37 protein-coding genes and 1 tRNA gene are annotated in these 41,910 nt (G+C 65.2%); 21 read left to right on the forward strand and 17 right to left on the reverse strand.

The features are described from left to right. The 3 genes from efeO to CH256_RS20955 all read left to right on the forward strand — a co-directional run. Positions 1–1,132, forward strand: a 1,132-nt coding sequence (gene efeO, locus CH256_RS20945; RefSeq protein WP_143536635.1) for an iron uptake system protein EfeO, incomplete at its 5' end; no start/stop codon positions are given. Continuing rightward, entirely contained in the window at positions 1,113–2,363 is a 1,251-nt protein-coding gene (gene efeB / locus CH256_RS20950) for an iron uptake transporter deferrochelatase/peroxidase subunit (RefSeq protein ID WP_094670505.1), read from the forward strand. The genes efeO and efeB, both read left to right, overlap by 20 nt. A 210-nt stretch (positions 2,364–2,573) precedes the next feature. Then, a complete protein-coding gene (locus tag CH256_RS20955; protein WP_094670506.1) occupies positions 2,574–3,215 on the forward strand; it encodes a dihydrofolate reductase family protein in 642 nt (213 codons plus the stop codon). Between the two features lie 107 nt (positions 3,216–3,322). Here the strand turns inward: CH256_RS20955 and CH256_RS20960 are convergent, their stop codons facing one another. From CH256_RS20960 to CH256_RS20975, 4 genes are all read right to left on the reverse strand, one after another. Beyond that, positions 3,323–4,237 (reverse strand): MazG family protein, encoded by a 915-nt coding sequence (locus tag CH256_RS20960; protein WP_094670507.1) that lies wholly within the window; start codon positions 4,235–4,237, stop codon positions 3,323–3,325. 2 nt (positions 4,238–4,239) lie between these two features. Beyond that, entirely contained in the window at positions 4,240–7,818 is a 3,579-nt protein-coding gene (gene mfd, locus CH256_RS20965) for a transcription-repair coupling factor (protein ID WP_256989505.1), read from the reverse strand. Positions 7,819–8,146: 328 nt separating this feature from the next. Beyond that, positions 8,147–8,791, reverse strand: a complete 645-nt coding sequence (locus CH256_RS20970) for a ScbR family autoregulator-binding transcription factor (protein ID WP_068049844.1) — start codon at positions 8,789–8,791, stop codon at positions 8,147–8,149. A 189-nt stretch (positions 8,792–8,980) separates the two neighbouring features. After that, positions 8,981–9,619, reverse strand: a complete 639-nt coding sequence (locus CH256_RS20975) for a TetR/AcrR family transcriptional regulator (protein WP_094613864.1) — start codon at positions 9,617–9,619, stop codon at positions 8,981–8,983. Positions 9,620–9,906: 287 nt separating this feature from the next. On the opposite strand from CH256_RS20975, the gene CH256_RS20980 reads away from it, so the two are divergent. From CH256_RS20980 to CH256_RS21020, 9 genes are all read left to right on the forward strand, one after another. Continuing rightward, positions 9,907–9,977: transfer RNA gene (locus tag CH256_RS20980), tRNA-Gln, on the forward strand. 52 nt (positions 9,978–10,029) lie between these two features. Further along, positions 10,030–11,502: a bifunctional UDP-N-acetylglucosamine diphosphorylase/glucosamine-1-phosphate N-acetyltransferase GlmU gene (gene glmU, locus CH256_RS20985; RefSeq protein ID WP_094670508.1), complete on the forward strand. Its 1,473-nt coding sequence runs from the start codon at positions 10,030–10,032 to the stop codon at positions 11,500–11,502. Further along, positions 11,499–12,482, forward strand: a complete 984-nt coding sequence (locus CH256_RS20990; RefSeq protein WP_082898903.1) for a ribose-phosphate diphosphokinase — start codon at positions 11,499–11,501, stop codon at positions 12,480–12,482. Before glmU ends, CH256_RS20990 begins: the two co-directional genes overlap by 4 nt. Positions 12,483–12,654: 172 nt before the next feature. Beyond that, positions 12,655–13,284 carry a hypothetical protein gene (locus CH256_RS20995; RefSeq protein WP_231893907.1) on the forward strand — a complete coding sequence of 210 codons (630 nt, stop codon included), beginning with the start codon at positions 12,655–12,657 and terminating at the stop codon, positions 13,282–13,284. Positions 13,285–13,302: 18 nt separating this feature from the next. Next, positions 13,303–14,499: a sensor histidine kinase gene (locus CH256_RS21000; RefSeq protein ID WP_094670509.1), complete on the forward strand. Its 1,197-nt coding sequence runs from the start codon at positions 13,303–13,305 to the stop codon at positions 14,497–14,499. Beyond that, positions 14,499–15,158, forward strand: coding sequence for a response regulator (locus CH256_RS21005; protein WP_094670510.1), 660 nt, complete (start codon positions 14,499–14,501; stop codon positions 15,156–15,158). Before CH256_RS21000 ends, CH256_RS21005 begins: the two co-directional genes overlap by 1 nt. Positions 15,159–15,254: 96 nt before the next feature. Next, positions 15,255–16,007, forward strand: coding sequence for an ABC transporter ATP-binding protein (locus CH256_RS21010; RefSeq protein ID WP_094670511.1), 753 nt, complete (start codon positions 15,255–15,257; stop codon positions 16,005–16,007). Then, entirely contained in the window at positions 16,004–17,383 is a 1,380-nt protein-coding gene (locus CH256_RS21015; protein ID WP_094670512.1) for an ABC transporter permease, read from the forward strand. The genes CH256_RS21010 and CH256_RS21015 overlap by 4 nt, the downstream gene beginning before the upstream one ends. Positions 17,384–17,587: 204 nt before the next feature. Continuing rightward, entirely contained in the window at positions 17,588–18,445 is an 858-nt protein-coding gene (locus CH256_RS21020) for a DUF559 domain-containing protein (RefSeq protein ID WP_094670513.1), read from the forward strand. A 104-nt stretch (positions 18,446–18,549) separates the two neighbouring features. Here CH256_RS21020 and egtD read toward each other — a convergent pair whose 3' ends face one another. The 4 genes from egtD to egtA are packed head-to-tail and all read right to left on the reverse strand — an operon-like array spanning position 18,550 to position 22,826. Beyond that, positions 18,550–19,518, reverse strand: coding sequence for an L-histidine N(alpha)-methyltransferase (gene egtD / locus CH256_RS21025; RefSeq protein ID WP_094670514.1), 969 nt, complete (start codon positions 19,516–19,518; stop codon positions 18,550–18,552). 9 nt (positions 19,519–19,527) lie between these two features. Beyond that, complete coding sequence (egtC, locus tag CH256_RS21030) at positions 19,528–20,268, reverse strand: ergothioneine biosynthesis protein EgtC (protein ID WP_094670515.1); 741 nt, start codon at positions 20,266–20,268, stop codon at positions 19,528–19,530. Further along, complete coding sequence (gene egtB, locus CH256_RS21035; RefSeq protein WP_094670516.1) at positions 20,269–21,573, reverse strand: ergothioneine biosynthesis protein EgtB; 1,305 nt, start codon at positions 21,571–21,573, stop codon at positions 20,269–20,271. It lies immediately after the preceding gene. Next, on the reverse strand, positions 21,570–22,826 hold the full coding sequence (gene egtA / locus CH256_RS21040) for an ergothioneine biosynthesis glutamate--cysteine ligase EgtA (protein ID WP_094670517.1): 1,257 nt from the start codon (positions 22,824–22,826) through the stop codon (positions 21,570–21,572). Before egtA ends, egtB begins: the two co-directional genes overlap by 4 nt. A gap of 147 nt (positions 22,827–22,973) precedes the next feature. Between egtA and CH256_RS21045 the strand changes: the two genes are divergently transcribed. Then, a complete protein-coding gene (locus tag CH256_RS21045; RefSeq protein WP_094670518.1) occupies positions 22,974–24,143 on the forward strand; it encodes an aminotransferase class V-fold PLP-dependent enzyme in 1,170 nt (389 codons plus the stop codon). Here the strand turns inward: CH256_RS21045 and CH256_RS21050 are convergent. Beyond that, positions 24,121–25,053, reverse strand: a complete 933-nt coding sequence (locus CH256_RS21050) for a DMT family transporter (RefSeq protein WP_068049813.1) — start codon at positions 25,051–25,053, stop codon at positions 24,121–24,123. The two genes, CH256_RS21045 and CH256_RS21050, sit on opposite strands and share 23 nt — an antisense overlap. 73 nt (positions 25,054–25,126) lie before the next feature. On the opposite strand from CH256_RS21050, the gene CH256_RS21055 reads away from it, so the two are divergent. The 3 genes from CH256_RS21055 to pth all read left to right on the forward strand — a co-directional run bounded on the left by CH256_RS21055 (position 25,127) and on the right by pth (position 27,318). After that, on the forward strand, positions 25,127–25,705 hold the full coding sequence (locus tag CH256_RS21055) for a TetR/AcrR family transcriptional regulator (protein ID WP_068049811.1): 579 nt from the start codon (positions 25,127–25,129) through the stop codon (positions 25,703–25,705). A gap of 242 nt (positions 25,706–25,947) precedes the next feature. Then, positions 25,948–26,625: a 50S ribosomal protein L25/general stress protein Ctc gene (locus tag CH256_RS21060; RefSeq protein WP_068049809.1), complete on the forward strand. Its 678-nt coding sequence runs from the start codon at positions 25,948–25,950 to the stop codon at positions 26,623–26,625. A gap of 90 nt (positions 26,626–26,715) precedes the next feature. Next, positions 26,716–27,318, forward strand: coding sequence for an aminoacyl-tRNA hydrolase (pth, locus tag CH256_RS21065; RefSeq protein WP_256989504.1), 603 nt, complete (start codon positions 26,716–26,718; stop codon positions 27,316–27,318). A 94-nt stretch (positions 27,319–27,412) separates the two neighbouring features. Here pth and CH256_RS21070 read toward each other — a convergent pair whose 3' ends face one another. After that, on the reverse strand, positions 27,413–29,047 hold the full coding sequence (locus CH256_RS21070) for a fatty acyl-AMP ligase (RefSeq protein ID WP_094670520.1): 1,635 nt from the start codon (positions 29,045–29,047) through the stop codon (positions 27,413–27,415). A gap of 146 nt (positions 29,048–29,193) precedes the next feature. Between CH256_RS21070 and CH256_RS21075 the strand changes: the two genes are divergently transcribed. The 3 genes from CH256_RS21075 (at position 29,194) to CH256_RS21085 (ending at position 32,355) form a co-directional block, all read left to right on the forward strand. Beyond that, a complete protein-coding gene (locus CH256_RS21075) occupies positions 29,194–30,888 on the forward strand; it encodes a peptide chain release factor 3 (protein WP_037192020.1) in 1,695 nt (564 codons plus the stop codon). Positions 30,889–30,894: 6 nt separating this feature from the next. Beyond that, positions 30,895–31,548: a nicotinamide riboside transporter PnuC gene (pnuC, locus tag CH256_RS21080; protein ID WP_094670521.1), complete on the forward strand. Its 654-nt coding sequence runs from the start codon at positions 30,895–30,897 to the stop codon at positions 31,546–31,548. Between the two features lie 147 nt (positions 31,549–31,695). Next, positions 31,696–32,355: a hypothetical protein gene (locus tag CH256_RS21085; protein WP_068049833.1), complete on the forward strand. Its 660-nt coding sequence runs from the start codon at positions 31,696–31,698 to the stop codon at positions 32,353–32,355. Positions 32,356–32,365: 10 nt separating this feature from the next. Here CH256_RS21085 and CH256_RS21090 read toward each other — a convergent pair whose 3' ends face one another. From CH256_RS21090 to CH256_RS21105, 4 genes are all read right to left on the reverse strand, one after another. Next, positions 32,366–33,364 (reverse strand): enoyl-CoA hydratase/isomerase family protein, encoded by a 999-nt coding sequence (locus CH256_RS21090; RefSeq protein ID WP_094670522.1) that lies wholly within the window; start codon positions 33,362–33,364, stop codon positions 32,366–32,368. A 45-nt stretch (positions 33,365–33,409) separates the two neighbouring features. Continuing rightward, entirely contained in the window at positions 33,410–34,093 is a 684-nt protein-coding gene (locus tag CH256_RS21095) for a DUF4166 domain-containing protein (RefSeq protein ID WP_094639566.1), read from the reverse strand. Positions 34,094–34,203: 110 nt separating this feature from the next. Then, positions 34,204–36,000 (reverse strand): ABC-F family ATP-binding cassette domain-containing protein, encoded by a 1,797-nt coding sequence (locus CH256_RS21100; RefSeq protein WP_094639565.1) that lies wholly within the window; start codon positions 35,998–36,000, stop codon positions 34,204–34,206. Next, entirely contained in the window at positions 36,000–36,935 is a 936-nt protein-coding gene (locus CH256_RS21105; protein WP_094670523.1) for a 4-(cytidine 5'-diphospho)-2-C-methyl-D-erythritol kinase, read from the reverse strand. The genes CH256_RS21100 and CH256_RS21105 overlap by 1 nt, the downstream gene beginning before the upstream one ends. 181 nt (positions 36,936–37,116) lie before the next feature. Here CH256_RS21105 and CH256_RS21110 point away from each other — a divergent pair, with 181 nt between their 5' ends. After that, positions 37,117–38,106, forward strand: coding sequence for a helix-turn-helix transcriptional regulator (locus tag CH256_RS21110; RefSeq protein WP_094670524.1), 990 nt, complete (start codon positions 37,117–37,119; stop codon positions 38,104–38,106). Positions 38,107–38,118: 12 nt separating this feature from the next. After that, positions 38,119–38,934 (forward strand): DNA/RNA non-specific endonuclease, encoded by an 816-nt coding sequence (locus tag CH256_RS21115; protein ID WP_068049797.1) that lies wholly within the window; start codon positions 38,119–38,121, stop codon positions 38,932–38,934. Between the two features lie 10 nt (positions 38,935–38,944). Here CH256_RS21115 and rsmA read toward each other — a convergent pair whose 3' ends face one another. The 3 genes from rsmA to CH256_RS21130 all read right to left on the reverse strand — a co-directional run. After that, positions 38,945–39,820: a 16S rRNA (adenine(1518)-N(6)/adenine(1519)-N(6))-dimethyltransferase RsmA gene (gene rsmA / locus CH256_RS21120; protein WP_094670525.1), complete on the reverse strand. Its 876-nt coding sequence runs from the start codon at positions 39,818–39,820 to the stop codon at positions 38,945–38,947. A gap of 85 nt (positions 39,821–39,905) precedes the next feature. After that, the gene (locus tag CH256_RS21125) at positions 39,906–41,033 is read right to left on the reverse strand and encodes a resuscitation-promoting factor (protein ID WP_094670528.1); all 1,128 of its coding nucleotides are present in this window, start codon (positions 41,031–41,033) and stop codon (positions 39,906–39,908) included. 101 nt (positions 41,034–41,134) lie between these two features. Continuing rightward, positions 41,135–41,910 (reverse strand): TatD family hydrolase (locus CH256_RS21130; protein WP_094670529.1); only part of this gene is annotated, 776 nt, incomplete at its 5' end.

The raw sequence follows: 41,910 nt of genomic DNA on the forward strand, positions 1-41,910 counted from the left end.
TACCACCTACGCTCTGGCCGCCGTCGCGGTTCTGCCGATGGCTCTGGCCGGCTGCACCGAGAAGTCCTCCACCGAGGCCGCGTCGGGCGATATCGCCGTCACCGCGACCGACTCCTCCTGCGACGTCGGTGCTTCCGAGGGCACCACCGGGAACTCGACGTTCCAGATCACCAACAACGGCAGCAAGGTCACCGAGTTCTACGTCTACGGCGAGGGCGACCGCGTCATGGGTGAGGTGGAGAACATCGGACCCGGCCTGACGCGTCAGCTCATCGTCGCCCTGCCCGATCCCGGCACGTACCAAACCGCGTGCAAGGCAGGCATGGTGGGCGACGGCATCCGCGCCGATTACGTCGTCACCGGCGACTCGGTGCGCACCGCGGACGAGGACGGACTCCTCACCGAGGCCGCAGCCGGGTACAAGCGGTACGTCGTCAGCCAGATCGATGCCTTGCAGGACACTACTGCCTCGTTCGTCACCGCTGTCAAGAGCGGAGACGTCGACGCGGCCAAGGCCCAATTCCCCATCACGCGTAGCTATTACGAGCGTATCGAACCCGTCGCCGAGAGCTTCCCCGACGACCTCGACCCCCGCATCGATCTGCGTGAACCCGACGTGGAGCCCGGGGCCGAATGGACCGGCTTCCACCGCATCGAGAAGGACCTGTGGACGCAGGGTCTGCAGCCCGACACCAACGCGATGGCCGATCAGTTGCAGGCAGACATCACCGAACTGGCCGACAAGATCAAGGCCGAAGACTTCACCATCGACCCGATTCAGGTGGCAGGCGGCGCACAGGGATTGCTCGACGAGGTCGCCAAGACCAAGATCAGCGGCGAGGAAGACTTCTTCTCCCACACCGACCTGTGGGACTTCCAGGCGAACGTCGACGGCTCGCAGGCCGCCATCGCCGCCGTCCGCCCCATCCTCGACGAGCGCAACGCCGAGCTGGGCACCGCGATCGACGCACGCTTCGCCGAACTCGATGCCGAACTCGCCGAGTACCGCAACGGCGACGGCTTCGTCTTCTACGACACCGTGACCGAGCCGCAGCGCCAGGAACTGTCCAACAAGATCGACGCATTGTCCGCCGAAGTGAGCCAGGTGCAGGGTGTCGTTGCAGGACAATAAGACCGGCCAATTCTCCCGGCGGCGCCTCTTCGGTGCCGTCGGGACCGGTGCTGCCCTCGTCGGAGTCGGCGCACTCGCGGGACACGCGACGGCGTCGGGTGCCGAGGTGCCGACATCGGATGTGGTCGAATTCCGCGGAGAGCACCAGGCCGGAATCGTCACCCCGGCACAGGATCGCATGCACTTCGTCGCCTTCGACATCACCACCGACTCCCGCGACGAATTCGTTGCGCTGCTGAAGAAGTGGACGCTGATGGCCGAGCGTCTCACTCGCGGCGAGGAGACGTTCGACGGCGGCGCGGTCGACCGCGGGCAGTACAACCCACCCACCGATACGGGCGAAGCTCTCGGTCTGACGGCGTCGTCGCTCACGTTGACCATCGGTTTCGGTCCGAGCATGTTCGATCGCTTCGACCTAGCGTCGAAAAGGCCAGCGTCCCTTGCCGATCTGCAGCACTTCCCTGCCGACAACCTCGATCCCGCACGCTCCGGCGGAGACCTGTGCATCCAGGCCTGCGCCGACGACCCCCAGGTGGCCGTCCACGCCATCCGCAACCTCGCTCGCGTCGGCTTCGGCACCGTGTCGGTCAAGTGGTCGCAACTCGGGTTCGGTCGCACGTCGTCCACCTCGACCACCCAGGCGACGCCGCGAAACCTGTTCGGCTTCAAGGACGGAACGGCCAACCTCAAGGCCGAGGACCCGACACTGCTGAACGACAACGTGTGGGTTGCTGCCGCCGACGATCAGGAATGGATGGCCGGCGGCTCCTACCTCGTGGCGCGTCGAATCCGCATGCTCATCGAATCCTGGGACCGCACCACGCTGAAGGAACAGGAGCGAGTGATCGGACGCAGCAAGGGCACCGGCGCGCCGCTGGGACAGAAGGACGAATTCGACGCCCTCGACTTCGAATCTCAAGGTCCCGAGGGCACCTTCATCGACAAGACCGCGCACGTGCGCTTGGCGTCGAAGGAAAACCTCGGTGGCGTCCAACTCCTGCGTCGGGGATACAACTTCACCGACGGATCCGACGGCTTCGGCCACCTCGACGCCGGACTGTTCTTCATCGCCTACTGCCGCGACCCACTGACCCAATTCGTCCCGATGCAACTGGCACTCTCGCGCAAGGACGCACTGAACGAATACATCCAACACGTCGGGTCTGCGGTATTCGCCTGCCCACCCGGCGTCGAAGAATCCGAGTACTGGGGTTCGACGCTGTTCGAGTAGGCGGGCCCCGCCACCCCCGTCCGCGTCAATGGACCCTTGCATACGTCTGACCTCTGCAAGGGTTCATTCACGCGAAAACCCGGTCCACGTGGATGGCACACTGCATACGTCTGGGCGCTGCAGTGGTCCATTGACGCGGTCGAGCGGTGAGTTTGTACAGTCGGCTCGGTCCATACGTCGTACGTTCTATCATCGACTTCGGGAGCACACATGGGACAGCTTGTTCGGGTACAGAACTTCACCGTGTCGAGCGACGGAATCGCTGCGGGGGGCGAACAGAGCTTCGAGAGCCCGTTCGGACTCGACCATCTGGCCCTGATGGGGTGGTACTTCGGCACCGCCAGCTTCCCTGGAAACGCCGGTTCGGGTGGTAGTCGCGGACTCGACGACTACTTCGCCCGCGACTTCGCGAACAACATCGGTGCCGAGATCATGGGCCGGCACAAGTTCGGACCCCAACGCGGACCGTGGACCGACCACGAATGGCAGGGCTGGTGGGGTGACGAGCCGCCGTTCCACACTCCCGTCTTTGTGCTCACCCACCACGAGCGACCCTCGATCACGCTCTCCGACACAACGTTTCACTTTGTCGACGGGAAGCCCTCCGAAGTACTGAAGCAAGCAAAGGAGGCAGCCGACGGTAAGGACGTGCGACTCGGCGGCGGCGTCACCAGTATTCGGGAATTCCTCGACGCCGATCTCGTCGACACCATGCACATCGTCGTCTCGCCCATCGAATTCGGCTCGGGCCTGAAGCTGTGGGATTCACCCGACGAGTTGAACGACAGATTCGAGCACGAGATCGTCCCCAGTAGCAGCGGCATCACTCATCACTTGTTCTGGCGCAGGTAGCCGGTCCGGATCAATGCGACTTTGTTGCACTCTGACCGACTGAACCCCACATTGATCCCAACCCGAGGGACGAGGGTACCGAGAGAGGGCGGGCGGCGGCGGGGCAGTCAGCCCCGCAGACCCCAGTGTTCGATCCAGTCGAGTGCGGACATCTCCCCCGGCCCGATGCCTGCGTTGCGGGCCGAGGCTTCGGCATTACGGATCAACGCAGCGAAATCCAGTACCCGACGCCTCAGCAGGTCCTCGGCACTGTCTCCTCCGTGTGAGTGGTCGATCCCGATGTGTACGACGCGTAGGCCGTCGGGGATCAGCTCGTCGGGCAGGCCTGCCTTGGTGGCCCGTCCGATCACTTTCTGCGCCAGGGCGAGTGACGGCTGAGACAGGGCGATTCCGTCGACGCAGGATCCGCGCGCCTTCTCCGACGCCTTCTTCTCTTCCCAGGCTCGCTCTTGTTCGGCGATGTCGATGGGGCCATTGCCCGTTCGACCGAGATGCGGGCTGCGGTGGGTGAGCTTGGCTACCAGTCCTGCGGCGACGTCGTCGACGTCGAACGCGTTCTCGGCGGCATCCTGAGCAATTCTGGAATGGAACAGCACCTGCAGCAACAGGTCTCCGAGTTCTTCGCGCAAGTCCACCAGGTTGCCCGCGGCGATGGCGTCGAGCAGCTCGTACGTTTCTTCCAGCAGGTAGCCGCGCAACGACTCGTGAGTCTGCTGCGCTTCCCATCCGCCGAGGGTGCGGAGCCGATCCATCAGCCGGACCGCTGCGATGAGGTCGTCACCGGGCAGCTTCTCGGCGGCGATGACCCGTTCTCCGCGTGCAATCCGTTCCTGGACGTCGGGGTTGGCGGGATCGGTACTCACCAGCACCGCGTCGACGGCGTCGGGCGCAGCGGTTCCCGAGAAGAGCCACCGCACTCGCACCGGCACTTCTTCGGTGAATTGCACTGCACCGCCGAGGAATTCGACAGCATCAACCGGCACTTGCGTGGGTCGAACAGGGTCGAGCAGAACTACCGTCACCGCTACACCCCCACTGTTTGCTCCAACAACACCGAACGAGATGGCTTACCGTCCAAGGATAGGATGAGATCGGCGATGAACTGCACCAATTCGACGTCGCGTACGCGCGCCGCCCCCACTCCGCCGCCTTCGACGCGCGGCAGCGGCAACTGCACCACACCGGTGGTGGCCCGGTAGGCAGCGCTCGGGTAGAGCCGCTTGAGGCGGATCTGCTTGGAATCGGGTAGGTCCATCGGAGCCAGCTTCACCTGCGTTCCGGCAACATTGACGTCGGTCAGGCCGTATTCCTTGGCGATCAGCCGCAGCTTGGCGATGGAGACCAGTCGACCCACCTCCTCGGGCAGCGGACCGTACCGGTCGACGAGTTCTTCGATGACCGCGTCGATGCCCTCGGAATCGGCTGCCGCAGCGAGCTTTCGGTAACCCTCGAGGCGCAACCGATCGCTGGTGACGTAGTCGGGTGGAATGTTGGCGTCGACGGGCAGGTCGATGCGCACTTCCTTGGGGGCTTCGTCGGTGGTGATGGGCTTTCCGTCGGCGGCCGCGCGGTACGCCTCGACTGCTTCACCGACGAGCCGCACGTACAGGTCGAATCCGACGCCCGCGACGTGACCGGACTGCTCTGCTCCCAGAACGTTTCCGGCACCGCGGATTTCGAGGTCCTTCATTGCCACCGCCATACCGGCACCGAGGTCGGAGTTCTGCGAGATGGTCGCCAATCGGTCGTAGGCCGTTTCGGTGAGCGGCTTCTCGGGCGGGTACAGGAAGTACGCGTAACCACGCTCGCGGCTACGGCCCACTCGACCGCGCAGCTGATGCAACTGGGACAGGCCGAGCGAATCGGATCGCTCCACGATCAGGGTGTTGGCGTTGGAGATGTCGAGGCCGGTCTCGATGATGGTGGTACACACCAGGACGTCGGTCTCGCGCTGCCAGAACCCTTGCACGGTGCGCTCGAGTGTTTCCTCGTTCATCTGACCGTGCGCCGTCGCCACCCTGGCCTCCGGCACCAGATCGCGAATCTTCTTGGCGGCCTTGTCGATCGAGCTGACTCGGTTGTGCACGAAGAACACCTGGCCGTCACGCAGCAGCTCACGCCTGATGGCCGCGGCTACCTGCTTGTCGTTGTACGCGCCCACGTAGGTGAGCACCGGGTGCCGCTCCTCGGGCGGAGTGAGGATGGTCGACATCTCGCGGATGCCGGCGAGGCTCATCTCGAGCGTTCGCGGGATCGGAGTCGCAGACATCGTCAGGACGTCGACGTGGGTTCGAAGCGACTTGATGTGCTCCTTGTGCTCGACGCCGAAGCGCTGCTCCTCGTCGACGATGACCAATCCGAGGTCCTTCCAGGCAACACCGGTCTGCAACAACCGGTGCGTACCGACGACGATGTCGACCGTACCGTCGGCCAGCCCGGCCATGACCTCTTTGGATTCGGAACCGTGAGTGAAGCGCGAGAGCCCCTTGACGGTCACCGGGAACGACGCCATACGGGCAGTGAAAGTCTGCAGATGCTGTTGCGCCAGAAGCGTTGTCGGCACCAGCACGGCGACCTGCTTCCCGTCCTGCACCGCCTTGAATGCGGCGCGAACGGCGATCTCGGTCTTGCCGTAGCCGACGTCACCGAGAATGACGCGGTCCATCGGAACCGCCTTCTCCATGTCGGCCTTGACGTCGGTGATGGCCGTCATCTGGTCGACCGTCTCGGTGAATCCGAACGCATCTTCCATCTCGAGCTGCCACGGGGTGTCGGGTCCGAAGGCGTGCCCGGGAGCGGCCTGACGAGCCGCGTACAGCTGCACCAGCTCGCCGGCGATCTCGCGAACTGCCTTGCGCGCCTTGCGTTTGGTGTTGGCCCAGTCGGATCCACCGAGCTTGCTCAGAGACGGGAGCTCGCCGCCGACGTAACGCGAGAGCTGATCGAGCGAGTCCATCGGGACGAAGAGTCGGTCTCCGGGATGGCCACGCTTGCTGGGTGCGTACTCGACGACCAGGTATTCGCGTCGGGCACCACCGATGGTGCGTTCGACCATCTCGACGAATCGGCCGATGCCGTGCTGATCGTGTACGACACTGTCGCCGGCGACGAGGGCGAGCGGATCGACCTGATTACGACGCTTTGCCGGGAGCTTGCGTCCCTCGCCCGCTGCGGCCACGCGGTTGCCGGTCAGGTCGCTCTCGGTGACGACCACGAGTTTCGCGTCGGGAAACACCAGACCGTCGTGCAACGATCCGCACAGGACGTTCACGACGTCGGCGACCGGGACCGCACCGGAATCGAGGTGCGCTGCAGGCACTTCGGCCTCGGCGAGGCGTTCGATGATGCGGGTGGCGGTGCCTGCGCCCGCGACGGAGATGACCGCACGACCACCCGTGGCGATATGCGCCCGCAGGGTGGCGAACAGGGCCGTCAGAGCTTCCTCGGACCCACGGACCTCCGGGACCGAATCGACGGCGAGTTCGACTTCTTCGCCGTTGCCGGACGCCAGCGGGCTGATGGTCCACCACGGCCTGCCGTGCACCTGGGCGGACTCGCGCACCTGTCGAAGCGAACGGTAGGCCGAGGCACCGAGATCGAGTGACGCACCTTCGAGGCTGGAGGTGTCCAGTGTCGAGGTATCGAGCGGCGCGGCTCCACCGATCGATGCTGCCGTCCAGGATGCTTCGAGGAACTCCTGGCCCGTGCGCACCAGATCCGTTGCGCGCGTGCGGATTCGCTCGGGATCGCAGAGCAACACGTGTGTTCCCGCGGGGAGCGTATCGGCCAGCAACTGCAATTCACCCGGCTGCAGCAGCGGCAGCAACGCCTCCATGCCCTCCACCGGGACGCCGGCAGACAACTTGTCGAGCATCTCGACCAACGCGGTGTCGCCGGCATTGTCGGCTGCGAGAACCGCGGCGCGGTCGCGAACTTCCTGGGTGAGGAGCAGTTCGCGGCACGGCGGCGCGATGACGAGATCGACCTCGTGATCGGGCAGCGAACGCTGATCGGAGACCGCGAACGCGCGGAGTTCGGTGATCTCGTCGCCCCAGAATTCGACGCGCACCGGGTGATCTGCCGTCGGCGAGAAGAGGTCGAGGATGCCGCCGCGGACGGCGAACTCACCGCGCTTGCCGACCATGTCCACGCGCAGGTAGCCGAATTCGACGAGGCGGTGGATCAAGCCGTCGAAGTCGATGTCCAGCCCGACCTTCAGGGTGATGGGCTCGATCTCGCCGAGACCGGGTGCCATGGGCTGCACCAGCGAACGGACGGTGGTGACGATGACACGCAGAGGATCGCCGTAATCGGTGTCGCCGGGGCGAGCCAGCCGGCGGAGTACGTCAAGTCGCTTGCCCACGGTGTCGGCGCTCGGTGAGAGTCGCTCGTGCGGAAGCGTCTCCCACGACGGGAACATGACAACGCCGCCGCCGAGGATCTGGCGCAGTTCGTCGGTGAGATCGTCCGCTTCACGCCCGGTGGCGGTGACGATCAACAACTGCGTGTGCTGAGCGATCGCGGCGGCGACGAACGGGCGAACCGAGTGCGGTCCGATGAGCGTGTGCTCGGCGGTTCCGATCGCATCGGCGACGGCCACCATGGACGAATCCGTCAGCGCGACGCTGGCCAGACCCGAGAGTTGCAGCGCCGCGTCGGGAACGATCGGGGCCGGCCCGGATGCAGAAATGGCAGGCAGAGAATCGGAAGACAACAGCAATGCTCCTAGAAGCGATTCGGGGCGACGGCTGCATACGCACAGTCCTGAGCGAGTCTATGGGAGCACACCGACAGCTCGGCAGGCGGGAGACGCAGGGGCTCGTCGACGGCAAGGCCCCACCTCTATCCCGACGCCTCACATGCGATCAACGGTGGATACCCGGATCGACTGCGCGACGACGTAGCCGCTTTCGTTGCGAAGAACTCGTGAGTTACGGGCCGAAGCGGATGACTCGACGCGCCGCGAACTCGCGGAAGTAGTCCAGCTTGTTGGCGGGAACCAGAGCCGGCAGGAGGTAGTACCAGAGACGCTCCATGCGCGACGGCAGTTCCTCGGTGGTGGAGGTGGCAACCGCAACCATGTGCACGCCGGCCAGGATCTCGAGTACGAGCGAACCGATGGTGCGCGAATCCGAGTTGGGGTCGATGTCGCCCTGCGCGATGGCCTTGGCGGCGAGCTTGTCGAACGAATCGCTCCACCCGGCCATGACGTTGCCCTCGGTGCCGCGGTAGTCGCCGATCTGATGGCTCAGCCGGAGCATGGCCGAGACCATGGGGTCACTGACCGAAAGGTCGACGACTATGTAGGAGATGCCGATCGCCGCCTCGAGTGCGGGGATGCGACCGTCGTTGAACTGCATGCACGCAGTGGTCAGCCGAGCGTTGCCCTCGTCGATGACCGCACGTGCGAGCTCTTCCTTGGAACCGAAGTGGAAGTACAGAGCGCCTTTGGTGACCTGGGACTGAGAGATGATTTCGCTGAGACTCGCGTTCGCGTACCCCAGGCGCAGAAATACGTTCGCTGCGCCCGCGAGCACGGTGTCGCGGGTTATTTCAGCGCGGGCCTGCCTGACCATGGGATCCGCCTTCGCAATTCTGAACTGCCACTGCGCAAATTACGCCCGAACGGTACCACTGACTTGCTTTACGTCTCGTGCCAACATGCATCGGTCCGATCGAGCCTTACGCCGTGTGTGACACAGCTCTCATGGCCGACAAAGGGGACGATACCCCCTCTTTAACCGCGAAGAGACGAAACCGAGTTCTCATTCCTCGGTCAATCGAGGGTCGGCCTCCAGATTCGTCAGCCCGTTCCAGCACAGGTTGACCACATGCGCCGCAACCACTTCTTTCGACGGTGTTCGCACGTCGAGCCACCACTGTGCCGTCATCGACACCATTCCGACCAGCGCCTGGGCGTACATCGGCGCGAACTCGGGATCGAGTCCGCGGCGTGAGAAATCCCCGGCCAGCATGTGCCCGACGCGACCGATGGCCTCGTTGAGCAACGACGAGTACTTGCCGTCCTCGGCAGCCGCAGGGGAATCGCGCACGAGAATGCGGAAACCGTCGGTGCGGTCCTCGATGTAGGTGAGCAGTGCAAGTGCGACACGTTCGACGCGAATCCGCGAGCGATTGAGGTCGAGTGATTTGGTGATCATGCCGAGAAGCGTCGACATCTCCCGATCGACGATGACGGCGTAGAGACCTTCCTTCCCGCCGAAGTGCTCGTAGACGACCGGCTTGGACACGTTCGCGCGCCCGGCGATCTCCTCGACCGACGCGGCCTCGTACCCGCGTTCGGCGAACAGCGTGCGTCCCACCTCGATCAACTGCTCGCGCCGTTGCGTCCCTGTCATTCGGACCCGAGGTGAACGTTCCTGCTCCGAGGCTGCGCCTGTCATCGAAAACCGCTCCCGTTACCGACCCTGCATTTTCGACGCCGGACTCGACGCCTCCCCCACACTAACGATGTCCGATCCATCCGTTTGGCCCTGCGGGAGTGGAGCCTGCAGGAACGACCCGGAGGGCGGGAGTGGAGCCTGCAGGAACGACCCGGAGGGCGGAATCTTCATCGCGGTTCGACTCACCACCACCTCGCGTGCGAGGATCGTTGCGCTCAGTGGGAGCGCAGCGGCAAACGAATGAGTCGTTCGATTCGTCGGCCACTGGCGAAACCGCTGGCCGTTTATCCGCCGTGGTGTAATGGCAGCACCTCTGATTTTGGTTCAGATAGTTCAGGTTCGAGTCCTGGCGGCGGAGCGAGCAACATCATTCGTGCATACCGTCTTCGCGTTACCGCCTGAGGAGCTCAATGCCTGTGCAGACCGCCGTGGTCGTTCTCGCTGCGGGTGCAGGTACCCGAATGCGGTCGAAGACTCCAAAGGTTCTGCATCCCCTCGCCGGCCGCACCATGCTCGCGCATGCCCTCCACGCGGCCGCCGACCTGGGTCCCGACCACCTGGTGACCGTCGTCGGACATGATCGCGAACGAGTGACCGAAGCCGTCCAGGACCTCGCGGCCACCTTCGGGCGCACGATTCACACCGCAGTCCAGGATCGCCAGCTCGGCACCGGACATGCCGTGCAGTGCGGCCTGGCCGCACTGCCCGACGATTTCGAGGGCACGATCCTCGTCACCGCCGCCGACGTGCCCCTGCTCGACGGCCACACTCTCAAAGCTCTGCTCGACGAGCACCTGAGCGCCCCCAGGCCCGCTGCCGCCACGGTGCTGACCTTCGTCCCGGACGATGCGAACGGCTACGGCCGTATCGTCCGCACCGACGACGGCGAGGTGGCCGAGATCGTCGAGCACGCCGACGCCACCCCGGCCCAGGTGCTGATCGGTGAGGTCAACTCCGGCGTCTACGCGTTCGACGCCGTGGCGCTGCGTACCGCCCTGGGCAAACTCAGCACCGCGAACGCCCAGCACGAGCTGTATCTGACCGACGTCGTCAAGATCAGCAAGGCCGACGGCAAAGCCGTCTACGGCACCCAGCTCGCCGATCCCGATCTGGTGGTGGGCGTCAACGACCGCGTGCAGCTGGCGCACGTCACCTCCGTGTTGAACCGTCACATCGTCGAACGACACATGCGGGCCGGCGTCACCGTCGTCGATCCGTCGACCACCTGGATCGACATCGACGTCACCCTCGGCGCGGACGTCCGCATCGAACCCGGCGTCCAGCTCCACGGCAAGACCCACATCGCCGACGACGCGGTCGTCGGGCCGGACTCGACCCTGCGTGACGTCGAGATCGGCGAGCGCGCGTCGGTCGTGCGCACCCACGCCGAGCAGGCCGTGATCGGACCGGATGCCACCGTCGGACCGTTCACGTACCTGCGTCCCGGCACGGTCCTGGGCGAGGGCGGCAAACTCGGTGCCTACGTCGAGACCAAGAACGCGACGATCGGCCGCAACACCAAGGTCCCGCACCTGACCTACGTCGGCGATGCCACGATCGGCGACCACAGCAACATCGGTTGCTCCAACGTCTTCGCCAACTACGACGGTGTCAACAAGAGCCGCACGGAAATCGGATCCCATGTGCGGACCGGTTCCGACTCGACGTTCGTCGCTCCCGTTCATGTGGGCGACGGCGCTTACACCGGTGCAGGAACAGTGGTTCGGGACGATGTTCCTCCCGGCGCGCTGGCCGTCTCCGGTGGCAAGCAACGCAATATCGAAGGCTGGGTCATCGACAACAGGCCCGGAACCGAAGCTGCGAAAGCAGCGGCGCTCGCAGATCGTGATCGGCAAGAACAAAAGGACGGCGAAGAGCAGTGACCACCCCTAATTGGATCGACAACCAGAAGAACCTGATGTTGTTTTCTGGTCGAGCACATCCGGAGTTGGCCGAGCAGGTCGCCAAGGAACTCGGGATCGACGTCACCCCGCAGACCGCGCGTGACTTCGCCAACGGCGAGATCTTCGTTCGCTTCGAGGAGTCGGTCCGCGGATCGGACGCCTTCGTGCTGCAGTCGCATCCGTTCCCGCTCAACACGTGGCTGATGGAACAGCTCATCATGATCGACGCGCTCAAGCGCGGATCGGCCAAGCGAATCACCGCGATCCTGCCGTTCTACCCGTACGCGCGTCAGGACAAGAAGCACCGGGGACGCGAGCCCATCTCCGCTCGTCTGGTCGCTGACCTGCTCAAGACCGCCGGTGCCGACCGCATCATCACCGTCGACCTGCACACCGATCAGATCCAGGGCTTCTTCGACGGACCCGTCGATCACATGCACGCACACAGCCAGCTCGCCGATCACATCCGGGCGACCTACAGCCTCGAGCACATCACCGTGGTCTCCCCCGACTCCGGCCGCGTACGCGTCGCCGAGAAGTGGGCCGACTCGTTCGACGGTGCGCCGCTGGCGTTCATCCACAAGACGCGTGACCCGTTGGTGCCCAACCAGGTCAAGTCCAACCGCGTCGTCGGTGACGTCGAAGGCCGCACCTGCATCCTCATCGACGACATGATCGACACCGGCGGCACCATCGCCGGTGCCGTGAAGGTGCTCAAAGAAGCCGGAGCCGGTGACGTCGTCATCGCCGCCACCCACGGAGTTCTGTCCCACCCGGCCGCCGAGCGGCTCGCGAACTGCGGTGCCAAGGAAGTCGTCGTCACCAACACCCTGCCGATCAGTGACGAGAAGCGCTTCGAAACGCTGACCGAGCTCTCGATCGCGCCGCTGCTGGCTCGCACCATCCGCGAGGTCTTCGAAAACGGCTCCGTCACAAGCTTGTTCAACGGCAGCGCATAGCCTTTTCGGGTCACTCCGCAGGCTCCACTCCCGACCTTCAGGTCTGTTTCACCCCGCCCCGCCCGCTCTCGGTCCGCTCTGCATGAACTACGTCACGTCCGTGACCGGAACCTGCAGCTCGCGAGACGGGGGTGTGCGGAGCGGGTTTCGTTGTCACCTAAGATGACTCGTCGTGATCGACGCAGACTCTCCCCACGGCCCGGCTGGAACTACTACGGTCAGAATTGCCCGATGGACGCCGGGCGGGTGCGTCTGGTGCGGTAGCACCGACAGCGTCGAGGACTTCCGAAACGAGCCGCGCTGTGGTCTGTGCCGCGAGAAGGAAGCCGTCATCGACGAGGCCAAGCACTTCATCGGGATGTACGGCCTGCGGCCCCTGGGCGGGACGCTGGCGTCCGAGGACGAGGAGGAGCGCGAGTACCGCGTCACCGCTCGGGATGCGCGTGAGGTGCTCAACCGCATTCGGCTCGAGAAGCTGCCCGATCCGGCCGCCGTCCGCAAAGCCTTGCGCCCCAGGGCCGCTGCCGCGGGCAACGCACCGGCCTCCACGACGTCCGGAACGCCTGCGAAGGCACCGACGAAGAAGTCGCAGGCCGGCGTCACCGGGATCGATGCGATCGAACTGCAGTCCCGTGTGCAGAAGTTGCTCGGCCAGCTCACCTCCGTCGACGAGCAGATCAGCGCGCTCGACGGCGTGCAGGGCCTGCCGGCACGTGCGCGCATGAAGGATCTCGAACGGCAGCGCACCACGGTCCTGTCGACTCTGGCCGCGCTCGAGAAGGCTCGTCGCCGCACCAACTGATCCACGTAGTCTGATCGAGTGCTGCGCAAGCGTTCGATCTCACGGCAGGTGCTCGACGTCGCCTACGCCGTCGTCTTCGTTCTGCTCATGACGTCGTCCACGCTGTACGGTCCCTACGGTTCCGCCGGCTTCGGCGTCCTGGTCGGTTTCGGCGTCGCGCTGGCGGTTCGGCGACGGTCACCGCGACTGTCGTTGGCACTGGCCTGGGTGCTGGCCGTCGTGCAGATGGTCAGCGGGGTACTCCCCCTCTCTGCAGACATCGCAATCTTCGCGATTCTGTACTGCTCGGCCGCGTACGGCGACAACGTGCTTCGACGCCTCGGGCTCGCGTCGGCCGTCGCCGGTGGCGTGATAGCGGCTCTGTACCTGGCGTTCGTGGACGGCAATCCGTTCGGCCCGGCCACGGAGGAGGGCTACCAGGAACCCCGACTCCTACAGTTCGCCTTCCTCCTCGTCGGCCTGTGGGCGATGCTCGGGTTGTCCTGGGCCCTGGGTCGCTTGGCCTATGCCCGGCGCACCGCCATCGAATCCGCACACGCGCGTGAGCTCGCGGAAGTACATCAGGCCCGCGCCGAACACGAAGTGGCAATCGAGCAGGAGCGCAACAGAATTGCCCGCGACATGCACGACATCGTGGCGCATTCGCTCGCCGTGGTGATCGCGCAGGCCGACGGTGCACGCTATGTCCGCGCCGTCGACCCCGCTGCCGTCGACACTGCCCTGACGACCATCTCCGACACCGCGCGCGAAGCACTGTCCGACGTTCGGGTGTTGCTCGGACAGCTGCGCCACAGTCAGGGCGATCTCCCGAACCCCACCCCCGACGATCTCGAGCGTCTGTTCGACCAAGTGCGTGCGACCGGCCTGACCATCGACTCGTCGATCGACACCGATTCGGTGTCGTTGGGTGCCGGTGCGCACCTGGCGCTCTATCGGATCGCGCAGGAATCGCTGACCAATGCCCTACGTCACGGCGACCCCGACAAGCCGGTGACCGTCACCATCGAATCCGACTCTGCCGGCATCGAACTGACGGTGCGCAACAGTGTGCCCTCGGCGCGTTCGGCGTCGGAATCGGGCGGCCACGGAATCGCCGGTATGAAAGAACGCGCCAGCCTCGCCGGTGGCAAGTGCACCGCGTCCGGCGACGGATCGTCGTGGACCGTGACAGCCTGGCTTCCTGCGGCCGGCTCGTCCACGAAGGGAATCAGCTGATGTCCGATCGAATCAAGGTAGCGCTGGTCGACGATCAGCAGTTGTTCCGCGCGGGCATTCGCATGCTCATCTCCTCGCAGCCCGATCTGGAGTTCGTCGGTGAGGCGGGCAACGGGAAGGAAGCCGTCGAGCTCGCCGCGTCGGCACGTCCCGATGTGATGCTCATGGACGTCCGGATGCCGGTGCTCGACGGTATCGCCGCGACCGAGCAGATCGTGGCCGGATCCGATACTGCACCGCGGATTCTGGTCCTGACGACGTTCGACCTCGACGAGAGTGCGGCGCGAGCGATTCGTTCCGGGGCAAGCGGATTCGTACTCAAGGATGCCGACCCGGAATTTCTGCTCGCCGCGATCCGGACGGTTCATGCAGGCAACTCGGTGATCGCCGCGTCGGCGACGACGGGTCTGCTGGCGCATTTCACGCCGACACCGGTGGTGCCGAAGGTGCCGGCCGAGTTCGCCACCCTCACGGCGCGGGAGAAGGAACTCTTCCGACTCACCGCCCGCGGGCTGAGCAACTCCGAGATCGCCGAGATGGAATTCCTCAGCGAGGCGACGGTGAAAACGCACATCAGTCGCATCTTCGCCAAGCTGCACCTGCGTGACAGAGTGCAGTTGGTGGTCTACGCATTCGAGCACGGACTCAACTCACCTTGACCTGCTTGGGACTGACGCCGAAGTCATCCTGTAGATGTACGACGCAGAGACTCGCGCCTGATTACTCGGGGCCGCTGAGTTCATAGCGTTGTGGGCATGACGATCACAGCAGGCCCTGTTGCCCGGGCATTCCAAGTCAGCAAACATTTCGGCGACTCGACCAATCCGGTGAGCGCCCTCGACAACGTCTCTCTCGACATTCACGGTGGCCAGTTCACCGCCATCATGGGGCCGTCCGGTTCCGGCAAATCGACCCTGATGCATGTGATGGCGGGATTGGACAACGCCAGCTCGGGTCATCTGATGCTGGCCGGTGCAGACATCACCTCGGCGAACGACGACGCTCTGACCACGCTGCGACGCAAGCAGGTCGGCTTCATCTTCCAGTCCTTCAATCTCGTTCCCACCCTCGATGTTCGAGGCAACATCCTGCTGCCGTTCGAACTCGACGGCCGTGCACCCACCGCCGAGGAGGCGGCCTGGATCGAGCAGCTCATCGACACTCTGGGGTTGCAGGCGCGGGTGAACCACCGACCGCATCAGCTCTCGGGTGGGCAGCAGCAGCGCGTCGCGATCGCCCGCGCGCTGGGGACCCGTCCACATCTGATCTTCGCCGACGAACCCACCGGCAATCTCGATTCCCGCACCGGCCGTGAGGTTCTCGGCCTTCTCGCTGCGGCGGTGCGCGAGTACGGCCAGTCGATCGTGATGGTCACCCACGACCCCATCGCGGCGAGCTACGCCGATCGCATCGTCTTCCTCGCCGACGGTCACATCGTCAACGAACTGGGGCGTTCGAGTGCGGAACAGGTTTCGAGCTACATGCTGGGAATGGAGAGCGTCCGATGAGTGGGTTGACGTCGGCTCAGGCGTCGAAGGAGCACGGTGCCAGTCTTCTGGTGACCTCGCTCGCGTCGTTCTTCGGTGTGGTGTTGATTCAGGCGACGGCCTTTCTGGTCGACATCTTCGGCGAGATGGAGGGCTCTGCCATCACCGCGCTGTACAGCGTGGCGCTGGTGTTCATCGGTCTCGCACTGTATGTCGCAGCGGTGGTCACCTCGAACACGTTCGCGACGATCGTCGCGGGCCGCACCCGCACCATCGCTCTTCTGCGCTTACTGGGTGCACGGGCGCGTGACCTGCGTCGATCGGTAGCCAGGGAGGGCTTCCTCGTCGGATTGTTCGGTGGTGCACTCGGTTCGGTTCTCGGCGTCGGAGCCAGTCATCTCGCGCGAGCCGTTGCGGTCTCGGCCGGTCAGCTGCCGGACGTGGAGTACACGTCCGTCCAACCGCTGGTGATCCTGCCGGTGGTCATCGTGGTGCTGACGACGACTCTCGCGTCCTACGTCGGGTCTCGAAAAGTGCTGGACGTGACTCCTGTTCAGGCAACCGGGGGTGCCGTGGACACGGGAGTGGAGGCTCCGCGGTCGCGTCGAATCAGGACGGGCATGTCGATCGTGCTGATCGCCGGCGGAGTGGCACTGCTCGGCCTCGGAATCCTGATCGGGATGGTGAACCCGACGGGTGTGCTGGTCGCGTTCCTCGGCGGTGTCGCCTCGTTCACCGGCATCATGGTCGGCGCCTATCGAATTCTGCCCGCGACGCTGAGGCTGGTCGGGAAACTGTTCGGACGCGGACCTGCAGCAAAATTGGCCTCGGCCAACGCAATTCGCTATCCGGATCGCAGCACCCGCACCGCGGTGGGATTGCTGATCGGGGTGACGCTGGTGACCACGTTCGCGGTCGCGATGTACAGCTACCGGGCGATGCTCGTCAACGAGTTCGACGAAGCCTCCGTCGACCAGGTCCTCACCGTGACAGTGGGAATCATGACCGGACTCATCGGCTTCTCGGCTGTGATCGCGGCAGTCGGGATGGTGAACAACCTGCTGCTGAGCATTCTGCAGCGCACCCGAGAGATCGGTCTGTTGCGTGCACTTGGATTCACCCGCAAGCAGATTCGGTCGATGATCGTCTCGGAGAGCAGCCAGATGGTGGTCGCCTCGATGGGCTTCGGGCTGATCCTCGGCATCGGATACGGCTGGGCCGCAGCACAATCGCTGCTCGGCTCACTGGATTCACGCGGACTCACGGCTCCCACTCTGCCGTGGGCCGTCATCGCTGGAACCGTGCTGTGCGGTGGCCTCCTCGCACTCGGGGCATCACTGACTCCGGCACGACGGGCGAATCGAATTTCGCCGGTGGTCGCGTTGGCGGATGCCTAGCCTCGTGTTCGACAGTGCTGGGTGATGCTGGCCGGGCAGGGTTGCGCACTAGCGACGCCGATCGACGGGATTCCGTCGATCGGCCGTCGTTGTGTGCACTGGTGCCCACTCTGCCGGGCACTGCCTGTGGATAACGTCATCGAGTTATCCACAATTGCGAGATTGCCACTGTTGCAGAGGCTCCTCAGCCGCAACGGTGTAGCCATGGGGGTTTACACAGTGCAGCAATTGGTGGCGCAGGGGCTCAGTACGAGCGGCATTTCGAGACGGTCGCGGTCGGGGGAGCTCGTGCGCCTGCTGCCGAAGGTCTACGCGACGGAGAAACCGGACTACCTCGGACTGTGCACCGGTGCGCTTCTGTGGAAACCGGACGCCGTGCTGAGCCACGACAGTGCGGCCTGGTTGTGGGGACTGATCGACTACGAACCGCGACTCGTCTCCGTCACGGTGGCCCCGAACGTCCAGTCGAGATCGGTGCCGTGGGTTCGAGTTCATCGCCGACGCCTCGTCGAGGTCCAGCTCCACCGAGGCCTGCGAGTGGTGTCGCTGGAGCAGACATTCGTCGACGTCGCGACCTCGTTGTCGACGCCCGATCTCGAGAAATTCTTCGACGACGCCATCGACCATCATCTGCCGTGGCGACGGGTTGCCGCCCTGTGTGACACGTCGAAGGGAATGCACGGGATGGCTTCCGTCCGGAAGCAGCTTCGAACGTGCTGTCCCAGAACACGATCAGAGCCGGAGCGAGTAGTAGCGCGGGCGTTGACAGCCCGCAACTTCACGATGGAGATCAATGCGCGCGTCGGAAAGTTCTACGGCGACCTGGTCGACTTTTCCGCACGAGTGATCGTCGGAATCGATGGCCGAGAGTTCCACACGGATCCCGCCACGTTCAACAACGATCGTCGACGCCAGAACGAGTTGGTGCTCGATGGATGGTTGGTGCTGCGCTACTCGGCGGCCACGGCGCTTGCCGACCTCGATCGCGTCGTGGACGAAATCATCACCGTGGTGCGGCGTCGCCGGAAGTCGATCGCAGCAACGGACCGTCGACTCCCGTGAATACGCGGCTGCGGCGGGCAGGGTTGCGCACTAGCGACGCCGATCGACGGGATTCCGTCGATCGGCCGTCGTTGTGTGCACTGGTGCCCACTCCGGTGGACCAGCTACCCGTGCTTGCGCGCAAGAATGAGTGCGAAGCGGGATTCGGCGTCGGACCAGAGATGTTCGACGCCGAATCCCGCCGCAGCGAGTTCTTCGGTGATTCCCTCCGGCCGGAATTTCGCCGAGATCTCGGTGCGGAGGTCTTCACCGGCGTCGAAGTGCACCTGCAGATCGAGGTCGGCGAGGTACACCTCCTGCGGCGCGTTGGCGCGTAGCCGCATCTCGATCCACTCCTGCTCGGCATTCCACAGCGCGACATGCTCGAAGGCATCGGGATCGAAGTTGCCGCCCAGGCGAGAGTTGATCACCGACAACACGTTTCGGTTGAACTTCGCAGTCACTCCAGCGGCGTCGTCGTAGGCCGGAACGAGAACCTTCGGATCGATCACCAGACCGACACCGAGCAACAGATACTCGCCCGGATCCAGGGCGTCGGCGATGGCTCCGAGAAACTCCCGGCGTTCCTCGGGGATCAGGTTGCCGAGCGTTCCGCCCAGGAATGCGATCGTCCGTGCCTGGCCGCTGGGCAGATTGTGCAGCGTGTCGGTGAAATCGCTGACGATGCCGCGCACCTCGAGCGCCGGGAACTCGTGCGAGATCTGCTCGATGGCACCCTCGAGGGCCGTGACGGATACATCCTGCGGTACATAGGTTTCGAGCGATCCATGCTTCACCCCAGCGGAGAGCAGGATTTTCGTTTTCTCCGACGAGCCGGAGCCCAGCTCGATCAACATCGTCGATCCGGTTGCTTCGGCGACGTCCAGGGCGTGCCCCTCGAGGAGGGCGCGCTCGGTACGCGTCGGGTAGTACTCCGGCAGCACCGTGATCTGCTCGAAGAGCTCGCTGCCCAGCGCGTCGTAGAAGTACTTGGGCGAGAGCCACTTCGGGTCGGCAGTGAGACCGTCCCGCACGTCCTTACGCAACTCGTCGAGCAATGCTGTGTCGGCCAGATGTACGTCCACCGTGCTCATGACGCTCCTTTATGATTCCAGGCTGGAAATGGTGAGATCGGTTGTCGTGGCGACGACCATGCGTCGGTCGTCGATGAAAATCCAGTCGGGTCGATCGTCGAGGGGTTCGGAGGCGATCGTCACCGAATCCTCGGTCCGCAGAACCGACAGCGAATGATGCACCGCCGTGGCGTACATGCTCTGGCCGTCCGACAGCAGAAAATTCAAGCGCGCCTTGGACGAGGTTGCGAGAACCCTGCGGACCAGCATGCGCAGTGCCGACTCGGGATCGTGGGTGCGCAGCAGGTTCTGCAGCACGACCCACAGAGCGGCGGCATCGGTCGGCGCAGGTAATGCGAGCGCGTCGACGGGCGGCACCTCCGACCACAGGTCGGCCATCGACTGCGGCCAACCGAACACCACACCGTTGTGGCTGAACGCCCAACGGCCGTCGGTGAAGGGGGCGCAGGCGGTGCGCTCCACCGGCATTCCCACGGTCGCCGATCGCACCGCCGCGATCACCGACGTCGAATCGATGTGCGGCAGAACATCGTCCACCGCCGGATCGGTCCAGATGGGCATGGGATTGCGGTAGCTGTGCGCGGCTGCGTCGCCGTCCCACCACGCGACACCGAATCCGTCGGCATTGATGGTGCCGCCGCCGCGCATGTCGCTGGGGGCATACGCCTGCACACGCAGACTGTGCTCACCGTCTGTGAGCACTCCCCCGACGGACGTGCGGGGGCCGAGATACCCGAGATGACGGCACATTCAGCCGGGCTCGACGTCTCGGGCCAACCGGAACCCACTGAAGATCTGGCGGCGGATCGGGTGGTCCCAGTTACGGAACGTGCCCCGGCACGCCACCTCGTCGGTGCCGAACGACCCGCCGCGCAACACCTTGTAGTCGCCACGGAGAAACACCTCGGAGTACTCGGCGTACGGGAAGGCCTCGAAGCCGGGGTACGGCTCGAAATCGGAGGAGGTCCACTCCCACACGTCACCGATGAGTTGGTGCACGCCTGCTGCAGAGGCACCGTCGGGATACGCGCCGACGTCTGCCGGTTCCAGATGCCGTTGATTCAAATTGGCATGTACCGCAGTGGGTTCGGCGTCGCCCCACGGGTAGGCGTTGCTGGTGCGGGTCTCGGCGTCGAATCGCGCAGCTTTCTCCCACTCCGCCTCCGTCGGCAGACGCTTGCCTGCCCACCGCGCGTAGGCGTCGGCTTCGAACCAGCACACGTGCACGACGGGCTGATGCGGTCGCACCGGACGGCGCACTCCGAAACTCCGACGCCACCAGGTGCCGTCGGAGTCGGACTCCCAGAACTGCGGCGCGGTCAGGTTCGCGTCGACGCGATGCTGCCACCCCTTGTCGGTCCACAGCTCGCGGCGTTCGTAACCGCCGTCGGCAATGAAGTCCATGAACTGCGCGTTGGTGATCGGGGCTCGGTCGATGGCGAACGTCGGCACGTGCACCGTGTGGGCCGGTCGCTCGTTGTCGAGAGCCCACGGATCGAGCGAGGTCCCCATCGAGAACGATCCACCGGCGATGACGGCCTCGCCCGACACCGGTGTGGCCGAACTGGGAGGCGCAGGAGCGGTCAGAACCGCAGGTCCCGAACGCAGTTGATGGGTCGCGAGCATGGTCTCGTCGTGTTGCTGCTCGTGCTGGGCGATCATGCCGAATGCAAAGCCATGTTTCTCGACCGGCCTACCCTCGAAAGTGCTGTGGTCGAGTACATCCCAGGCCTTGTCACGGACGGTCTGGACGTAGACGCGCGCCTCGTCCGGAGTGAGCAGCGGAAGCGACGTACGCGAGGAACGAGAGTGCTTGAAGGCGTCGTACAGCTCGTCGATGTCGGGACGCACCGGATCCCGTCCACCGACATCGCGGACGAGCCAGAGCTCTTCCTGGCTACCGATATGGGCGAGATCCCAGACCAGCGGGCTCATCAACGGCGAATGCTGCGACATCAATTCGGTCTCGTCCACGCAATCGGTGAGCGCCGCACTGCGGGCTCGGCTGCGCGTGAGTACGGTTTCTATCCTGTTCCTGAGTTGTTCGACGCTCACACCGATTCCTTTCGAGTCCGAAGTTCCCGTGCCGCCGTGTCGAGTTCGCTGGGCGGCTCGCCGGCACTGCACCGGCGAGACGCTGCCGACAGGTGGTCGGAGAACTCGCCACCGACCTCCGCTGCGAGATCGAGCAATTCGGTTGCGGCTGTGCGGAGCTCGCGATCTGCCAGCCCGACGCGGGCCGCGTCGAGCCACCGTCCCGCCGTACCGCCGCCGATCTCGGTGGCTCGGGCCACCAGTTCGGGTGTGGACAGCAGCGCCTCGAACGCCGCCGCCGGAACCACCCACTGCCCGTCCGGCTGCGCGTCGAGATAGCGAATCTCGAAGTGCCCGCAGGCGCGCACCTGAGGGAACAGGGTGGTCAGGTGATAGTCCAGATCGCTGTAGGTCGGCGGGCGTCCGACGATGCCGGGATCGTCCACCCATTGCGCGAACGTGGTGCCGGGCGGCGCTTCCCAGTTCTGCGTGACGCCCTGGATGCAGAGCAACGGAACGTCGAGCGCCCACCGTGCGTAGTCGGTGATCGGGTCGCCGGTGTTGGGCGCCGACGTTCTGCTCGAATCCGTTCTGCTGGAATCGAGTTCGAGCCAGGTCCGCATCCGCTGGGATGCCCAGCGTCCCGCGGGTGCACCGGAAAGTTCGGGAGATCGAGCGAACGCAGCCACGAAGGCAGGCCCGATGACGTGGAGCATGTGCCAGCGCGCGGCGACCTCGGCACGATCACGACCCGCGTCGACGCTCACTTGAGCCGCTGCGGTGTTGCACATCATCAGCTTTCCGAAGGGGCCGATGGTGGTGAACCGATTCTCCATCGCGCAGTACCGCGGTAGCACGAGGAGACGTTCGGGTGCCCGAGCAGTATCGGCCGGAACGGACGCGATATCGATGCCGGCCTTACCGAGAATGTCCCGTAGCAACCGCGCATCGGCGTCGAGCATCGGTGCGAGTTGGGAAACGGATAGATAAGGCGAACTGGACAATTCGACCTGACCGCCGGGTTCGACGGTGACGATGCTGCCGCCCGGCAACGACAGGGCGGGTGACTCGGGATCGATACTGCGCGGGGAGTGAACACCGAGCGCAGCGGCCAGAGCTGGGAGGGTCGGACGCGTTCCGTCGTCGAGGGCGGTGAGCCACTCGAGTTCGGCACCGATGAGAGCCGGTGGCCCCAGCTTGAAACACACCTTCGATACATATGCCTCTGCTGCTGGGCGCGAGCTCAGCCCGAGAGACTTCTCGTTGGACGACACTCATTCCTTCTTTCCGCACTCAACACGTTCTCCGCTCGGAGTACGTACCCAGCCGCGGGGATCGAAAACGCCGCGATCCCTCGTCTGATCGAGGCTACCGATTGTGGAACTCTGGTGCCCGAGAGTTCGCTACCGAAAGGACGACCGATGCTTGATCACGACCGCATTCGACGCGACACCCCCGGTGCGTCGGGCCGGGTCTTTCTCGACAGCGCCGGATCGTCTCTACCTCCGACCGTCGTCCTCGATACCGCGATCGAACACCTGCGCCGGGAAGCGGAAATCGGTGGGTACCGGGCCGCGAACGAACGACTCGACGATCTCGCCGCGGTCAAGACCTCGATCGGAACCTTGATCGGAGCCCCGGCAGCGAGCATCGCACTGAGCGATTCTGCGACCAGGGCCTGGACAGACTTCTTCTACTCGGTGCCGCTGTCCCCCGGTGATCGAATACTGCTGGGCGAGGCCGAGTACGCCAGCAACGCGATCTCCGCCCTCCACCGCGCCGAGGTCACCGGCGCAACGGTGGAGATCGTCCCGAGTGACGAATCGGGACGCATCGACGTGCACGCACTCGAATCGATGCTCGACGACCGGGTGAAACTGGTCTCGGTGGTGCACGCCCCCACCAACGGCGGTCTGATCAATCCTGCCCGTGCTGTCGCCGATCTCGCGCACCGCCACGGCGCACTGGTCCTGCTCGACGCCTGCCAGTCCATCGGGCAGATGCGCATCGACGTCGAGGAATTGGGAGTCGATGCTCTCTCGGCCACCGGCCGCAAATGGCTGCGCGGCCCCCGCGGAACCGGCTTCCTCTACCTGCGACCGGGATTGGCGTCGACACTGCATCCGCCGGCCCTCGACCTGCACAGCGCTCAATGGGTCGACCGACAGACGTACCGAATGGCCGACGATGCCACGCGATTCGAGTTCTGGGAATGCGACATCGCGGCCAGGCTCGCGCTCGGGGCGGCCGTCGACTATCTCCTCGAGCTCGGCGTCGACCAGGTCGAGGAGGCCGTTGTCGAACGTGCCGAATACCTGCGGGCCGGGCTCCGGAAGATCCCCGGAGTGACCGTGCACGACCTCGGCGACCGCAAGAACGGCATCGTCTCGTTCACCGTGGACGGCGAAGATCCCGTGGCCGTGCGCGACCGACTCGGGGAGCGCGGGGTGACCGTGACCGTCAGCCATCGCAGCTCGACCCGCCTGGACATGACCGGCCGGGGGCTCGACGCGGTCGTTCGTGCATCTCCCCACTATTTCGTCACATTCGCCGAATTGGACACGATGCTCACTGCGCTCGCAGGTGCGTGACCGGTTTTTGGTCGTTCCGCAGGCTCCATTCCGGGCTCGTAGCAGGGGTTGACGTTCCGCTCACATAGGCGGCCACACCGACTGCGGAGATCACCAGCCCACCGAGTCCGAGCCAGGTGATCGCGTCGCCGAACATGATCCAGGCCCACACCATCGTCGTCGGCGGGGTCAGGTAGAGCAACACGCTGGCGCGGGTGGGCCCGTTGCGACGCACCACGAACAGGTACGCGCCGTACGCACCGAAGGTCGAGAGCACGACCGTCCACGCCACGGCCGCCCAGAAGCCCGTCGTCATGGGCGGTGCGACATCACCGGCCAACGCGCTCCACGTCATGAAACCGACTGCACTGATGGAACATTGGATGGCCATCGACAGTGCGATCGGTTCCTTCGGTGCCAGCACTCGCTGACCGATCGTGCCCATCGACAGAGCCAGCATTCCGGCCGCCGGTAGTAGATAGACGGGCCAGGCGAGGTCGGCACCGGACAGGTCCCCCAGCACCACCAGCGAGACACCCGCGATGCCGACGACGAGCCCCAGACTCTGCCGTCCTCCGACGCGTTCGGCGAAGATCCTGCTCGACGCCGTCGCGACGACCAGCGGCTGAAGTGCGGCGATCAATGCGGCGACTCCAGGCGGCACTCCCATCCCGATCCCGGTGATCGTGGCACCGAGGTACAGGAACTGACAGAAGAGGCCGAGGACTGCGTGGATTCGGATGGCACGCCAGGTGGGGGTCAGCCTGCGATATCGGCACCAGGCGATCAGTAGCACCGCAGCCGCGACATAACGCCAGGCCAGCAGAGTGTGCGCGGGGGCTTCGGCTGTACCGAGTTCGGCTCCGATGAAGCCCGAACTCCACAGCACCACCAGGGCCGTACCTGCGACGGCGTCGACATTCGCTTTCATGCTGCGAGGTAAACATACAGGTCTGTATACTTGCAGTGCACCTGCTTCTCACCAGCGCTTTCGGAAGGCAACCATGCTCGACAAGCCCCTCACCCCCGCCGGAGAACGCATCCTGACCGTCGCGAGCGAGCTGTTCTACGCGCGCGGCATCCGAGCCGTCGGAGTCGACCTGATCGCTGAGGAGGCCGGCACCACGAAGAAGACCCTGTACGACCGATTCGGCTCCAAGGACGGCCTGGTGCAGCGATACCTCACCCGTCGATACGCTCTGTGGTGCGATCACGTGACGGAATTCGTCGATGCCCTCGAACCCGGTGACACCCGGATCCTCGGGGTGTACGACGCCCTGGACGTCTGGATGCGCGACAACCATCGCGGCTGCGGATTCGTCAACGCCTTCGCCGAGTTCGGCGGCACCGACAGCCCGGTGCTCGCGATCATCGAGTCCGAGAAAGCCTGGACCAGATCGTTGTTCGCGCGACTGGCCACCGAAGCCGGATACCCCGACGCCGAACAGCTGGGAACCCGACTGTCGGTGCTGCACGAGGGTGCCGTGGTCATGGGGACGGCGGGAGCTCGCGATGACGCCATCGTGGTGGCACGGGGCATCGCGTCGGATCTGCTCGCTGCGCTCGCAGGTGCACGGCAGTAACTGCGGTCGTTACGCCGGCTCCACTCCGGGCTCCTAGCAGGGGTCGAGCTTCCACGCACAAGACGTGGTCGTGTATTGTTTCCCAGGTTGTCTCGGCGAGGGTAGATCCGAATCGTTCCGGATCCACCGTAATCGACGCGGCTCGGCCCCGTTGGCCGCGCTCGTTCGTGTCCGCCCCGACGAGCTTGACCGCCCGACGAAGTACGCCGCACGAACCACAGTTATCAGGAGCATGTAGCACCATGGCATCGAAGGTAAACAATCTCACTGCGCAGGTCCGCACCGAATTCGGCAAGGGCGCAGCTCGCCGCGCACGTCGCGACGGCCTCGTTCCCGCCGTTCTGTACGGACACGCCACCGACCCCCAGCACCTCGCGCTGGACGCTCGCGCGTTCGCAGCTGTGCTGCGTAACGACGGCACCAACGCCGTGCTCACCCTCGACATCGACGGCAAGTCGCAGCTGGCGCTGACCAAGTCGATCGTCGTGCACCCGATCCGTCGCAGCATCGAGCACGCCGACCTCCTCGTCCTCAAGAAGGGCGAGCGCGTCACCGTCGAGGTCAACATCATCGTCGAAGGCGATGCCGCGCCCGGCACCCTGGTGGTCACCGACTCCACCTACATCGAGATCGAGGCCGACGCCCTGGAGATCCCGGAGAACTTCGTCATCTCCGTCGAGGACAACCCGATCGATACGCAGTACTACGCAAAGGACGTCGAGCTGCCCGAGGGCGTCACCCTGACGTCCGACCCCGAGCAGCTGCTCGTCAACGTCACCGAGGCACCGTCCGAGGAAGAGCTCGAAGCCGACGGCGAAGGCACCGAGCCGATCTCCGAGGAGGGCGAGGCCGAAACTCAGGAAGAGGCCGAGAGCCACGAGGATTCGGCCGACGAGGAGAGCAAGGACAGCGACAGCTGATCTCGCTCCACCGACCGCGTACGACGCGCTGCTCCCACACCGGGAACAGCGCGTCGTTCGTTTCGAAGGCGTGATGCGACAATGACGAGCGTGAGTGTTGACCCCGTGAGTGCCGAAAGTACAGCGCCTGCCCTGATCGTCGGCCTCGGCAATCCCGGCCCGCAGTACGAAAAGACCCGCCACAACGTCGGTTTCATGGTCGCCGACGCTCTTGCCGGACGCATCGGCGGGGCGTTCTCCTCGCACAAGAAGTCCAATTCCGACGTCGTCCAGGCCCGCCTCGGCGCTCGCTCGGTGATCATCGCCAAGCCGCGGACGTTCATGAATCTCTCGGGCCAGCCGGTGGCTGCGTTGGCGCGATTCTTCTCGATCGAGCCGGCGAACATCGTGGTGGTGCACGACGAGCTGGACATCGACTTCGGTGCTCTGCGACTCAAACTCGGCGGCGGCGAAGGCGGCCACAACGGACTCCGCTCGATCTCCCAGCACCTGAGCACCAAGGACTACCTACGGGTTCGCGTCGGCGTCGGGAGGCCACCGGGCCGAATGGATCCGGCGTCGTTCGTGCTCAAGCCGTTCTCGGCGGCCGAGCGCAAGGATCTCGGCGTCGTCGTCGAGGAAGCCGCGGACGCCGCGGAGCTGCTGCTGTCGGCCGGACTGGAAGCGGCGCAGAATCGGGTGCACCCGCGCTGAACCTCACACCCCTGTTGTGAGGCGCGCGCCTGTTCTCGCGTCCGAACGCAGGCGCGCACCCCGCAGAAAGGGTGTGAGGTCCCCGCCGTTCGCGTCAGTTCAGTAGCGACGCCGAATTCGCCCGTCGCAGTTTGCCGCTCGACGTCTTCGGAATGCTGCCCGGCCCCAACACCGCAACGGTTCGCGGTCGCACACCCACCTCCGAGTGCACCGCGTGGATCACTTCACGTTCGATGCGTTTGACCTCGTCCGGCTTGTCGATGTCGTTGGTTTCCACTGCCACAGCGAAGCTTTCGCGTTTCTCACCGGCATCGAGCCGGATGGCGACGGCATTGCCCGGCCGCACACCGGCAACAGTGCCCGCGGCCCGTTCGATGTCGGTGGGATAGATGTTGCGACCACCCATGATGATGACGTCCTTGATACGTCCGCAGACGACCACCAGTTCGTCCTCGGTGATGTAGCCGACGTCGCCGGTATCGAGCCAGCCGTCCGCGTCGACCGTCGACACCGGGCCTTCGACGGTGATGTAGCCGGGGGTGACGGCCTTACCCCGCACCTCGATGATGCCCACGCCGCGAGCGGTGAGCACCTGTCCCTCCTTGTCGACGACGCGTCCCTCCAATCCGGGAACGAACTTGCCGAGCGTCGCGAGCGAACGGGTGTTGCCACGGGTCGACGGGACGGCGCGACCGAGGGTCTCGAGCAGGTCCGCGTCGACCACATCGATCACCTGTCCCTGATCGGGATCCGGAATCGACACTGCGAGAGTCGTTTCCGCCATTCCGTAGACCGGGGCCAGAGCCAGCGGGTTGAGCTTGTACGGGGCCCCGGCCTCGGCGAGCGCGGTCATGGTGTCCGGGTCGACCGGCTCGGCTCCGTTCCAGGCATAGCGCAGAGTGGACAGGTCGAGATCCAGATCGTCCTCGGCCTGACGCAGCCGCCGCGCCAGCAGCGAGTACGCGAAGTTCGGTGCTGCGGTGACGGTTCCGCGGTACTTGTGAATCAGCTTGGCCCACAACAGCGGCGAGCGCAGGAAGTCCAGTGGAGTGATGCTGACGACCTCGGCGCCGACCTGCATCGGCACCGACAGAAAGCCCACCATTCCCATGTCGTGGAACAGCGGCAGCCAGCTGACCATCACGTCGGAATCGACATCGAATTCGATGCGATCGATCATGGCGTAAGCATTGACGTAGAAGTTCTCGTGTGTGATCCGCACGGCCTTCGGCGAACCGGTCGAGCCGGACGTCAGTTGCTGCAGCGCGATGTCGGACTCGGCCGTCGGCACCGGATCGATATCGCGACCGGTCTTCATGTCCTCGATCTTCAGCACGGTGATTCCGCGCTCCTCGAGCAGGGGTGCGGCGATGTCGAACGGTGCCCCGAGAATCACGGCCTTGGCCTCGATCATCCGCACAACGGTCTCGGTGTCCTCGCCCCAGACGGCGAGGTCGGTCCGCGGAGTGGGCTGGTGCAGCATCGTCACCGATCCCCCGCGCATCCACGTCGCCTGGCACGCAGGCGCTATGTCCACCGGCTGACCGGCCAGAATCCCGATCGCGTCCCCGTGTTCGACGCCTGCGTCGGCCAGAGCCCCGGCCATTCGCCGCGCCTGCTCGTGGATCTCACCCCAGGACTGCCGAAGCGCCTCGTCGGGCTCGCCGGTCACCAGACCGTGCTTGCTGGTGCTCGCGGTCTCGAACATCTCTTCGGTGAACTTGCTCAACGCACGTCTCCTCGTGAGGGATCTCCCGGCCTACCGTTCACAGTAGGCACTCCCGCCCCGACCGAGGGGAACAACGGGCCGCGTATCCTTTGATTTTGCCCCGGCCACTCTTTCGGTGCCGCCCTTGCTACGAGAATGAGGTCTTCGTGAGTACCCCGTCCAGCACCCCCGACGTCGACGCAACGCTCGAAGGGTCCGGACCGGCTGCGCTCGACGAGTCCGGGACCACCCGAGGCCAGGCCAAAGAGCTCGAGACCGAGGTCGCGAGGCGTCGAACATTCGCGGTGATCTCGCACCCCGACGCCGGTAAGTCGACGCTCACCGAAGCCCTCGCCCTGCATGCCCGTGTCATCTCCGAGGCCGGTGCCATCCACGGCAAGGCCGGCCGCCGCTCCACCGTCTCCGACTGGATGGAGATGGAGAAGGCCCGCGGTATCTCGGTGAGTTCGACTGCGCTGCAGTTCAATTACCAGACCTCCCCCGACGCCGAGATCACCAACGTCATCAACCTCGTCGACACTCCCGGCCACGCCGACTTCTCCGAGGACACCTACCGCGTGCTGACCGCCGTCGACGCGGCCGTGATGCTGATCGACGCCGCCAAGGGACTCGAACCGCAGACGCTCAAGCTTTTCCAGGTGTGCCGGCAGTTCGGCATCCCGGTCATCACCGTCATCAACAAGTGGGACCGCCCGGGCCAGTCGCCGCTCGAGCTGCTCGACGAGATCGAGTCGCGAATCGGCCTGACGCCGACGCCTCTCTACTGGCCCGTCGGGATCGCCGGTGACTTCCGCGGCCTGCTCGACGTGCAGGACGGCAGCTACATACGCTTCACCCGCACCGCTGGTGGCGCGACCATCGCTCCCGAGGAATTCATGACGGCCGAGGCCGCCGCCGAACGTGAGGGCGTCGACTGGGACACCGCCGTCGAGGAGAGCGATCTGCTGATCTCGAGCGGTCAACAGCACGATCAGGAGATGTTCCTGGCCGGCCAGACGTCGCCGGTGATCTTCGGCTCCGCGATGCTCAACTTCGGCGTTCGGCAGATTCTCGACACCCTCGTGGCCCTCGCGCCGTCACCCGGCCCGCGTGACGACGTCTCCGGCGGCGTACGCGAGGTCACCGACCCGTTCAGCGCCGTCGTGTTCAAGGTGCAGGCGGGCATGGACACCGCGCACCGCGACCGACTGGCGTTCATGCGCGTGGTGTCCGGAGTGTTCGAGCGCGGCATGGTCGTCACCCACTCGCAAACCAAGAAGCCGTTCACCACCAAGTACGCGTTGACGGTGTTCGGTCGCGATCGTACGACCGTCGAGAACGCCTACCCGGGAGACATCGTCGGCCTGGTCAACGCGACCGCGCTCGCCCCGGGTCACACGCTCTACACCGACAAGAAGGTCGAGTTCCCGCCCATTCCGTCGTTCGCACCCGAGCACTTCTCGGCACTGCGCGTCGACAGCGCCGACAAGTACAAGAAGTTCCGCCGCGCCGTCGAGCAACTCGATTCCGAGGGCGTCGTTCAGGTGCTGCGCAACGACATTCGCGGCGACGCGTCCCCCGTGCTCGCCGCCGTCGGACCCATGCAGTTCGAGGTGGTCACCGCACGCATGAAGACCGAGTTCGGCGTCGACGCTCGAATGGAACCGCTCGGATACTCCCTTGCTCGACGCACCGATGCAGCCTCGGCCGTCGAACTGGGTCGCCAACGCGGTGTCGAGGTCTTCACTCGCACCGACGGCGCGCTGTTGGCACTGGTGAGCGACAAGTGGCGTCTGCAGTACATCCAGAAGGAGATGCCCGAGCTCACCCTCGAACCGCTCGTCGCCGCGGGTGATCAGTAGCAACCCGTGCTGATCGATCTGCTCGACGCAGAATTCTCCGTTCTGGGGCACCCGATTCTGTGGCGTGAGGTGGTCGGCAACGGTTTCGGCTTGCTCTCGGCGATCGGGGGAATGCGACGCGTCGTGTGGGCGTGGCCGGTCGGGATCATCGGAAATGCACTGCTGTTCACCGTTTTTCTCGGCGGCGTGTTCCATACTCCGCAGGCACTCGATCTGTACGGCCAGGCCGGGCGACAGCTGATGTTCATCGCCGTGAGCGTCTACGGGTTGATGCGCTGGCTGCGCGATTCGAAGCGGTCCGGGGCCGCGGTTCTGCCGCGATGGGGCACGGCGCGGGAGCGGACGGCGATGCTCGTCGTCGCGATCGTCGGCACGGTGGTGTTCGCGCAACTGTTCGGCTACCTCGGTTCGTTCGGCAAGTGGGCCGACGCGTGGATCTTCACCGGATCCATGCTGGCGACCTTCGGAATGGCCCGTGGGCTCACCGAGTTCTGGCTGATCTGGATAGCGGTGGACATCGTGGGTGTTCCGCTGCTGATCGTCGCCGGGTTCTATCCGTCCGCGGTTCTCTACCTCGTGTACGCCGCGTTCGTGGCCTGGGGATTCGCTGTGTGGTTCAGGATCCAGAACAAGAACTTCGGTCAAAAAATAGCGTCGTAAACAATCGTGATGCTACTCTCAGCCTGTCCGAACAAACTTCGAGTACGTTTCTGCGTGCTCGACGCCGAGTAGCCCGTCCTGATCGATACCCGATCGTGACATCTCGGCGCGGAACCACCTGGGAATCACGATGAAGTGGAAAACGACATGACAAAGGGATCGAACTACCCACTGGCCGGGATCAAGGTCGGTGGCGCTCCCGCGCATCGTTTGGCGACGCCGCCGAAGTCCGACTCCGCTTCACCCGCCGGTGGCCGCACCGATTCTTCGGCGGCAGCGCCCGCCGAGAAGGCGGTCGAGACCCCGTCCACCGAGAAGTCGGAGGCAGTGGTCACGTCCACCGAGAAGGCGTCCGCAACAACGCCTGCACCAGCAACGTCGTCCGACACGGATTCAACGACCCCCCGCGCGGATCGACGTCGTCCAGAGAAGCCCGCCACGGAATCGAACGAGGTTGAAGTGACTACAAGCGATCAGATCTCAGAACACGGCCTGCCCACCAACGGCCGCTCCACGTCTCACGGCTCCACCGCCTCGCCGTCGCTCGGTCGTGGCCAGGGACCCGACCGTCGCACCGCCATGGGTGTCGCCTCGGTACGCATCGCGGGACGCTTGACCCAGAACGAGCTCGGCAGCCGCACCGGCGACATCCGCACCCCCGACACCTCCGTCGGCCCCGACGAGCTGCTCCAGCTCCTCGGCGAATACCTCGTCTCGGGTGGCCTGCAGAACCCCGAGATCCACGTGCGCTCCAACGGCCAGACCATCGTGCTGGACCTGCAGAACCCCGCCAAGGGCTACCGCTGACCCGTACCGGTCACAGCAGCTGCTGGAATGCCTCTGGTCGCACCATCTCGAGCACCAGAGGCTTCCATTGCGGCGCTCGGTCCTTGTCGACCAACACTGCACGAACACCCTCGGCGAAGTCCGGTTCGGTGATGATCCACGTCGCCATCCGCAACTCCCGATCGAGGCATTCACGCAACGTGCTGTCTGCTCCGCGTGCGATCAGCGCGTCGGTGGCCATCAGAGATGTCGGCGACAGCGTCGCCAACTGGGTCTTCGTCGTCCGCGACCACGGTGTGTCGCACACCAGTGCGTCGATGATGTCGACGAGCGATTCCTTTTCGAACACCGCTGCCACCGCCTCCGCGTCGAACGACAGCTCGGTCGTCGACGGCGCAGTGGTGTATCGATTCAACACCTCGTCGACGGCAACGCCGGCGAGTATGTCTGTTTTCAGGCTCTCCACCGAGTCACTGGGGCAGAAGTGCGTCGCCAATCCCAGTGCGAGCGCATCGGATCCGGAGATACGAGTTCCCGTCAGCGCCAGGTACCGTCCGACATGGCCCGGCAGGCGCGACAGAAAATAGCTCGACCCGACATCCGGCACGAACCCGATCGCCGTCTCCGGCATGGCCAACACGGCGTTCTCGGTGACGATGCGGATGCTGCCGTGAATCGAAATGCCCAATCCACCGCCGAAAGCCGCGGCTTCGATCACGGCGATGTACGGCTTGGGGTAGTTCGCGATCAGTTCGTCGAGGTCGTACTCCGCCGCGAAATACGCCGGGCCGGCCTCGTTGTCACCGTCGACGACGGCCTGCCGAATCGCCTTGATGTCCCCGCCTGCACAGAATGCCCTGGGTGAACTGCTCGTCACCAGAACGGACGTGACCGCATCGTCGTCTCGCCACGCGTCGAGTGCGGTGCGGATGCCCTCGATCATCGCACCGTTCAACGAGTTCAGAGCCTCCGGCCGGTTCAGGACGATATGCCCTACTCCGCCCACGATCTCGGCTTCGACAACGGCCACTGTTGACTCCTTCACACGCAGATCGTTCGACGCGTAACAGTAGCGCTATTCGCGAGACTCGACCGACCGCGGACGCGCGTCATCGGGAATGTCGGCGGCGAGACAGGGCCGCTCTTCCGCAGTGAACCACCCTCGATAGAGAAACAGCTGTCCGAGCACCGGACTCTTCACCTCGATCTCGATGCGATGCCGCTCCTCGGCCGCATCCCACCACTCCCGACCGATCGTCACTGCCGACGCCACCTTGGGCAACTTCGGTGCCAGCGGGCCGAGCAGGAATCGCGGCACCTCGCTCTCGAGGATCAGCCCGCCATCGGCATCGACCTCACACCTGGTGTGCACCACCATGTCCGAAGAGAAACCCAGATAGTCCAGGGCATATGCGTCGGACTCGGCGGAGGACACCATCACCGAGTTCATCCCCTGCGGGCGACCCGCGAAAGCGAAGCGACGCACGAAAGACATTGTCTCGCGGCCCAATTCGTCGACATACGCATAGTTGGCAATGGTGAACGGCACGTCCTTGCCGACACCGGCGGGAAAGAGACCGCGCTTGCGTCCGGCCCACAGCAACGGCGGCGGCACCAGCCGAGAATGCGTCATCTCCTCCATCACGCCCACTCCGAACTGAGCGAGATCGTCCGAGGACTGCAATCCGAAGCGCCACTGAACCTTGGGATGCAGACGGGCAAAATCCGAACCGAGTACTTCCGCGACGACCGATGTCATGACCCCAGTATGCGCTGCGCGCACGTGCACGAAACTTCGTAGCAGGCTACGAGCCAGGAGTGGAGCCTGCGGAACGACCCGTTACTCAGCTAGTCACATGCGGCTCCGCACTACTCCAACTCGGCGGCCAGTTCCATCCATCGTTCCTCGGCGACATCCTTGTCGGCGAGGACCTGCTTGAGTTCGGTGTCGAGGGCGACGAGCTTGCCCTGCTCGGTGGACGCGTCGACGAGTTCGGCGTGCAGTTCGACCTCACGCTTGGAGAGCCGGAGGACGAGCTTCTCGAGCTTGCTGAGTTCCTTACGGGCAGCGCGCTCGGAGGCCGCATCACGGGTGGCTTTGCGCGGCGCACTTCCGGTGGTCAGCGAGTCCGGCGTCGCGTCGGCGGCGAGGACGGCCCGCCTGCGCAGGTACTCCTCGATGCCGCCTGGCAGGTTGGTGAGCTTGCCGTCGCCGAACAGAGCCCACGTGGAATCACAGATGCGCTCGATCAGGTACCGATCGTGACTGATGACGACGAGAGTGCCCGCCCAGCCGTCGAGGATGTCCTCGAGCTGCTGGAGGGTGTCGATGTCCAGATCGTTGGTGGGCTCGTCGAGCAACAGCACGTTCGGCTCGGCCATCAACACGCGAGTGAGCTGCAGCCGACGACGCTCGCCACCGGAGAGATCTCCGACGGGAGTGCGTTGACGCGCCGGGGTGAAACCGAGCCGCTCCGCGAGCTGCCCCGCAGAAATCTCTCTGTCGCCCAGCGTGATCCGCTCGGCCACTTCCTTGACCGCGTCGAGAACACGCAGCTTCTTGGGTAGGTCGTCCAATTCCTGCTTCAGCCAACCGATCTTGACGGTCTGGCCCTGGATGCGCTTGCCGGCAGCAGGCTGCAGTTCACCGGCGAGCGTGCGGAGCATGGTCGTCTTGCCCGAACCGTTGACGCCGACGAGACCGACGCGCTCACCGGGAGCCAGGCGCCAGGTGAAGTCCTTCACCAATTCGCGGCCGTCGGGGGTCTCGAGGCGCGCGTCCTCGAGTTCGATGACGACCTTGCCGAGCCGGCGCTGAGCGAACGAGGACAACGCGACGGAGTCACGCGGGGCGGGAACGTCGGCGATCAGAGCCTCGGCCGCCTCGATGCGGTACTTCGGCTTGGAGGTACGGGCCGGGGCACCGCGGCGCAGCCAGGCCAGTTCCTTGCGCGCGAGGTTGCGTCGACGCTCCTCGGACGCGTCGGCCTGACGGGACCGCTCGGCCCGGGCGAACACCCAGTCGTTGTAACCACCCTCGTAGGCCTCGACGCCGCCACCGACCACTTCCCACGTGCGATTGGCGACGGTGTCGAGGAACCAGCGATCGTGGGTGACGACCACCAGCGCACTGCGACGGCTGACCAGGTGCGCAGCCAACCACTGCACGCCCTCGACGTCGAGGTGGTTGGTCGGCTCGTCGAGCACCAGCAGGTCCAGATCCTGAACCAGGGCCGCTGCCAACGCAACTCGTCGACGCTCGCCGCCCGAGAGGTTGTCGATCGGCGCGTCGAGTCCCGAACTACCTGCAGGCCCGAGATCGGCAATACCGATGCCCGTCAGGATGTTTCGCACCCGAGAGTCGCCCGCCCACTCGTGCTCGGCCATTCCGAGGGGGTCGAGGACCACCTGGCCGACGGTAGACCCGGGAGGCAGCACTCCGCGCTGGGTGACGACGGCCATGCGCAGGCCATTGACGCGGCTGACGCGTCCCGAATCGGGCGGCTCGATGCCCGCGAGCACCTCGAGGGTGGTGGTCTTGCCGCCGCCGTTGAGGCCGACCATGCCGATGCGTTCGCCCTCCTGCACGCCGAGGGAGACACCGTCGAGCAGCGGCTTGACGCCGAAGGACTTGCTGACGTTTTCGAGATTGACGAGATTGACCATCAGGAAAAACCAATCGATTCGCTAGTGACAACACGAGCACCGGGAACCGGTCCACTCGCAACACGGACGGTGCGGCACACGCCTGCACCGGACAATTCAGCGCTCACCGACACCGCCGCGTCGGCGTCGGCGCACAGGAACGCGCAGGTGGGGCCCGAGCCGGACACGATGCCCGCCAACGCCCCGGCGGTGACTCCCGCACGCAGCGTGCGACGCAACTGCGGCATCAGCGACACGGCAGCGGCCTGCAGATCGTTGCCGAGCAGCGGCGCGAGCGCACGCGCATCGCCGGACGCCAGCGCATGCATCAGATCCTCGGTGCCGCCGAGGCGAGGCGGATCACCCTTGGCCCGCAGTTCGTCGAGCTCGTTGTAGACGGCAGGCGTTTGCAGACCGCCCTTCGCCAACGCAAGCACCCACTGAAAACTGTTGCGCGAGAGCACCGGAAGCAGCTTCTCCCCGCGACCGGTTCCGACCGCCGTTCCGCCGTGCAACGAGAACGGCACGTCGCTGCCGAGTTGGGCCGCCACCTCGTCGAGCTCGTCGCGCGAGAGATCGAGGTGCCACATCGCGTTCAGTGCCACCAGAGTCGCGGCAGCATCGGCACTTCCGCCTGCCATCCCACCGGCCACCGGAATTCCCTTGTCGATGGTGATCTCCACCGACGGCTCTCGCCCCACCCGATGCCCCAGCAACTCGGCGGCCTTCCACACGAGATTCCGTGAATCGGTGGGAACCACTCTCGCGTCGTCGCCGCGCACCCGAACCGAGAGCGTCTTGGCCGGAACCACCGACAGTTCGTCCGAGAGCGAGAGCGCCTGGAACACCGTCGTCAGCTCGTGAAAGCCATCGGGACGCAGGTCACCGACCGACAGATGCAAATTCACCTTCGACGGGGCCCGAACGACGACGGGTGTGGGAACGACAGACAGCACGAGTAACTACAGTAGTGGAGAAACAGCGACCGAGTTCACCACCAGGGCGGCCTCCGGTGGGTAGTCGATGTGACATTCAGTGACCTTTTCGGGGGTCAATGTCACATTCAGTGGACTTCGGGGCCGCAACGTTCGGCCGATGCGGACTGTAGTTGTCCGCAATGCGTGGCATCGTGACGTCATGAAGGAAACATCGGCTCGGTTGTTGCGGCTGTTGTCTCTGCTGCAGACGCGTCGTGATTGGGCGGGCGCAGAACTGGCGGAGCGACTCGACGTCACTCCTCGGACGCTGCGGCGCGATGTGGACAAGCTGCGCGACATCGGTTACCCGGTCAATGCGACGCCGGGAGTCGGTGGCGGCTATCAACTCGGTCCCGGTGCCGAGATGCCGCCGCTGTTGCTCGACGACGACGAGGCGCTGGCGGTGGCGTTCGGATTGCAGTCGGCGGCCGGTGGCTCGGTGGCGGGCATCGGCGAGGCGTCGTTGCGGGCGTTGACGAAGTTGCGGCAGGTGATGCCGTCGCGCATCCAGCATCGGCTCGACGCGTTGCGGATCGATGTGGTGGAGCAGACCGCGCGTTCGGCAGTGGATGCGTCGGTGCTGTCCACGGTGGCGGCGGTATGTCACGCCCACGAGCGGTTGCGGTTCGACTACCGCAAGCACGACGGTTCCGAGTCCAGGCGCGAGGTGGAGCCGTACAGCCTGGTGCGGGCGGGGGCACGCTGGTATCTGCTGGGTTGGGATGTGCTGCGGGAGGATTGGCGGTCGTATCGAGTGGATCGCCTGGATCCGAAAATTCCGACGGGCCCGCGGTTCACTCCGCGGGAGCTGCCGCCTGGCGGTGCGGCGGCTTTCGTCTCGAAGGGAATCGATCGTGCGTTCACTCAGGTTCAGGCGCGGATCGCGTTGCACGCCCCGATCGAGCAGATCGCCCCGATGATCGACGAGCAATGGGGCACAATGGAATCCATCGACGAGGGCACCTGCGCGGTGGTGTTGGCCGGAGATTCGCTGCCCTCGATCGCGCGGTGGCTCGCAGCGTTCGACACCGATTTCACAGTGCTCGATCCACCGGAACTACGCGAGGAATGCCGCATCGTGGCCGAGCGGCACGCGAGACTGAACGAGCGATACCTGGCGGCGGTTCACCCTCCGGTAACCGGTACGTGAGTCAATGGGCAGATGACGACACCACTCGGTTTCGACCCGAAGTTCCTGGCCGACATCGACGTTCCGTTGCCCGATCGCGCCGATGTGGTGGTTCTTCCGTACACGCACTTCTCGGTGTCCATCGACCCTGCCCGACGCCTCGCCGCGGTCACCGGCGTCAACATCGACGGCGCGAGCCTGCAGGATGTGGGGCGCGGAGACAACTGGCGACTCGACGATCGGCTACCGGCAGCGCAGCAGGCCGGCAACGAGTTGTACCGGAACAACGACCTCGATCGCGGGCATCTGGTTCGCCGGCGAGATCCGGTGTGGGGTGAGCGTGCAGTGGCCGAGCGCGCCAACGAGGACACGTTCCACTACACCGTGTGCGCTCCGCAGACGGCCACGTTGAACCAGTCGAAGACACTGTGGCTGGGGCTCGAGGATTACGTGCTGGGAAACGCCGAGCAGTACGACCGAAAGCTCTCGGTCTTCAGCGGCTGCATCTTCGCCGACGACGATCCGATCTACCGGGGCGTCGCCATTCCGCGGCAGTTCTTCAAGATCGCGGCCTGGTCGCAGGATTCGGCTCCAGCATGCACCGGATACGTTCTCGACCAGTCGCCGTCTCTGGACCCGATCCTCGACAAACCGCTGCGGCTCGAGACCGATCCCCCGCCTCTCGGCCCGTACCGGACCTATCAGGTTCCGGTGGGCGACATCGCGTCGATGACAGGCCTGGACGTGGGCATTCTGATCGACGCCGACCGCTACGCGCCGGTGGCTGCTGCCCGCGAGGGCGCGTCGACGTGGACCGAGCTGACTGCCCTGACGGACATCCACCTGTAGAGAGAGGGCCTCAGGCTTCGGTGGCGGCCAAACGGACGAAGGCTGCGGCGTCGATGGTCTCGCCGCGAGCAGTGGGGTCGATCCCGGCCTCACGCAACCGCCGTTCGGCGGCAACCGGGGAGCCTGCCCACCCGGCCAGGGCTGCTCGTAGGGTCTTGCGTCGCTGCGCGAAGGCGGCATCGATCACCGCGAACACGGCCTTGCGATGCGCGGTGTCGGTCGGCCACGGCGGCTCGGCGTACCGATCGATGCGGACCAACCCCGACTCGACCTTGGGTACCGGCCAGAACACCGAACGGCCCACTGCGCCTGCTCTTTTGACGTCCCCGAAGAATCTGGCCTTGACGCTGGGGATGCCGTAGATCTTGCTTCCCGGTACCGCGGCGAGTCGATCGGCCACCTCGGCCTGGACCATCACCACGGCGACGCGAAGGCTCGGCAATTCCGAGAACAGATGGATCAGTACGGGAACGGCAACGTTGTAGGGCAGGTTGGCCACCAGAGCGGTCGGCTCCCCCGCAATGTCCGCGGCTCGTACGCGCAGCGCGTCGGCCTCGATCACCGTCAGCCGATCGGCCAGAGTGGGGGCCCGGTCGGCCACCGTCGTGGGCAATCGGTTCGCGAGCTTGGGGTCGATCTCGACGGCGATGACGGCCTCGGCCACATCGAGCAGCGCGAGTGTCAGCGATCCGAGGCCGGGGCCGACCTCGAGGACTATGTCCTGCGGGCCCACACCCGCGGAGGCGACGATGCGTCGAACAGTATTGGCGTCGTGCACGAAGTTCTGCCCGAGTTGTTTGGTGGGGCGCACGTCGAGCTCGGCGGCGAGGGAGCGGACTTCGGCAGGACCGAGCAGAGCCGCAGATCCCCTCACATGTTCGGACACGGCGGAAACTCTACGGGGCCAGGAGTGGAGCCCGCGGAACGACCCAGAAACGCAGGAGTGGAGCCCGCGGAACGACCCGGGACAGTCAGCGGTAACCCAGGCGCGAGGTGCAGGCGGGCCATGCGCCCCAGCCCTGCGACTTCTGTGTCACCGACGCGATGGCGATCTGTTCCTCGCGGGTGGCGAGGTCGGCGCGCGGTGCGTACTTGAGTCCGCCCTGGCGTTCCCAGGTGTTCTGGTCGAACTGCACGCCGCCGTAGAAGCCGTTGCCCGTGTTGATCGCCCAGTTGCCGGTCGCCTCGCACTGCGCGAGCGCGTCCCAGATCGCACCGTTCTCCACCGGCGGCACTTCGGTACCCGGCTTCGCTCCGACGCGAACGGTCTTCGGCTGCGCGGGTACCTTGACCGTCTCGTCGACCTTCTCGCGACCGACCTCGACGCCGTTCACCATGTTGATCTTCCAGGTGATGTCGGAGACCCCCGGGGCACCCGGGTTCTCGACGACGGTGCGGCTCATGTTCATCGTCGGATCCTCGATGCGCTGCTCAGGAGCATCGGTGTCCGTGGTTTCGGTCTTGGTGACGGTGCGGTCACGCGTGACGACGATCTCGGCGCCGTCGGTGACGGCTGCGTCGGGATCGGGGCTGACGGTGTCGGCTTCCTCGAGCGGCGCACCCGCTGCTTCGAGGAATTCACGCACGGTCGGTGCGGCCAGGGTGACCGGCGCGGCAGGTGCTCCACCGTCGACGAGCGAGACCTGCTTGGGCAGTGCCACATCGAGTTCGGTGCCGTCGAGCGGCAGCCGCTCCGAGCGCGAGGCGGAGACGTGCACGTCCTCGGCCAGACCGGTCTGCTGCAGAGCTTCCTCGACGGTCAGGGCGGTGGTCCAGATGTTCTCGGGCTGCCCGTCGACGTTCAGCGTGATCTCACGGGCGCGGCGCAGGACCACGGTGTCGCCGTCACTGAGATCGGAGTCCGGCGCGGGAACGACAAGATCCTTGTCCGACGGCGCATAGCCGGCGTCGGCCAGAGCACTGTTGACGTCGGTCTTCATCGTGCTGAGCGAAATCATGTCGCCGTCGACATCGATGGTCACGGTCTTGTGACGGCTCACGGCCATGACGCCACCGGCGACGAGCGTCATCAACAGGGCCGCGACGACCAGGTAGAGCGTGGTCGAACGGGCGGAGTTGAGGCGTCTGATAGTCGACAAGTTTCGTATTCCTGGCGTTTGCGAGCTGACTTCGGCGTCGGAACGCCCGAGTTCGGTCACGGTACGGTAACGAATTAGTACCCACGCCGCAACTTCAGCAGCTACAGGCCGTACACGCGCTCCGCGTTGGCCGTGGCGTGTGCAGCGAGCTCCGCCGGATCCTGGCCACGAATCTCGGCTAGCGCCCGCGCGGTGTACGGCAGGCAGTACGACTCGTTGGGAGCACCGCGGAAGGGATGCGGAGTGAGGAACGGTGCGTCGGTCTCCACCAGCACCAGCTCGTCGGGCACCAGTACCGCGGCCTCCCGCAGTGCGTGCGCGTTCTTGAAACTGACGGTCCCCGAAAAGCTGAGAACGTAGCCGGCGTCGACGCACGCCTTCGCGGTCTCGGGACCGCCGGAGAAGCAGTGGAAGATCACCGTCTTGGGAGCGCCTTCCGTCGTCAGCACGGCGAGCAGGTCCTCGTCGGCCTCGCGATTGTGGATCATCAGCGGCTTACCCAGTCGTTTCGCCAGATCGATGTGCCACCGAAATCCGTCGTGCTGCTCGGCCACCGTGGCGCACCCGTCGAGCTTGCCGGGCCAGTAGTAGTCCAGCCCGGTCTCCCCGACGGCAACCACGCGAGGGTCGGACGCCAATCGCTCGATCTCGGCCTTGGCCGCGTCGTCGAGCACGTTCGCGCGCGTGGGATGGATCGCAACCGCGGCCCACACCCGAGGATCCCAGGACGCCGCGTCGACCGCGAACCGCGCGGCATCGAGATCGTCGGCGATCGTGACCACGCGCGTGACACCGACGGACTCGGCCTTGTCCACGATCGCGGCCACACTCGCCGCGTCGGTCGCCCCACACGCATCGAGGTGGGTGTGCGCGTCGA

This window comes from Rhodococcus sp. 05-2254-6 (genome assembly GCF_002258565.1).
In the GTDB taxonomy this organism is placed as follows: Bacteria; Actinomycetota; Actinomycetes; order Mycobacteriales; family Mycobacteriaceae; genus Rhodococcoides.

Excerpts from the sequence above, each read along its gene's own strand:
- CH256_RS21005 (WP_094670510.1), top strand. The coding sequence starts at position 14,499 with ATGTCCGATCGAATCAAGGTAGCGCTGGTCGACGATCAGCAGTTGTTC.
- CH256_RS21020 (WP_094670513.1), top strand. The coding sequence starts at position 17,588 with ATGGGGGTTTACACAGTGCAGCAATTGGTGGCGCAGGGGCTCAGTACG.
- CH256_RS21110 (WP_094670524.1), top strand. The coding sequence starts at position 37,117 with ATGAAGGAAACATCGGCTCGGTTGTTGCGGCTGTTGTCTCTGCTGCAG.
- CH256_RS21045 (WP_094670518.1), top strand. The coding sequence starts at position 22,974 with ATGCTTGATCACGACCGCATTCGACGCGACACCCCCGGTGCGTCGGGC.
- CH256_RS21055 (WP_068049811.1), top strand. The coding sequence starts at position 25,127 with ATGCTCGACAAGCCCCTCACCCCCGCCGGAGAACGCATCCTGACCGTC.
- egtC (WP_094670515.1), bottom strand. The coding sequence starts at position 20,268 with ATGTGCCGTCATCTCGGGTATCTCGGCCCCCGCACGTCCGTCGGGGGA.
- CH256_RS20955 (WP_094670506.1), top strand. The coding sequence starts at position 2,574 with ATGGGACAGCTTGTTCGGGTACAGAACTTCACCGTGTCGAGCGACGGA.
- CH256_RS20970 (WP_068049844.1), bottom strand. The coding sequence starts at position 8,791 with ATGGTCAGGCAGGCCCGCGCTGAAATAACCCGCGACACCGTGCTCGCG.
- CH256_RS21010 (WP_094670511.1), top strand. The coding sequence starts at position 15,255 with ATGACGATCACAGCAGGCCCTGTTGCCCGGGCATTCCAAGTCAGCAAA.
- CH256_RS21050 (WP_068049813.1), bottom strand. The coding sequence starts at position 25,053 with ATGAAAGCGAATGTCGACGCCGTCGCAGGTACGGCCCTGGTGGTGCTG.
- egtD (WP_094670514.1), bottom strand. The coding sequence starts at position 19,518 with ATGAGCACGGTGGACGTACATCTGGCCGACACAGCATTGCTCGACGAG.
- CH256_RS21095 (WP_094639566.1), bottom strand. The coding sequence starts at position 34,093 with ATGACATCGGTCGTCGCGGAAGTACTCGGTTCGGATTTTGCCCGTCTG.
- CH256_RS21085 (WP_068049833.1), top strand. The coding sequence starts at position 31,696 with ATGACAAAGGGATCGAACTACCCACTGGCCGGGATCAAGGTCGGTGGC.
- CH256_RS21015 (WP_094670512.1), top strand. The coding sequence starts at position 16,004 with ATGAGTGGGTTGACGTCGGCTCAGGCGTCGAAGGAGCACGGTGCCAGT.
- glmU (WP_094670508.1), top strand. The coding sequence starts at position 10,030 with ATGCCTGTGCAGACCGCCGTGGTCGTTCTCGCTGCGGGTGCAGGTACC.
- CH256_RS20975 (WP_094613864.1), bottom strand. The coding sequence starts at position 9,619 with ATGACAGGCGCAGCCTCGGAGCAGGAACGTTCACCTCGGGTCCGAATG.
- CH256_RS21060 (WP_068049809.1), top strand. The coding sequence starts at position 25,948 with ATGGCATCGAAGGTAAACAATCTCACTGCGCAGGTCCGCACCGAATTC.
- CH256_RS21115 (WP_068049797.1), top strand. The coding sequence starts at position 38,119 with ATGACGACACCACTCGGTTTCGACCCGAAGTTCCTGGCCGACATCGAC.
- CH256_RS21100 (WP_094639565.1), bottom strand. The coding sequence starts at position 36,000 with ATGGTCAATCTCGTCAATCTCGAAAACGTCAGCAAGTCCTTCGGCGTC.
- mfd (WP_256989505.1), bottom strand. The coding sequence starts at position 7,818 with ATGGTGGCCGTCGCCGATGCGATCGGAACCGCCGAGCACACGCTCATC.